This window comes from Flavobacterium sp. (assembly GCF_044368625.1).
Taxonomy (GTDB): domain Bacteria; phylum Bacteroidota; class Bacteroidia; order Flavobacteriales; family Flavobacteriaceae; genus Flavobacterium.
The window spans coordinates 1-50397 of record NZ_JBIPPD010000001.1; the positions used below are offsets into that span (position 1 = coordinate 1).

Genomic DNA, 50397 nt, shown 5'->3' on the forward strand with positions numbered 1-50397 from the left:
ATTTTTAAAATCTGTGTTCCAGAAAAACAATAATTTTATAGACTGTATAGTTCAAATGATTTCAAGAAACAAAATAATTTTTTGCAACACAGATTTGAGAAATTTTTAAAATTGAAAAAATTTAAAGCATACTATAAATGTTTCGCTGATTTCTCTGATTTTTAAAATCTGTGTTCCAGAAAAACAATAATTTTATAGACTGTATAGTTCAAATGATTTCAAGAAACAAAATAATTTTTTGCAACACAGATTTGAGAAATTTTTAAAATTGAAAAAATTTAAAACATAATATAATGTTTCTCTGATTTCTCTGATTTCTCTGATTTTTAAAATCTGTGTTCCAGAAAAACAATAATTTTATAGACTTTATAGTTCAAATGATTTCAAGAAACAAAATATTTTTTTGCAACACAGATTTGAGAAATTTTTAAAATTGAAAAAATTTAAAGCATACTATAAATGTTTCGCTGATTTCTCTGATTTTTAAAATCTGTGTTCCAGAAAAACAATAATTTTATAGATTACTTATTACAAATGGATTTACAAGACCAATTAAAAAACCTATTTCCGGACCACGAACCTTCTAACGAAGTCGAAGAATTTTCTGCCGAACCCAAGTCACTTTGGATTCAAAAAGAACCTATGATTTGCAAGTTTGAAAAGCGAAAAGGTAAACCCACAACAATAATTGCGGGTTACGACGGTGAAGAGGAAGATTTTAAAATTTTAGCCAAAGAAATAAAAAACAAGTTTGCCGTAGGCGGAAGTTACAAAGACGGAGAAATCATCATTCAAGGAAATTACCGCGACAAAATCATGCAATTTTTGCAAGAAAAAGGATTTAAAACAAAACGTGTAGGAGGATAAGACCTCCTAGCTCCCGAAAAAGCGGGACAAGATCCCAAAGTGGGAAATACTAAATAAATTATAAAAGCCTATTGACCCCTAATAGGAATATCCCGAGATGTTGGGATTAGGGGACCAAAATGATACAATCTTCCGAATTAATACTTAACCCAGACGGTAGCGTTTACCATCTCAATTTGCAACCAGAACACATTGCCAACGACATTATTTTTGTTGGCGACCAAAATCGTGTGGAAAAAATAACTCAGTTTTTCGAAAAAATTGAATTTTCTACGCAAAAAAGGGAATTTAAAACACAAACGGGAATTTACAAAGGAAAGCGGATAACCGTAATGTCTACAGGAATTGGACCGGACAATATTGATATTGTGATGAATGAACTCGATGCTTTGGTCAACATCAATTTAGAAACGCGAAAGCCAAAAGAAACACTTACATCTTTGAATATTATCCGAATTGGTACTTCGGGTTCTTTGCAAGAAGACATTCCAGTGGACAGTTTAGTAATGTCTAAATATGGCTTAGGATTGGACAATATGTTACGTTCCTACGTGATGGATGAAATTTCAAATCCCGAAATAGAAGAAGCATTTGTAAAACAAACCAGCTGGGATCTAAAAAAAGGAAAACCGTATGTAATTTCATGCAGCGAAAAACTAGAAAAGTTAATTGAAAGTCATGAAATTTTCAAAGGAATTACCGCTACTGCACCGGGGTTTTATGGTCCACAAGGACGGGTTTTACGACTTGAAATTCAAGACCCTGAATTGAATAGCAAAATGGACAATTTTAATTTTGAAAACCTAAGAATTACCAATCTCGAAATGGAAACGGCAGCGATTTACGGACTTTCTGCATTACTCGGTCACAATGCTCTTTCCTTAAATGCAATTATTGCCAATCGCGCGAGCGGCACTTTTAGCGAAGATCCCTATAAAGCAGTTGATGCGTTAATTGCTTATACTTTGAATAAAATAGCTACTTAAAATTATTAAGAATAGGAGTATTAAGCATTTAATAAGATGGATTTAATAATAGAAACGCCAAGATTATTACTTCGCAAAATGCGTCTTGAAGATGCTGAAGCTTTATTTGAAATGGACAAAAATCCAGAAGTGCATAAATACCTTTGGCAACAACCATTTACTGAAATTCAAGAAATTGAAGCTTATATTGAAATGGTTAATAATCAATATCTGACTAATAAAATTGGTCGTTTTTCAACCATTCTTAAAGAAACCAACGCGCTTATTGGATGGACCGGAATTAAATATGTAAACGACCACGTCGAGAATGGCAACACCAATTTCTATGACTATGGGTATCGATTGAACCAAAAATTTTGGAACAAAGGCTACGCCACCGAAGCTTCAAAAGCATGGCTGGAATATGGATTTAACCAAATGAACATCGAAGAAATGAATGCTTACACCCATGCTGAAAATGGCGCTTCCAATCGAGTTTTAGAAAAAGTTGGATTTACTTTTATCGAAAATTATCCCGACAAAGACGGTGTGATTTGGAAATGGTGGCAAATGAAAAATGATGGTTTTTACAACTTTCTGAATAAATCTTAAAAATGAAATACGGAATGAGATTGCTTCATTCCTCGCAATGACATGAAAAAAATAAAAATAGCAGGAGTTCCCGAACATTTCAACCTTCCGTGGCAACTAGCCATCGAAAACAACGAGTTTACGGATTACAACATTGATTTAGAATGGACAAATGTACCTGAGGGAACAGGTAAATTGTGCGAAATGCTTCGCAGCGGCGAAACCGATTTGGCCGTAATACTAACCGAAGGGATCATCAAAGACATTTTGGCTGGAAATCCATCGAAGATTGTTCAAATTTATGTCAAGAGTCCGCTGATTTGGGGAATTCACGTTGGTGCAAATTCAAGTTTTAAAACCGTTTCTGATTTAAAGGATACTCGAGGAGCGATTTCCCGCAGAGGTTCGGGATCCGAATTGATGGCGTATGTCAACGCTCACAACCAAAAATGGTCCACTGAAAATTTGAAATTTGAAATAGTAAATACCATCGATGGTGCGGTTGAAGCATTGACGAACGAAAAAGCCGATTATTTTATGTGGGAACGTTTCATGACCAAGCCATTGGTTGATCAAGGTATTTTTAGACGATTAGACGATTGTTTGACACCGTGGCCGAGCTTTGTAATTGTTGCCACTGATGATTTACTTAAAAATAGTCCAGAAGTAATTCAAAAAACACTGCAAATCATCAATTTTAAAACAAAAAAATTTAAAGAAATTCCTGGAATAACTGCAACAATTGCCGAACGTTTTCATCAAAAAATTGAAGATATAGAACATTGGATTAGTAGAACCGAATGGTCTCAGGAATCAATGGATCAGGAAATGTTAAACAATGTTCAAAATCAACTCTTTGAATTCGGCATTATCAATAAAAAAGGTACTTTTGCTCAACTAGCGATTCGCTAAAAGTTGCCTTCCCATTGATTTATGATTCAAGAAACAAGACAGAAATTACAAGTTCTTCGAAGTAAATTCCAGCTGCAAAAGCCTTGGAACAACATTGTAATTTTTATACTTAACATTTTGATTTCCATTCCCGTTTTCATTATCATTCATCAAAACATAATTGATCCTGAATGGCCACTACAAATTGATAGAATCCTACTATTTATACTCTTACTAGTTCTTATTCAACTTGTATTGAGAATGTTACAAACGATTATGATTATTTGTATGGGTTTGTATTTACTCGTTTTACTGTATGGAACAACTATTGGAAATTATGGTTTTAGCGAAGTTATTGAGGATTATCGCTCGATGATGTACCTGATGCTCGATGATGCCAATCCGCAGGATTTAATTATTTCGAAACTGCTTCCTTTTCCCAATAAATCAAAAATTTTAAACGCCATTGATTTTCAAAATTCCAAAGTTCGAAATTTTGCTGTAATGGCCACAACCGAGAATTTTAGAGACATTAAGGGCTATAATGAGTACCGAAATACCATTCAGTGTTTTGCTGTTTTTAAAAAAATAAAAGAAAATTGGAATTATGTGGACGATCCAAAAGGCAGGGAATACATTGCAGCAGCAAGCGAATCAGTTCTTCATTTTTCGGGTGATTGCGACGATCATGCGATATTGATGGCGGCTTCTATTCGAGCGGTTGGCGGGACTCCACGGCTTATTCATACCGGTGGTCATATTTACCCTGAAATGCTTATTGGAAACAAAAAAGATTTAGAAGCCATCAATTACCTTATTAAAGAAGTACTATTTAAAAACGAAAGTAAAGGCAAAAAAATCCATTATCACATTGACGAACGCGGTCAAATTTGGCTCAATCTTGATTATACCGCACGCTACCCTGGAGGTCCATTTATGTCGGAAGAAATTTTGGGGGCGCTGACGTTGAATTGATTTAACGGTTGTGTTTAGCTCCTATTTGGTTTGTTACATCAATTTCGTTGATGACGAAATGTAAATGCTTTTCATTGTTTTTGAGGTTTAAAACCAACTGCAAAAGAGGATTGCAGTTGGTTGTTTTTTTATTCTATTTTACAAACTTTTTTACTTATAATTTCGGTCTTACAAATAGCAGCACCTCCGTTTTCTTTAGTACCATAGGCATATAAACTATTTCCCCATGTAAATCCCCAATTTCCTACTTGAGTACCATCAGCGGGGTATGGACTTACGCTAAATGGGGAGCAAACTAATTTTTTGCATCTACCATCTGTAGTAATACCACCTTCTTGGTTTGTAGTGTTTGACATCCATCCACTGGGGCATTGACAAGTAGTTTTAGTAATTTCTGGTTGATTAACCAACCTTCCAATAGCTTGATCTGAATTATAGTTTTTAATACCAACTGCACTGTAAGCCCTAATTACTGTTCCGTTTGCTGCTCCATTTGCACATGCACAATCCGCAATTTGTTGTTTTTCGGCTATTGATAAACTTACTGCTGCATCTGAACATCTACGTTGACAATCTTTCCTATTAGTATCATTTTCAGGGAATGTTCCGGTATACGTTTTATTGACCCTTCCAGTTAAATCCATACAAACTCCTGCTCGATCTTTTTTATCAGTTAAATCAGTATATGAAACAACACAAAAACAATTAGCCTTTGGTAATTTTATTTTAGAAACAGAAGAAACTTTAGTATCATTTTTAGTTTCTTCTATATTGACATTAGATTTATTTTGTTTTGTGTCTTGACCTTGAAGACTGTTTATAAAGAACAAGAAAGTGATAATAATGCATATTTGGTTTAGTAATTTCATAATTGTTGTATTTTAATTCTCACCTACTCTATTTACTCTTTTCGGTTGCCTAGTTTTTTAAATTTTATCTTTTCTTATTTACAATCTTTCAAAAGAAAACATCTACATTTTGGATTTTCCCTACAAGCAAAAACATCAATATTTAACCCGATAGTAGTTCCAAGTGAACTTGCGCTTGCTTTTACTCTAAGTGCCATTTTGTTAAAAGTTGCAACCCTAACACTTGCATCAACCTGCCACATTCCCACAACACTTTTATCTTTAGCTTCATATACTGTTTCTAGAAATAAATCTTGTTCATAAGCATCTACTCTGATGTAGTTGGGTGATGGGTTCATCCCTATTCCAGCCATAGCATTGAATTCAAATTGATGTTTTTTTCCTAATTTTATGCTTGGTCCAGTCATTACAGAAATTTGTGACCATGATATAGAACCTGGTGGATTTGGAATAGGAATGTATCTTGGTGGTGTTTTTCGTTTTCTAGTAATACTTGCAACTCCATCGTTATCAAGAGAGCCTGTAGAAAAGCCAATTCTTGAAGCAATTCCCCAAGTATCACCCCAACGTTGTCCGATACCAAAATTTACACCGTTGCCTGCAAATAGAGGTCGACTTGGATTTTGATTTTCTTTTAAAGAAGAAAAGGTGTAACCTGCATCCAAACTAAATTGATGGTAGGGTTCCCATTTTTTTTGAGCAAAGCTCATTGCTGTTACGAATAGCAATGCGATGATTGTGATTTTTGTTTTCATTATAATTAGTTTTTTGTTTTCCCTACTCTAATAGCTTTTCGGGTTTCGCTTTGATGCTTTAAAAGCACATTACAAAACTGCAAACTATCTAAAAATCAATTGATGCGTGATTAACTAAAAATGATTGGGTGGTTTAACTGCAATTTTTACCGTTTAATAACGGATGTAAAAAAGAGTCTTTAGCGGAATGAAAATAATTTAGAATATTGTTACTTTGAATCGTAATAAAAACTAATTTTAACATAAAATTTAAATCTTCAAAATATGAAAAGCAAACTTTTAACTATCGCCTTTGTAGTCTTGGCAATTGCCTTTGGAACGTATGTGTATCATTTTCCGCCAAAAATTGCCGAACCAGTGGCTCCAATGCCTAATGAAAATAACACATGTACTGATTATTCGACCTCCCAAAAAAGCAAGTTGACCTCTGGACTAGTGTTTGACATGGTTCAAATGTACCGAAACAATCAATTAATGAATATTCAAGATTTAAACGCCAGGAAAGTCATCAATGAAGATGCCTACAGTATTTGGTTTGATCTTGACACTCTAAAAAAATTCATTTACCATTTTGAAAAAGATATAAATCAAAACAAGACGTATGCAAAAAACAAGAAAGGTATTCGAATTTATTATGCAGCTTATCCTGAAAAAATAGAAGAATGGAAAACAATTCCCGAATACAAAGACATTGCATTTATGGCAGATGATCCTTTCAAAAAAAGTTATGAAAAAAAACATACATTGGTCATGATTCCAACCTTGCAAAGCAAAGAGGGCAAAATTTATGATATCAACTTATTTGAACCCAATACTTTCGTAAACGGCATTTCAAAAAAAGAATATACCAATAGAAACGGAAGTATGCTCAACATTTTTAGACCAAAACCCCTGTATTCACTACTTCCAGCTTCGAGTGCAAGAGTAGCGCGACCAAATCCTGAAGAAGAAATTGCTGCGAGAAATCACGGTACTTTAGTGCCACCGGATTCCAAAGCTGGTTCTGGCTTTTAATTTTAAATTATGTACAGCATCCCACCTATTCTTAAAGATTTACTTCAACTTTGCGAATTTATCGCGTTGTTTTTTGGCGTATTAAAATTCAATTCTTTAAAAAATTCCTACTGGAAATGGTTTGTTTTTTATTTGCTTTACATCTTTACCTATGAAATTTTTTGCCGTGTTTATCTATCAACTTTTGAAACAGAAATTCGATTATTTTTATCGCTAATTCAAATTCCTTTCGAATTTCTCTTTTTCTTTTGGTTGATTGGGTATCAATCGCTACAACGAAAAACACTTTTTTGGTGCATAACAGCTGTATATTTATTGTCTTTTGGTATTGAAAATTATGCTTTTGATGAGGCTAAATACAGTTTTAAATCATTGAGTCAATCTTTTGGAACTTTGCTCATGCTGATTCTCGTTGGTTTAGAATTTGTAAAACAAATTAAAAGCGATGACATTTTAAGTTTTACCTCTAACAAAATGTTTTACATCAATTTGGGAGTCATTCTTTTTTATATAGGCAACATGCCTTTTTTTGGACTTTACAATTTAATTTTAGATCATCCAGAAATTTGGAATGGGTATTACAAATATTTTATGATTTCAAACTGTAGTATGTATTTATTATTTGCAGCATCTTTTATATGGGGGAAAATCAAATAATTATTGCCATTATATTATTTAACTTATTCTTTTTGCTGTTTATCGTTGGCATTATCGTTTTCATCCAACAATATAAACTAAAGAAGAAAGAACACCTTGCAACGCTTACATTTCAACAAGAAAAACATCAAAAAGAACTACTCGAAAATCAAATCGAAATTCAAAACCAAACTATGCAGCACATTGGGAGGGAAATTCATGACAATGTGGGTCAAAAACTGACACTTGCAAGTTTGTATACCCAACAATTGGCTTATGAAAACAAAGCGCCTCAGATCAATGAAAATATCGAAAATATCAGCCAAATCATTAACGAGTCGTTAGCTGATCTAAGAGAATTATCAAAATCATTAACCGATGATTCGATTTCTAAAAATTCGATTTACAAACTGATTGAAAACGAAGTCAGGAGAGTTCAAAAAACGCAAAAATGCGCCATTACATTTGTTTCTGGTAAGTTAAAAGTAGTCCTAAACAATCAACAAAAATCAATTTTACTCAGAATTTGTCAGGAATTTATACAAAATAGTTTGAAACATGCACAATGTAAAACAATTAAAATTGAACTGAAAAAAAATGACAATGAGTTGCTTTTTAAGCTTCAAGACGACGGAATCGGATTTGACGCTTCAAAAACATCAAATGGGATTGGTATAGAAAATATAAAGAAAAGAACAAAAATTTTGAATGGTAGTTGCAATTTGTCAAGCAATGCTCAATCCGGTACTTGCTTACTAATCTCGATTCCTTTACACTCAAATGAACTTAGATAAAAATGGAAAACTCAATTGTAATTGTAGACGATCATGTTTTAATAGCAAAAGCGTTAAGTGGTATTATTTCAAATTATGAAAACTTTCGCGTATTGTATGAGTGCGAAAACGGAAAAGAGTTAATAGAAAAATTAAAATTTGAAAAAAACTGTCCAAAAATAGTTTTACTCGACATCAGCATGCCTGTAATGGACGGTTTTGAAACTGCAAAATGGCTCAAAGAAAATCATCCTGAAATTAAAATCATGGCGTTGAGCATGCAGGACGATGATCAAAGTGTGATTAAAATGATTAAAAATGGTGCTCACGGCTATTTACTCAAAAATACACATCCCGCACATTTAGAGCAGGCCATGTTAAAATTAGTTCAAGATGGATTTTATTACCCCGAATGGGCGTCAAAAATAGTATTTTCAAGCTTAAATTCGACTGATTCTCGTCAAGCAAATTTTCCGAAATTGACCGAAAGAGAGAAAGAATTTTTGAAATATTCCACTTCTGAAATGAATTACAAAGAAATTGCCGAGAAAATGTTTTGCAGTCCTCGAACGATTGAAAGCTACAGAGACCATTTATTCGAAAAATTAGAAATTAAAACCCGTGTGGGACTAGCTGTTTTTGCAATAAAAAATGGATTTTCGGACTGATCCTAACTAAAAAATGTCAAAATAAACGAAATTGCCATTAACGCCTTTACATTAAATCTGCAAGTTAATATAAGTGTCGTTTAAATTGTTGCAAATACGGTTTAAAATGACTAACCTTACTCCACTTTTATAGACTTACCAATGAACGTAAAATTCTATCTTATCGTGCTCCTTTTTGGCTTTGTAAAAAATAATATACAAGCCCAAAGCTATTTCCCTAAATTGAACAATTTGTTTTTAATGAATGAAGGAGCAGAATCCATTTTTACTCCCGAAACTGAATTTTTCAGGTTAGAATTAAGAGAAAATTTCAACAAATTATTTTACGGTGATTTACAAACCTCCAACGGCGGAAGTCGCAGGAATTCGTCGGCATTTTACAGTATGAAAATTATTCCGCGATTTGTTTTTGAAACGAATTTGTTTGATGCTTCGATGAAATTAAAATTCAATGTTCCTAATGACGGCAGTAAATACCCCTCTTTTCCAATTATTTGTAATGAATACAGCGCCATTTCTGATGACGATAAGAAAGAAGGAAAAGGTACTATTTCTACTGATAAAGGAGCGCTTTCGGTTCAATTTTCGAGTAATTTAATTGCATCCATTGTCAAAGAGATTCCAAGTGCGTTTTTGATTGAACAAATTAATTATACGTACAAGAATGATGTTTTTGAAATCGATTTACAAGGTGAATTTGCAAATGATGTCAAAATAAAAAAAGTTAAATATCTTAAGGATGCGATTCAAAATTTAAAATTGGTGGTTAAAAATAACTCCGTAACCGTTTACGTTGTCTCTAAAAATAAGGCTCTAGAGGTATATACCAAATTCATTGAAAATGAAACATCAAAAAAGTAAAGTTATGAAAATCAATATATTACTATTAATTATATTTACAACTTTTTTAAGTCAAGCACAAACTAAAGTCATTGCTCATAAAAGTCATAGCGGTTCTAGACATTCGTTTATGAAAGCCTATCAGAAAAATTTGTTCGACATTAATCGTTCGAATTTTGGTTTACCTGGCAATAGAACTATAGTTGTTTTGGACAAAGTGGTAGCCTTGAATGATTCCATAACTGTACTTAAAATGCGCGAATCGGTCGTGTGTTATCCGTTTCAAATGAGTTATAAAAAATTAAAAGATTCCGATTTTAAACCTAAAGTAGATACGTTAAAAAACCACAAAATTTTCAATAGAAAAAATTCGGTAGCTGCAATAAAAGCATTTAAAAACTATTATCCCGTCCAGTTTAACAATTCCATCGACAGTGTGTCATTTATTGGTTTTAGAAAATAAAAGCTTACATGAGAAAATTTGTACACCTCCTTTTTTTGCACTTTTCTCTCTTAGGTATTATTTTTATTCCTTTTTCATTCAATTATTTATCATTTCAATCCCAACTTACGTCGTTTTTATTTGAAGATATAATTGATGCAATAGCGCGTCTTTTAAATGTTTCCATTTCAAATTCCGAAATTTCATCCGATTCCACAACGATGTATTTGCTGGTGATTGTACTGTTCGTGATGGCTTTAGCACTGACTTTTCTTGTGCCGCAATTTGCATTTTGGAAAAAAAATAAAATTGAGATTGCAGCAGTTATTCCAACCATCTTGGTATATTATTTATCCGTAGTTTTACTTAAATACGGTTTGGATAAAATATTCAAAACACAGTTTTACCTTCCTGAACCCAACACTTTGTACACGCCTCTCGGACTGTTGGATAAAGATATTTTGTATTGGAGTACAATGGGAATTTCAAATTCTTACAACATTTTTCTAGGGTTAGTAGAAGTCATTCCTGCCATTTTTTTGCTTTTTAAGAAAACGAGAACCTTTGGATTATTTGTACTTACTGGAATTCTTCTGCATGTTGTTTTTGTGAATTTTAGCTTTGATATTTCCGTAAAATTGTATTCATCATTTTTACTATTTTTGTGTTTGTTGCTTTTGGCTCCAGCCGGAAATGCTTTACTACAGTTTTTTGTTTATAATCGAACCGCTCAATTACCTTTAATTTCGCGACAACATTTAATTCACTCGAAAGTAATTCGGATTTCTTTGAAAGTATTGCTAATCTTAGCTTTTTTTACCGAAGCGCTTTTGCCCTACATTCAAAATGGATTTCAAAATGACGACCGAATTCCGCGACAAGAACTGCACGGTGCATACAAAATTGTAAAATTTACCCAAGCAAACAATGAACTGCTTGACATAAAAATACAGCCAAAACGCCTATTTATACACCGACAAAACTATTTTATTTTTCAATACCAAGATGATTCGATGGAGGATTTTCGGTTTGAAATTGATGTTTCAAAAAAAGAATTTATTTTAACGAATTACGACGGTCAAAGCACCGTCATAAATTATAACTATTCAAAAGAATTAAAAATACTAGAATTGCACTTCCAAGATTCAGGAATGACAATGTATGCTAAAACGTTGCCTTGGCAAAGTTTACCGCTTTTGCAACCCCTTTATCACTGGTCAGTTGACGAAATAAATTGAAAAATTTACCACATAATCAGCTCCTTATTTTGCTTTTTTAAAAAAACATTAGTCTGACTGAAATGTTTGTTGCCAAACCATTTTCCTTGATTGGCACTCATCGGCGAGGGATGGCCACTCCTTAAAACCAAATGCTTTTGGGTATCGATTTTTGCCCCTTTTTTCTGGGCAAAATTTCCCCACAACATAAAAACAACTCCCTCTTTTTCTCGATTAATATGTTCGATTACTGCATCGGTAAAAACATTCCATTCCAAGTGTTTGTGGCTATTTGGTTTGTCTTTTTCAACCGTAAGTCCCGCATTTAAAAGCAAAACGCCTTGTTTAGCCCAACGTTCTAAACTTCCGAAAATCGGAGGTTCAATACCTAAATCGTCATTCAATTCTTTAAATATATTGCGCAACGACGGCGGAAAACGGGTGCCATCGTGTACCGAAAATGCCAATCCATTTGCTTCGCCTGTTCCATGATACGGATCTTGTCCAATAATTACCACTTTTAAATTGGCCCACTCGCATTGATTAAAAGCTTCGAAAACAAGGCTTTTAGGCGGAAAACAACTGGCTTTTTGATACGCATAATGTATTTCCAACCAAAGTTTTTGAAAATAGTTTTTTTCAAATTCAGGTTGCAATTGGTCATACCAAACACGATTTATATTTAAAATTTCGGGTGTCAATTTTTATAAAAAATTAGTGAAACATAATAATTTTCAAGATACAAATTACGGATAAATTCGTTTTGTATCTTTCGAAAAAGACTTAAAAAATCAAATATGTCCCACCTTTTAGCAACTTTCATTGTTTATATTTACAAAAATTTTAGGAAATAAAAAATATGCTTGCGATATTTGGCATTATAATGAAGCAAATACACAATAAGTAAGTAAGAACTTAAAAAAATAAATAACTACAAATTAAAAATATTCTGGTTCTATTTACTTTTTTAATTACCAATACCGTTTTTTCTCAGGATAATTTTACACAAAAGAAATTGGATTCTATAGAAACGAAACTTTCGAAAGTAAGTAACGATTCGATTCGATTAACAATGATGCTTGGCTTGGGAAGGGATTATGCCTTACATGCCAACAAGCGAAATTTAGAATTCAATCAAAAATCCATCGAACTTGCTCAAAAACTCAATCGCCCTTTAGGTATTGCAGAAGCATATGCAAACTATGGATTGTATTACGAAAGAATAAATGATACACTCAAACAGAAAGAATATTTAGAAAAGATACTTGTATTGGGACAAGAAAAAAAAGACAATAGGGTTCTTGGAAAAGCATATTTTGAGAAAGGATTTTATTATTGGAATAGAAAAAATCTTCGTAAAACAAATCAATATTTAGAACGGTCTATTGAATTTTATAAAAAAACAAAAGATAAAAACAGCCTTAGCGAAGTTTATTTGCAAATAGGATTTTTACATCAAGAAGAATTTAAAGATTACAATAAAGCCTTGTTTTATTACAGAAAGCATATTGATTTATTTGACAAGGACGACTTTCAACTGATCAACACCTACTCTACAATAGCGAGCATTTATACGATACAATCCAAATATCAAAAGGCATTGGAATATTACATGCTTTCGGACAAATTATTTAAAAAACACAAGGCCACAGACTCTTTTCATTATGCCCTTTTACAAAGCAAATTGTCCACCGTATATCAAGAGTTGGAAGAATATGACAAAAGCTTAAAATACCTGAGTTTTTCTTTAAAATATTTTTTAAGTAAACAAGATTATCGTGCATCATCTGTACTCTATGCCCAACAAGCGGCCTTGTACTTGAAAATGAAAGATTCAAAAAATACCCTAAAAAGTATCGAATCAGCTGCTGAAATTTCTGAAAAAATAAAGAATTGCGTACAGAAGGAAAACGCCTATTCTGCCATTGCTTATCTATTTTATGATATGAAAAATTATGCAAAAGCATTAGAATTTCATCTCAAATCATACAAAGAATGTCCGCTAAATACACCTTATAAAGATATAGAAACGCAAGAATTCAATATCGGAGCGACGTACCTAATGCTAGCCAAAAATCTCGATCAAACCACAAATACAACTGCTGCTGTTCCAAAAAATAAAATGGTCTTTTACAACTTGGCGAGAACTATTTGACCCGTGTTATGGAAAGTGCAAAAATAAATTCGAACATTTCACTTCTAAATAATTGCTACCTCCATTTGTCGGAAATTGCTGATTTGCAAAACGACAAAAGGAAAGCTTTAGATTATTATAAACAACATATTATTTACAAAGACAGCTTAGCAACCATTGAAAACCGTGAATTGCTGGTTCAAAACCAAATGCAATTTGAATTTGATCAACAGGAAAAAGTGAGGGTTGCTGAACAAGAAGTCAAAGATGCTTTGTCCAGAGAAGAGTTGACCAAAGAAAAAAACAATAGAAACCTGGCCTTGGGTGGAATTGGATTTTTTGTCGTTGTAGCTGGATTTTCTGCTTTTGCATATGTTCAGAAAAGAAAAGACAACAAAATTATCTCCGAAGAAAAACAAAAATCAGACGATTTATTATTAAACATTTTACCTGCTGAAATTGCTCAAGAACTGAAAGAAAAAGGCACTTCTGAAGCCAAACATTTTGAGAGTGTTTCGATAATGTTTACCGATTTTAAAGACTTTACCAAACTTTCTGAAAAAATTCCTTCGACAGAATTGATTCAAGAATTAAATTACTGTTTCAAAGAATTTGACAACATCATTACCAAACACGGTGTCGAAAAAATAAAAACCATTGGAGATTCGTACATGGCGGTTTGTGGACTTCCTGCAAAATATGGCAATCACGCCCAAAAAATGGTGGATGCTGCTTTGGAAATTCGAGATTTTATTGAAAAATACAAAGAGAAACGACAAGAAGAAGGAAAATCATTTTTTGAAATGCGAATCGGCATCAATTCGGGCGAAGTTTTGCTGGAATCGTGGGAATTAAGAAATTTGCCTACGACATTTGGGGTGATGCCGTAAATACCGCTTCGCGAATGGAAAGCAATGGCGAAATTGGTAAAGTAAATATCAGCGAAGCCACCTATAATTTGGTTAAAAATAATTTCTCGTTTGATTACCGAGGCGAAATGGACGCCAAAGGAAAAGGGAAAATAAAAATGTATTTCGTTGAACCTAAAGAGAATAACGTATGATTTTTGAAAAAGCAAAAGAATTTATTCTTGAAAAATTAGATCGAGAATTACCACAACAGCTGATGTATCACGATATGAGACACATTTTAGATGTGTATCAAGCTGCTATCAATTATGCAACATTAGAACAAGTAAATGACGAAGACACCATTTTACTCAAAACTGCCTCCTTGTTTCACGATTGCGGATTTATAATTCAGGCGGAAAATCATGAGGCAATTTCGTGCCAAATTGCCGAAGAAATTTTGGTACAATTTGACTACAGTCCAGAACAAATTCAGAAAATTAAAGGGATGATTATGGCTACCAGAATTCCACAAACGCCAACCAATCATTTGGAAGAAATTTTAGCCGATGCTGATTTAGACTATCTCGGTCGCGACGACTTTGAAGAGATATCCGAACGGCTTTTTAAAGAGTTAAATTTTTCAAATAGAAATGATTGGAATAAAATACAAATTTCATTTTTTGAAAAGCACAACTATTTTACAAAGTCGGCAGAAACGCTTAGAAACGCCAAAAAGCAAGAAAATTTAGAGCAAATTATTGCCCAAACAAAATTTAATTAAGCATGAACACCATAAAAATAAAAGACAATTTCAAAGATTATTTACTGGTTTTGATTGGTATATTTTCGGTAAGTTTTGCTTTAAAAAGTTTGCTAATGCCCAACCACTTTTTTGATGGTGGGATTACAGGAGTGGCGCTTTTGGTTCATGAAAAATTTCATTACAATATTGCACTAATTTTTATTGTATTTAACATTCCCTTTCTGCTTTTGGGTGCCCAATTGATTGGTAAATCTTTTGCCATAAAATCGTTAATTTCAATTATAATTCTAGGTTTATTTTTACTCTTTATTCCTTATCCTGTAATTACCCACGACAAACTAATTATTGCCGTATTTGGCGGTTTCTTTATTGGTTTGGGCGTTGGATTGGGAATGAAGAGCGGTTTTGCACTCGATGGTATTGAAGTTTTGGCAGTCTACACCGGGAAAAAAGTGGGCTTTTCGATGAGCGAAATTATTTTGGGAATCAACATCATTATTTTTTCTGTTGCCGCAGTATTTTTTGGCTTGGAAGCCGCTTTTTACTCGATGCTCACTTATTTCGTGGCCTCAAAAACCATAAATTATGTGGTAGAAGGTTTTGAAGAATTTACAGGAATTACCATTATTTCCTCCAAAAGTGAAGAAGTAAAACAGTTTCTGGTTTTGCAAATGAGTAAAGGAATTACCGTTTACAAAGGCGAACGGGGTTTTATGAAAGATAATTTTGACAACAGCGTTTCAACAGATATCATCTTTACTGTAGTTACCCGATTGGAGGTAAGAAAACTGAAAAATGCGTTGCATCAAATTGATCCGAGTGCTTTTATTTTCTCAAGTTCAATTAAAGAAACGGCAGGGGGAATTTTAAAAAAGAGACACGAACATTAATCTAATTTAGCATAATGAATTTCAGAATTTAAACCTGTTTTCAAGTTTTAAAATTAAGTAATTGATTCCATTAGATTGCTACTCCACTTGACTTGTTGGTACAAGTAAAACGAAATAACCTGTAACTTTTTATTGTTCTTTTCGTCCTATGAGTCAATCAATCAAATCAATCATGCATCAATCACTTCAAAAAATCTTGTATTTTCCAATAACTAAAATCATATTGGGAATTGCCATTTGTTTTTCCATTTTTATCGTTGTTCAAAATTTTGTTTTAAAACCCATTCTCTACAGCCTTGTTTCAAATAAAAATGTTGCAGACCCAATAATCCATCTCGTTTCTGTATTTGTTTTACTTTTTTCTTATTATTTTTTCTTTCGCCTTTTTGAAAAAAGACCGGTAAGTGAACTTTCTACAAAGTATTTTCCAAAGGAAATCTTTGGAAGTTTTATCTTCGGTTTTTTAAGCATTGCTTTGTCGATCTTTATATTATACTTACTCGGAAATTACCATTTTATTTCGATCTCGACAGAAAATTACGCTGTAAAATTGTTTACAACCTTGGTGGTAGCGGCATTAATTGAAGACTTATTTCACCGCGGACTCCTATTACGAGAATTAGAAAATTGGTTGGGAACACACACCGCTATTGTACTGGTAATGCTTCTTGAAACTATACATATTTTTAATCCCAATGCCAATGTTCTTAGCTTTTTTGTATCCTTGTGCTGGGGCTTTACGATGTCGATGCTTTTTGTATACACCAAACGCATTTGGCTGCCTTTTTTCTTTCATTTGGGTTGGAATTTTGCCCAACCTTTTTACGGTTCGAATCTAACTGGACTCAACAATCTCGGTACAATTATTCAAGCAAAATTTGAAGGTCCGGAGCTTCTCACGGGAGGAAAAGTAGGTATTGAGAATTCAATTATTAACGTAATTTTGTTGCTTTCGATTGGTGTCTATTTCTACTATCGAGCTCGAAAAGAAGGGAAAATAATTGCGCGAAAAACAGTACATTAAGCGGAAGAAAAAAGTCAATCTTTTGCTTAAAATTTTAAATCAAAAAAAAATCCACAAACATGACGTTTGTGGATTTTTTAAAAAATAGAAATTAAATTATTTCAACGGAATATTTTTCAATATTTCCAATACAAATTTCCAGTATTTCTGTGCCGAAGAAATCGAAGCGCGTTCGTCTGGCGAGTGAGCTCCATGTATCGTTGGCCCGAAAGAAATCATGTCCATATCCGGATAGTTGGTGCCTAAAATTCCACATTCCAAACCGGCGTGACAAGCGACCACTTTGGGTTTTTCGTTGTTTTGTCTTTCATATAAATCAACCAAAACATCCAGTATTGGCGACTTTACATTGGGTGTCCAACCTGGATAGGATCCTGAAAAATTGACTTCGCAACCCATTAATTCAAAGGCAGAACGTAAGGCATTTGCCAAATCCATTTTAGAAGTTTCTACAGAAGAACGCGTCAAACAACCAATAGTAATTGCACCATTTTTGACAATTACTCGGGCGATATTATTTGAAGTTTCGACCAAGTCAGCCATATCAGGACTCATTCTATAAACGCCGTTATGAGCGGCATACAATGCCCGAACCAAACCTTCTTGCACTCCTAAATCCATAATTTTTGAGGGCAAATCGGTTTTCTCAATGGTAATAACCAAATTAGGCTCCATCGTTTTAAATTCGGTTTTGATGTCGCCAATAATTTCCTGCATATCAAAAACATAGGCTTCGTCGTACATTCCAGCGATTACAACCGTTGCCGTACTTTCCCGCGGAATGGCATTTCGCAAACTTCCACCATCAATTTCTGCAATTTGTAAACCAAAATTTTCAAATCCGTCAAAAAGCAAACGGTTCATTATTTTATTGGCATTCCCTAAACCTTTGTGAATATCCATTCCAGAGTGTCCGCCATTTAGACCTTTTACCGAAATTTTGTACGCCACTGCATCTTCGGGAACGTCTTCTTCCTCATAACTTCGGGTTGCCGTTACGTCAATTCCGCCCGCACACCCAATATCAATTTCGTCGTCCTCTTCGGTATCCAAATTCAATAGAATTTCGCCTTGAAGCAAACCTCCTTTTAAACCCATCGCTCCTGTCATTCCTGTCTCTTCATCAATTGTAAACAAAGCTTCAATTGCGGGATGCGGAATATCTGTTGATTCTAAAATTGCCATAATGGTAGCAACTCCCAGGCCGTTATCGGCTCCAAGCGTAGTTCCTTTGGCCCGAACCCAGTCGCCATCAACATACATTTCGATACCTTGTGTATTGAAATCAAATACTGTAGTCGCGTTTTTTTGATGAACCATATCCAAATGCGATTGCATCACGATGGTTTTACGGTTTTCCATTCCAGCAGTTGCGGTTTTTTTGATGATTACGTTTCCGACTTCATCTTCGATGGTTTCCAAACCCAAATTTTTACCAAAATCTTTCATAAATGCAATCACACGTTCTTCTTTTTTTGAAGGACGAGGTACCGCATTTAGGTCGGCAAATTTATTCCAAAGTTGTTTAGGTTCGAGGATGCGAATTTCTTGGCTCATTTTTATAATTGATTATAAATTTAAAGCCGTAAAGTTACAAAGTTAGCTTGGGAAAGGGTTAAAAATACTGCGAAAATTAAGGAAGCTTTACCAGAAATTAAATATGTAAAAGTCTAACGACTTGTAAATCTTGCGTGTCCTGATTGCATTCGAGAGGCTTAAAGATTCAAGCTGTCATTACGTTAAGTGGTTAGGTCGTCGTTACGACGTAGCTGTACCCGAGCACTTTGCTCTAATAGGCTAACAATCTCTTTTCGGGAGTAACTGACGAGATCCCTCTTTGGTTGGGATAACAAAATGAGCACGTTTTAAATGTATTGGACTTCTGTCCCAAAGGTGAAATTCTCTTGTAATCAAAACCCATTATGATCAAGCGATGTGTTTTTCGAAAAGTCTTTTAGCATCTTTAGCAGATACTTTTCCAACACATTCATTTTTGTGGATGCAAATGATGGGTGCTTGCTTGCACAATCCTTGACATTTCATTTTTTGAACAGAAACGGTATCTTTTAATCCTGCTTCTTTGACTAAATCTTTGAAACATTCTTTGACTTCAGCATTGTATTTGCAACATTTTTTGCCGTCGCAAAATAAGATTACTTTTTCTTTATTTTTCTTGCCCATCCGAAATGAATTGAAGTTGTATAAATTATTGCGCAACAAAAATACATTATTATTTTAATCTATTCTAAATAAAGGATTAAATTTTAAGCTTTTATTGTGTACTTTACGTAATCGAAACAAAATTATCTTCGTACTGTTTACCCATTTACATACGGAAAATTAGGATTTACAGTTTTTTAGTGATTCTATAAATCCTAAAGATAATCCAGAAATTACGAATGAAGTCCGAAGATATTAAAATAGCCCCGTCCCTAAGCTTCGAGTACAATGAGAAATCCTATCGATTTTTTTTTCGCGAGATTGAAACGGAAGACGGGAACATGGATTGAAAAAGAACCCAAGCGATGGGCACCAAATTCTAAATCAAGTGTTTGTTTATGAAGTGAGAAGTATTTGTTATATTCGCTTTAATAAATGGGATGTATGAAAAACCGTAGATTGGCATGGGTTGTTTTCTTGGGAGTTCAAGTTATACTGGTTCAGCTTTTAGGATTTTTTCCAGAAATTGTGGAACGTTTTTACAGCAACGGTTTCTATCCAATTGCAAGTTCTTTTTCTCGAATTATTGTGGGTTGGATTCCGTTTTCGGTGGGTGATCTTATTTACTTTATTGTCGGGTTTATGCTATTGGTATGGGTGGTAAACTTGTTTCGGAAGCTTAAAAATTGGAAAATTATTTTGATAGAAATGAGTGCTGCGGTAAGTGTTTTTTACTTTTTATTTCACCTACTTTGGGCTTTTAATTACTACCGGCAACCGCTTTTTGACAAAATGAATATTGAAAAAGAGTACAGCGATGCCGACTTACTGACCTTTACCAAACAAATGATTGCACAAACCAATTCCATTCAAATTGCAATTACAGATAACCCCAATGAAAAAGTAATTAATACTTTATCCCAATCAGAAATTTTTGACAAAAGTCTCGCTGGTTACCAAAAACTAGCAGAACGTCATCCGTTTTTTGCGTATCAAAATGCGAGCGTGAAAAAGTCATTAATTAGTTTACCCCTTTCGTACATGGGATTTTCGGGGTATTTAAATCCGTTTACGAATGAAGCCCATGTCAACGTGCGTATTCCAATGATTAATTTTCCGTTTACCGCTTGCCACGAAATGGCGCATCAAATTGGATATGCATCAGAGAGTGAAGCCAATTTTATTGGTTTTTTGGCAGTTACCCAAAACGAAAATTTACATTTTAAATATGCAGGTTACAGTACTGCTTTGCGGTATTGTATTCGAAATTGGGAAAAGCGAAATCCAACTTTGGGTAGGAAATTATGGGCAGAAATCAATCCTGGAGTCCGTGAAAATTTTGAAGAATCGGTACTTCATTGGCAACAATATGAGACGTTTGTGGAAGATGGTTTTAAAATTTTCTATGATAATTTCTTGAAAGTCAACCAGCAAGAAGAAGGTTTGGAAAGCTATAGTAAATTTTTAAATTTGCTTATTAATTACTCTAAAAACAATGCAATAACCTTTTAAAAATTGAAATTATAAAAATGCTGTAACAAAACGCAATGAAAAACTACTAATGGAACTATGAGCGCTTCTTTAGAACAATCTTTTGTTAAACAATTACAGGAAAATCAGAATATCATCCACAAAATTTGTAGGTTGTATACTTCTGGTGACGACGAGCACAAGGATTTGTTTCAAGAAATAACAATCCAATTGTGGAAGGCGTTTCCGAAATTTAGAGGCGAAAGTAAGTTTTCTACTTGGGCTTATCGTGTGGCTTTGAATACAGCAATCACATTATATCGAAAAAGCAAGCGGTCGATTGCCACTACGGAATACGATACGACGAAACATTTTTTTAAATCAGAAGACTATAATTATGAAGAGGAAGAACAACTCAAGTTGCTGTACAAAGCAGTTTTTCAGTTAAATGATATTGAAAAAGCATTGGTTTATATGTATCTTGAGGATAAAAATTATGAAGAAATTGCGGAAACTTTAGGAATTAGCGAGGTAAATGCACGAGTGAAAATGAACAGGATCAAAGGAAAGTTAAAGAAAATTTTAAATCCGTAAGGACAAAAAAGTATATGGAAGAGTTAGATATTTTAAAGAAACATTGGAAAAAAGAAGAGGATTCCTTTCAGCAAGTTTCTGAAAAACAGATATATAAAATGATTCACAAGAATTCAAGTTCGATTGTGAAATGGATTTTTATCATTAGTATTTTGGAATTTTTATTGTGGAGTGTGGTTTCCTTTTGTATGAAAGACGGCGAGGGCATGCGTCAATTTGATGCCTATCATGTGGATCATATCATGACACCGTATATGATTGTAGGTTATGTGGGGCAGGCTTATTTTTTCTTTCAGTTTTATATGAATTACCGCAAAATTACAGCTACCGATAACATAAAAAAACTGATCAACACTATTTTAAAAACCCGCAAAAAAGTGTATCAATACGTTTGGTTCAACATCATTTATGCGGTATTGAATATTATTATTGTTTTGATTATTCAATTTAATTATGATGAGAGACTCATTGAGTTGATTAAAGTATCCGAAAAAAGCAATAAAGCGATGTTGATTTATGGTATTTATACTGGCATAACCATTTTGTTTTTAGCGGTATTTATTGGTTTGATTTGGATATTTTACCGAGTAGTTTACGGTATTTTATTACGACGTTTGTATAAAAACTACGAGGAATTAAAGAAAATTGATTATTAAATCTTATTTTTTACAATAAAATTACATTACATGAAACATTTATTTTTACTAACGTCATTACTGATTTCTACTATTACTTTTTCTCAAAATGAAAACTCACTTTTGTACCGAATTTCAGGTAACGGTATTACAAAACCTTCTTATTTATTTGGAACCATTCACATCAGTTGTGAAGCCAAAATAAATACAGAACTAAAAAATGCTTTGGATGCAACCACCCAAATGTATCTCGAATTGGATATGGATGATCCCGAATTACAAACCAAAATGGCCGCAAACGTTCATATGAAAGATGGTGCGACAATTAGTTCATTTCTTTCTGCTGAAGATTACCAACTTTTAGACAGTTACCTGAAAGAAAAGTTAAATGTTTCGGCAAAAGCTTTTAATACGTACAAACCATTTTTTTTAAGCTCTTTCTTTCTAAGTTCCCTTTTGGAATGTGCGCCTCAGTCGTTTGAAAGCGAATTGGTCAAAATTTCAGCTATGCAAAAAGAGCCGGTATTTGGATTAGAAACCGTAGAAGAACAAATGGATATTTTTGATCAAATTCCGTATCAATTGCAAGCAGAAGAGTTAATAAAATCCATCCGAGCTGACTTTAAATCGGATAAAGAAGAACTTAATGCGTTACTAAAGGCCTACACACTCAAAGATCTAAACGAAATGCAAGTACTTTTCAAAAAAAGCGACAATAAATTAATGAGTGATTACGAAGATTTGCTTCTAGTTAAACGAAACAAAAATTGGATTGGATTAATTGAGCGAATAAGTAAAGACCAACCCACATTTTTTGGTGTTGGAGCAGCACATTTAATTGGTGATGAAGGAGTTGTAAATTTACTTCGAAGAAATGGATATTTAGTGGAGGCGCTATAACTTCTAATCTTCCTTGTAACTGAAACGCCGTTTTTCATTCAGTTGTTCCGCTTCTTCTTGAATTTGAGGCGGAATAACTTTTAAAAACGATGGATGTTGTTCGATTGCAAATTCTATTTTTTCTACAATTTTTTCAATGGTATCGTTTTCATAATCAATAAGCAACGGCTCTTTGATTATAAATGATTGAAGAATTCCTTTCTTTTTTAATCGCAACCCTTTTTTATCAAAAGAACGTCGAAAACCGTCAATGACAATGGGAATAACAATTGGTTTGTGGGTTTTTATGATATGAGCGGTCCCTTTTCGAACCGGTTTAAACGATTTTGTTGTGCCTTGCGGAAAGGTGATTACCCAACCGTCTTCTAACGCTATTTTAATATTTTCGGTATCGTTTGGGTTGACTTCGCGCTGTATATCTTTTCCTTCCGCTCGCCAAGTTCGCTCAACCGTTATCGCTCCAGCGTAGGCCATAATTCGAGGTAAAAGACCCGCTTTCATCGTTTCTTTTGCAGCTACATAATAAATATTGAGTTTCGGATTCCACAGATATCCGATGTTTTTTATGCTATCCACGCGACCACTCAAACTGGCATTAAAAACGTGAAACATCGCCACGACGTCGGCAAAATACGTTTGGTGATTAGAAATAAAAAGTACATTGGTATGAGGTAAATTTTTGATAATCTCCGATCCCTCAATTTGAAGCTCATTAAAACCGCGGTACCGTCTGTGCGTTAAAGCACCTAAGATACGAATGAGCCATTTTTTAAGAAAAAGCAAGTGACCAAAAGGACTTCGTTTAAACCATCCCATAGCGGAAATTTCGTTAGAAAATAAGTTACAAACATACGAAAACATTCGATTTACAACACCTTTTTTAGTACTTCTTTAAGTTCATTCAACATCATTCCCGTTGCACCCCAAACAACATTTTCGCCGAATTTAAAAACGGGAATTTCAATTTCTTTCATATAAGAGGTTTCCAAAATCTGGGTGGTAAAGTTATTCTCGTCCAAAAGATCAACTATTGGTAATTCGATAATTCCAGAAACTTCTCTTGGATCGGGAATGAAAGTTAATTCACTTTCACTGTAACCTAGAAACGGTAAAACAGAAAAATTACTTGGCGGAATGTATATTTCTGAAAATGCTTTTACAACTGAAATGTGGTCGGGCGAGATTCCTATTTCTTCGTGTGTTTCGCGCAAAGCGGTGGCTTCCCTACTTGTATCGTACACTTCAACTTTTCCTCCAGGAAATCCTATTTGAGACGAATGAACACCATTGTAGGTATTTCTGAGAATTAATACCAAATGCGTTTGGAGATTTTTTGGATAAAAGAGCATCAAAACCGCTGCTTTTCTTGGGTTTAAAGTGGCAGGATTGTTTAGCTTTAAAAATTGCAATCGCTCGGGAGGCGACATTTTCTGGTGTGCTTGTTCGCCCAACAAATTTTCTTTTGCTACTTTTGGCATGTATTTGAGAAAATCAGTGAAAATCATATTGCTGTTTTTTAAAAATCTAAAGTACAAAAATTCCTTCATTTAGCATTCCAAATTATGTTTAGTAAAGCCGATTCACAAAAAATAAAAAGAGAATTCTGGATAGAATTTGCCACCGTTTATCCTCGAAAATGGTTGCTGTACGATACCAAGATTAGGGATTTTTCGTTCAAGTTTTACGTAGACAATAAAAAAGCCCAAATCACTCTGGACATCGAACCCAAAGACGAAGAAAAACGAAAAATTTATTTTGAAAAAATAGAATCGTTGAAGCAAATCTTGCTAGATGAATTTCTGCCTGATGCAGTTTTAGAGCGGCATTTTCACTTAGAAACAGGAAAAGTGATCAGTAAAATTTGGGTCGAAAAATCAGGTATCAGTGTTTTTAATAAAGAGACTTGGCCCGAAATATTTGACTTTTTCTATGAAAAAATGGATGCTTTTGAACGGTTTTTTTATGAATACAGGGATTATATAGAAGACTTGGAAATGAATGTTTAAAACTTTCGTTTCTAAAATTTTTAGCATAAAAAAGGCATTTCCTAAGTTGAAAATGCCTTTTGTAGAAACTTGCTATATCGAATTAATGACTTCCCTCCGCCTCTATGGCATCTACATCAATATTTTGTTTTTTCAAGATTCCTTTTACTGCAAAGCCGTAAAAAGCGATATAAGCAAAACAAAGCACCGGTATAAAGTAGGACTCATGAATACCAATAACATCTGAAATTTTTCCTTGAAGAGGAGGGATTATTCCTCCACCTAAAATCATCATCACCAAGAATGCCGAACCCTGAGAAGTATATTTTCCTAAACCTGTAATTCCTAAAGCAAAAATTGCAGGCCACATGATGCTGCAAAATAAACCACCACTCATAAAGGCGTAAATTGCCACTGTTCCCGTAGAAAATAAACCAATTATCATTGCAATCATTCCGAAAAGGCCAAAAATCAATAATGTTTTTGCCGGTTTATCTTGACCCAGAAAAAATCCAGTAATTTGTACTGCAACAACTACAGCATAGGCATATAACGGTGTTATATCTTGTCCTGAAATAAAGTTTACAAAAAGTACCACACCAAATGCGATATAAGGAACTATAATTAACAAAATTTTTCTTGCACTGTTTGATGGATTAAATACCGAAATAGCTCCAGCCCATCTACCAATCATCAAACTTCCCCAGTACATGGAAATATATGGAGCAATAGCAGCGCCAGTAATCCCACCAAAAGCAGGAGTTCCTAACAATTCGGCCAAATTACTTTGGATGGTTACTTCTACTCCAACGTATGTAAAGAGGGCCAACATTCCCAAAACCAATTGTGGATATCGCATAGCTCCCCAACCTTCTGGTGCTTTTTTTGCAGCAATATTTGCAAAAAGTAATCCAAAAACAATAACCAATAAAGACATTATTGTTAAGGTTAAACCTAAATAATCTATTTCTTTATTTTCAATAAAACGTCTGATAAACTCTGGATCTTCATAGCGAGAAAAAATATACCCAAAAATAACAACCAAAGCCAACGTTATAGTTATTAAAATATTTCTTGCTTTATTGGCAGGTTCAAAAACAGATTCACTTTTTCCTGCTGGTAATTTTTTAGAAAACATGAATAAGGCTGCTGCAATTAAGAACAAGCCACCAACTGCCATATAAAGAATTTCCATTTTATCCAGAGAATCTGCTTTTTTAGCAAACTCCTCTAAATTTACTCCCGCAATTACTCCAAAAAGTGCTATTGAAACCACAATTGGACCTATTGTAGTTCCGAATGAATTTACACCTCCTGCCAAATTCAACCGATTAGAAGCTGTTTGTGGCGATCCGAGTGAAGCCACAAATGGCTGTGCAGAAGTTTGTTGTAAAGAAAATCCTAATGCTACTATAAATAAGGCTCCTAAAATTAATGCATAACTGCCTTGTGTAACTGCATAAATCATAAATGCAGCACCAAATGCACTCACTATCAATCCATTAATAATCCCTTTTTTAAATCCCCAAGAATTCAAAATGTCTTTTTGGGCCACTCCACTCAAAATAAAAAGCAACAAAGCTCCAATATAATAGGCGCCATAAAACGCAAAATCGATGAGCTGACTTTGAAATTGATCAAGTCCAAACTTGATTTTACAAAAAGGGATGAAAACTCCGTTGGAAGCTCCAATAAAACCCCAAAAGAAAAAAACTGTAATTAGCGTGTAAAGTGCTGAATTGTTTGAATTGGTTTGTTTTGTATTCATAAATTAAGGTAAGGTAAAAAGATTAGTTCGTAAAAATAGTGACCGAACTCTTACAATAAAGCAGGAATTCTTTCAAATTTTTTATAAATATCAATGATAATTACCTATTGCACAAATGAATTTGAATTTATTTTCAACGAAAACGATTTCGTTAATAATTTTTAAAAAAAGTGCAAATCTAAAAACAAAAAAAACCTGAATTGAAACAATTACAACTGCTTCTCGAAGACATAATCCTGCAAATAACTGAATCTATCTGTAAGCTGGCCTTTATTGGTAATTTGAGCACGTTGCAAAATTCCGTCTTTATCATTGTTGAAAAAAGCAGGGATTACATGTGTCATAAACATTTCTCCAAAACCTTCGCTGGCGTCTTTTGGTAATTCACATGGCAAATTATCAATGGACATTACCGCAATCGAACCCGGGTGAAAAACATCCACTTCCTTCTCTTCGCTTGGCAAATATCCAAAAATAGGATCGGCAATGGTAGATGCTTTAATTGTACAAGCAATTGGACCGTTTACATCGCAGGAAATATCAGCCACAACTTTGATTCTGTTTTTTACCGATTTCAGCATGTCGTTGGTCAAAATATACGGAGCATTTGTGCCGTAAAAATGAGCCGCCATAAAAATATCAGCCGCTTGGGCATACTTTTCAAAATCCGAAACAAAGTCGGTTGGGCTTTTATAAAAGACTGATTTTACAAATGCACCACCATCTTTCCGTTTGTAATAATCGTTGACTTCAATTTGTGTGTAAACTGGAGAATCATAGGTTTTAGACAGAAAATCAGCAGGAGCCACTTCTTTCATTTTCATCGCATCTAAAATTTCTTTTACTCCTTTACCTGCTTTTCCACTTCCTGTAACAACGATTTTAATAGGTGGAAGTATTAATCGCTTTAATTTTTCAACTAAAACGGCTTTCCCATTCAAGGTTTCTGCTTTAGGCAATTGGAACAAATCGTATTTTATTCCGAAGGCTCGAATACCATTGTAAGCACCTACATTTCCAGCGTATCGGCCAAAACCTATCAGTCGATTATTATCTTGATTCACAATTGTTTCGTGATCGTACAAGTCGATATTTTTTTCCAAAACCGCCTGTAAAAGTCCTTTATTGTGGGGTTGTTTCTTTATGGTATGCGAAAAAAAGAAATATTTTTTATTAGGAATTAATGCCGAAATGGGTACTTCTTTTACGCCAAAAAGAACGTCGCAGTCGCTTACATCAGTTGTGAGTTCAAATCCCATATTTTCGTATTCTTCGTCTTTAAAAACGCGAATATCAGAACGTTCTACTACAATTTCTGCTTCTGGATACTTTTCTTTAAAACGCAGTAACTCAGAGGGTGTAAAAACTACACGACGATCAGGGGGATTTTTTCGTTCTTTAAGTATTCCGAATTTCATTTTGGTAGGATTTAATGCACTATTAAGTGACTGGAAATTAGTAAAATAAACACAAAAAAGTAAAAATATAAATACTTTTTCACTAACAAGACAATTAATGTTGCGAATATAACTATTTTATAAAGTGTTTGCAAATAATTTCCGTTGAAATAAATGGTGGGTTTTCAATTGTATTTCGTTACATCCTGATGTTCAAAAATTTAAAACATTTAACACCTCGATAGTCGTAATGTTTCATAAAATGATTGAAGAAAAAGTAAGAGAATATTTATATTTGCCTTTTTTGCCTATTTTCCCCAATGAAAAAATTGATTTCCTTACCCTTTAGCGCTTTGCTTGTGTTGCTTTTTTCTTTAAATGCTTGTAAAAAAGATGACAAATCTACTACAGCAGCTACTGAAACTGTACAAGATACTTTTCCGCACATTCGTCCCAATACCAATAAACAAAAAAAATTGGCACCTGATTATATTGCTGAAAACAGGCGAAAAATTGAACTTTTTTACCAAAAATATTGGGACAAAAACGAAGTCAGTGGTGGATTATTAGTCGCCAAAAACGGTCAAATTATTTTCGAACGCTACTCTGGTTACAGTAATTTTGATACCAAAAAAGAAATTGATGTCAACACACCTATCCACTTGGCCTCTGTTACAAAACGAATTACGGCGGCTGCAATAATGGTTTTAGTACATGCTGAAAAACTAGAACTCGATCAAAAAGTGAAAACCATTTTGCCCACTTTCCCATATCCAAACATCACTGTCCGAACCTTATTGAATCACCGGAGCGGTTTGACCAATTATACCTATTTTTTTGACGATCGGAAAGTATGGAATCATCAGAAACAAGTCACCAACCAAGATATATTGGATGTTTTTGTAAAATTTGAAGCACCGCTTGATTTTAAAACCGATAAACATTTTGCGTATTGCAATACCAACTATGCGATGTTGGCCTTGATTATCGAAAAAATAACGGGATTGAACTACCGAGATGCTATGAAAAAAATTATTTTTGAGCCTTTAAAAATGGACCAGACTTTTGTAATTGACTACGAAAAAGAGTACAGAAATGAAAGTCAGTCGTACAAAGGGAAGTACCGATTTCATGAATTGAACCTTTTAGAAACGGTTTATGGCGATAAAAACATTTACTCAACGCCTCGCGATTTATTAAAATTTCATCAAGCGGTAGCATCAAAAGACTATCTGTCACCCAAATTAAATTCTGAGGTTTTCAAGGGATACAGTTACGAACGAAAAGGAACGCGAAATTACGGTTTAGGCATTCGAATGATGGAATGGAACGATGGCAAACAATTATTTTACCACAACGGTTGGTGGCATGGAAACACCTCTTCCTACGTCGATTTGAGAGATGAAAATGTGGTAATCATTGCTTTATCAAATAAATACACAACGATGACGTACAAGTCGATTTATTTAGCCACTTTATTCGGCGATTATCCTTTAAAATTAAAAAAAGACGAATTGGGCTTTTAATAAAATTAAATTGTAAATTTGTGGTCTACTTTTTGCTAAACACAAATGGTAATATGGGGTCGACTGGTTTTGACAGCAAGTCGAATTGAAATGTAAGCACGTCGAGAACTGGGACAATTCTCGTTAATAAAAGGTTTCAAAACATTTACACGGCGAAGATAACTACGCTTTAGCTGCATAATCCGAATTATAGTACGATTTGCCTAGTTCCTATTAGATAGGAAAGCTGGATTCTCCTTGAAAGCCTTGGTTTGTGGCGTTCTATTCAGGGGAACCGTAAAAATAAACCTAGAGATGGTGAAGCTTTAGCGCTGTCTTGACACTAAAGAAGCTAAGTACTGAATGGCTGTTTCTGGCCGACCTCAGTAACGAAAAATCAATCAGGAAATAAGCGTGTAGAAAGCCTTTTGGTTGCTTGTTTGGACGGGAGTTCGACTCTCCCCGACTCCACAAAAACCCTTGTAAATCTTTGGTTTACAAGGGTTTTTTAGTTTTTAATACAATTGAGTGTGCAAAATACTAATTATTCAATTTCCTCTATCAAAACCCCAACGATAAACCCAAAAAAAAACCTCAACATATTGCGATGTGAGGTTTTAATTTGGCTTTAGGAAGAAAGCCAATTCCGATAAAGCGGTGAGCCTAGTTATTGGCTTGGTCGCGTAAGGCTTTTACTTGATCGTGATCAGCACGAAGTTTAGTTTGCTGGTTTACAATTAGTGAAACGTATTCCATCGGTAATGTTTCGCGATTTTCAAGTGCTTCTGCATAGGCTTCTAAGGCTTTGTCTTCGCCAAATTCGCATGAATTCAAAATAGTACCGCGGTCGTTTCCTGTCAAGGCTGCTTTTACATCCATCCACACTCTGAAAAATTTTCCAGTGGTTCTTGTGCCTTCTTCTACTTCACCACCTAAACGCAGTACTTCGGAACGAAGCTCTGATAAATTTGCAAAACTTGTTGCTTTTAAAGTAGCAAAAAGGCCTCGTAAATCGGCATCACTTGTTTCCTTTGCTGCTGTTTCATACCCTTCTACTCTGTCGTTGTTGATTTCAATCAAATTGTTTAAAACCGAAATTCTTTTGCTGTTTTCCATAACTTTAATTTTTATTATCCAAAGTTCGAATTTAAAACAATAGCTACTATTACAGTATTTCCGTTTAGGGTTGTGAGATATCGCTTTGAGCGACAAATTGATCATTTTTTGCTTAGCTTTCTACATCCATTTTACAAAATTTTTTTAAAAAAAGTAAACCATCAAAAATTTCAAGCATATTTCACGTTTTGAAAATCGGCTATTTGGACTTTATAAAATCCCCCAAATCGTCATTTCAATCACTGGTTATTTTTAGTATATTTAATACCAATAAAAAAACTATACACAAGCCTTTTTTATTTTTATTTTTCTCATTTTCAATAAATTAAAATTTTTTTTTGTATACAAAATAATATTATGCAGCAACAATCCTTTTTAGAAAATTTATACCAAAAACTTCTTTCAAAAGAAACAAAAGAAAAATTGGAGTACGCCATTTTATGGATTGCTTTAGCTAGTTTTATCATACACTTGCTGCTTATTGGTTTGGTTCATTTTGACTTTGTTACTTTTATCGAACCTTCAAAATTATTAAAAAACCCCATCGCAGCTATTTATACACCGTTCTCATTTATTCTGGTTTATGAGGTGTATTTATTGATTTATTACCTACCAAAATCTACCTCTACCTACATTTCAAAGCAATATGAAATTATTGCCTTAATCATCATTCGAAGGCTGTTCAAAGACCTCTCCGATTTGTCGCTTTCAGCCAATTGGTTTACTATTAAAAATGATTTGCAGTTTACCTACGATTTGGTTGCATCGGTTGTTTTATTCTTTTTGATTTACCTTTTCCATATCCAGCGAACTAAGGTTTACCGCAGCGTCAACGAAAGTAAATCGCATACTCAAAGCATTTTAAAGTTTATTAATGCCAAAAAATACATCGCAACGGCCTTAGTTCCTATCTTGTTTGTCATTGCTATTTACTCATTTTTGGATTGGAGTTTGAGTGTTTTTCAAGTAGTTGACGCAAATACCACTAGCTTTAAAAACATCAACAATATTTTCTTCGAGCAGTTTTTTAATATTTTGATTATGGCCGACGTAATACTGCTGTTGTTTTCATTTTTTCATACCGACGAATTTCACAAAGTAATGAGAAACTCAGGATTTATAATTTCGACCATTTTACTTCGAATCTCATTTTCAGTAACCGGAATTACGAATGTTGTCTTGATTATTTCGGCTTTCGCATTCGGACTTTTAATGCTCGTTATTCATAATAAATTTGAAAAACAGTTGGCTTCCGGTACTATAAAAGAAAGTACCGCCCAACAGCCAGAGCCATCGTAAAGCATATTCATGAATTAGTGTGCTATAAGGTTAGAGACGGGGGAAAAGCAATAATTATTCTTCACAAGGCAGGGTTATTTTTGTTAAAAGTATTTATCGGTCAATAAAAGAATATGTAATTGTTTCATTTGAAGTATCAATTATAACGGATTCTCTTTGATTGGTCATTTCCATATTTAAGTAATAAATGCTCCCTTGCTTTTTAAATTTGTCAATATCTTTAACATTCTTAAACAGGGATACGAAATCAGCTCTTTCAATTTTTATTTGAACAACGATGGAATTACTACCAAAACTACTACTTTTTTCATTTCTAAAATAAGTGTAGTTAACAATATCAACTCCTAAAATTTCAGAAAGTCTGCCCACAACTTTATCGTTTCTCGAACAAGAAACGACAAAACTTAAAGTTAATAATGTTAAAAATCGCCTCATAGCTTTTTTTACAGTCCATTGAAAATAAACCAGCAGTCTTAAAACGCCTTTAACTGCTTTGCAAAAGGCTCTAACTTCGCATCCCTCTAGTTGAAGCTTCGAATAGCAAGGTCACGATTTAGTTTGCTTCGAGGTCGATGCTATCGAAAAGCAAAATCTTCACTTCACAAAGCTATCAGGAATGGGTCAAAACACTTTTATAAACACAGTCAACTACCGAAAATTACTCCGATTTCTTCACCTCACTTCTTGGTCCAATTCCATTGCTATTAAACGCTTCAATTTGAAAATAATACACATCCGAACGATCCAAACCGTTGAAGTAATATTCATTTTTGCCGTACACCATAATCGATCCGTACAATTTATCGGGTGATTTTCCGAAATAAATCACATAACCGTCGGCACTCGGTTCTTGTTGCCACTTGAACCACACATTTCGGCGTTCTCCTTTTACTTTTGGTCCAGAACGCAACGGAATAAAATTCTGTACAGCATCAGGTTTATCGCCCGACCCTTTTCCAAAAACGCGAAAACCACTTAGGGCAAATGTTCCGCTTGTGACACCCAGATTTTGTATTTTGATGAAACGGCATTTTACGGGTGTTGCCAATTCTACATATTCGTGCGGTACGTCTTGTTTATTCATACTTTTATCCAAAATTATCCGCCATTTTTTCCCGTCATCGGAACCGTATAAAATATACTGATGACCTGCTGGGTTATCTGGTTTTCCCATCAAAGTGGCATCTTGATCGGCATAATTGATTTGGATGGCATGGACCGTTGCAACTTCGCCCAAATCCGTTTGATACCATTCTGACTTATTGCCCGATTTGGCACTCCAATACGTTTTGATGTCTTCATCAACGGCAAAATTCGGCTGGAACCCACCCAAAGTCGATGAAACTTACACGGGTTTGTTGTAATTCAAAAGCATCCAACCTGCGAAACTTTCACTCCAATGGCCTTTTTGTTCGACCGGCAAAAAAGTAGGATAATCACCATAAGCGGTGTTGGAGTACATGACATCATCGGCATCAAAACCCGCCGGCCAAATACCAATTCTTCTTTCAAAATTATTTTTGACGCAAATCCCAATAGTGGCCGTGTGCCAATATGTTCCATTCGCATCCTGGAAAGTTGCGCCATGACCTGCACCTCGAGCAAATCCGCCAGGCTTGTACGAAAATGGATTGTGGGATTGGTATTCAAAAGGACCAAGCGGGTGTTTTCCTACATAAACTCCGTCGGCATAGCCGCTAAATTCCGTTCCAGGCGCTCCGTATTGCAGGTAATATTTACTATTATACTTGGTTACAAAAGCGCCTTCAGTAAAAGGTTGCAGAAAAGTATTGTCGTTGTTTTCGCCAAAGCGTTCCCAACCGTGTTCGTCGTCGTTCAATGCCAAAACCGGTACGCGATCGCCTTCGGGTAGGAAGGTTTTCCGATTTAATTTAACACCATAAAGTGGGTACAAATTGCTCGAACCATAATATTCGTACAACTCATCCTTTTCTTCGTCCCAAAAAATTTGTGGATCCCAAGCTGCAGCTTCTGATTTATGTACCAACTCTTTCCACTCGTTTTTTTCGGGATGGGTACTCATCCAAATCGGAAATTCTTTGGTGTGTGTCGAACCTTTAACCAACAAGGTATCGTTTACAAAAGAAAGTGTTGGCGCACACAGTTCGTCCCAAACTTTGTGTTCGGGGCGGAGAAATTTTCGCGAATGAAATTTCCATTTCAACATGTCCGAACTTATCCAATAGCCCCACTGATTGGTGGAAAAAAGGTAATAGTTTCCTTTGAAAAAAGTGATCACCGGATCAGCAGTCGCTCGGTGTTTTCCTTGTGTTACAAACGGTTCAATAGGACAATAGGCATAATCGATATTGATGGGATTGCAATAGGTTTTCTGCTGACTTTGAGCCGAAATACAACTTATTAAAAGTATAAGTATAAGGTATATTGTTTTCAAAATGAATTATTTAAATTAGACAAAGACGCAAAAATTGATTTTTAGCAGTGAAGGTGTCGCTTACTCGTTTTCGCGTGAGGGACGGAAGTGGAGCTCTCCCGAAGAAATTGCGATTCCGATAGCTATCGGAAGAAGCAATCTGCGGGAAGCGGGAACGGACTGCCCGACCCGTAGGGACACGCCCAAAAAAGACCTTGAATTGTATATGTAAACTTATCGTTTTTTGGTTTGAAAAAACCCCTTGACTTGCACCAAAGGGTTTCACAACTAACTCAATCATTAAACAAACAAAAAATTAAGTTTCATTTGGGTTGTAGAATCGGGTCCGATAAAAACTTCAAACGTTCCAGGTTCTGCAACAAAATCCAGATCCGAATTATAAAATTTTAAATCTTCTTCGGAAATGGTAAAGGTTATTGTTTTTGTTTCGCCTTTTTTAATAAATACTTTTTCGAAGCCTTTGAGCTCTTTCACCGGACGTGTTATGGTTCCCACAAGATCCCTGAGGTACAATTGGACGACTTCACTCCCGTCAAAATTTCCGGTATTGGTTACTTCCACAGAAACCGTAACTGATTCATTTTTAGAAAATTGCTCTTTTGAAATTTTTAAGTTTTGATACGAAAAACGGGTATAACTCAACCCAAATCCAAAAGGAAATAAAGGTTCGTTGGGTACATCCAAATAGTTGGTTTTAAACTTTTCGAATTTTCCTTCAGTATTTCCCAAAGGTCTGCCGGTGTTTTTATAGTTGTAATAAATGGGAATTTGCCCCACACTTCTAGGAAACGTCATTGTGAGTTTTCCGGAAGGATTTACATCGCCAAAAAGTACATCCGCAATCGCATTTCCTGTTTCCGAACCTCCAAACCACACATTTAAAATGGCAGGCACTTTTTCTTTTTCGTTGTTTAAAACCAAAGGTCGTCCGTTAAATAGTACCAAAACGACTGGTTTCCCTGTTTTTAATAAAGCATCGAGTAACTCTTGTTGGATTTTTGGAATTTCAAGATCGGTACGGCTGCTGCTTTCGCCACTCAACTCAGCCGATTCGCCCAATGCCGCAATAATTACATCCGATTGATTGGCAATTTGCAAGGCTTCGGCGATTAACGCTTCTTTAGATCTTTTGTCGCGGTTTAAGGTTTTGCCGAACATCGTTCCGAGTTCTTCCAGTTTTTCATCTTCGGTCAAATTCGAACCTTTGGCGTACAAGACATTGAATTTATTTTGAGACGCATTTTGCAAACCTTTTAATAACGCAATGGAATTTTCTTGTTTGGTAGCCACACTCCATGTTCCGGCCATATTTTCTTTGGCATCCGCCAAAGGTCCAATCACAGCGATGGTTCCTTTTTTCTGAAGTGGTAAAAGTTGGTTGTCGTTTTTTAATAAAACAAAAGATTCCGATGCTGCTTTGCGGGCAAAGGTTTTGTGTTCGGTTGTAAAAATATCGGTTTTAGATCGGTTGACATCGCAGTATTTATAAGGATCGTGAAAAAGACCCAAATCGTATTTGGCATTTAAAATTTTGCAAACAGCATTATCGATGGTTTCGAGTTTAACTTTTCCTTCTTGCAATGATTTTTCTAAAGTAGACAAAAATGCGTCGCTCACCATATCCATTTCGATTCCGGCATTTAAGGCCATTGCAGCAGCGGTTTGCCTGTTGCCTACGCCGTGATCGACCATTTCGTTAATTCCGGTGTAATCCGTAACCACAAATCCATCAAAACCCCATTGTTTTCTCAAAACATCGGTCATCAACCATGTATTTCCCGTTGCTGGAATTCCGTCAACTTCATTAAAAGAAGCCATAGCCGTTCCCACTCCTGCATCGACAGCTGCTTTGTAAGGTGGGAAATATTCGTTGTACATACGAATCCGACTCATATCGACTGTATTGTAATCGCGACCGCCTTCTGGAGCGCCATAAAGTGCGAAATGTTTGACGCAAGCCATCAAAGTTGTATTTTTAGACAAATCATTTTGTTGGTACCCGTTAACCATTGCTTTGGCAATTTGGCTACCCAAAAAAGCATCTTCGCCCGAACCTTCCGAAACGCGTCCCCAGCGAGGATCACGAGATAAATCGACCATAGGCGAGAAAGTCCAGTTGATGCCATCGGCCGAAGCTTCTTTCGCAGCAATCTGAGCGGTTTTTTCAATTAATTTCATATCCCAAGTACACGACAAACCGAGCGGAATTGGAAATGTGGTTTCGTACCCGTGAATAACATCCATCCCGAAAAGCAAAGGGATTTTCAACCTGCTTTTTTCAACGGCAATTCGTTGCACATCTTTAATTTTCTGTAGCGATTTAATGTTGAATAAACCACCCACTTTTCCTTCTTCAATTTTTTTTCCAACATCCGAACTGTTGGCTTGTCCAGTGGTAATGTCGCCAGCGGTGGGTAAATTGAGTTGGCCTAACTTTTCGACCAAAGTCATTTTTGAAATTAAATCCGTAACAAAAATTTCTTTTGGAGCAATTACGACGTTCTTTTTCTTTTTTTGAGAAAAAACGCTGATGGAACAACAGATGAATAATAAAGTGATACTTTTTTTTAACATAGCAATGAATCTACGGGTTTAGGGCAATCAGGATTGCAAAATTATTTTATTGGTTTTATTATTTTTTTTGAGCAAATAACCACTCGTAAAAATTTGGGTCGCTGTAGGCAGAATCCCAACTGTTGTGGTTGTCGTTTGGAAAAATGGTAAGACTGCAATTTGGATTAGCCTTTTTAAGTTTCTGATAAATATCTATTGACATATTTGGAGACACGACATCATCTAGGGCTCCGTGAAAAATATGTACTGGCGTATTTTTGAGCACCTCAACATTTTTATAAATATTGACGTCTGTAACGCCACAAACGGGTGCTACTGCTACAAAAAGTTCGGGATGCTCGGTGGCTAATTTCCACGTTCCCCAGCCGCCCATGCTCAAACCGGTCAGGTAAATGCGGGATTTGTCGACGTTGTAAGTTGTAGCAATGGACTGTATCAATTCATAAATTTCGTCGGTATTCCACCACGTATTTTCAGGACATTGCGGTGCTAAAATAGCAACATCGGTTTTCATTGCATTTTGATACGTAAACGGGCTGTGGTTCTTAACCATTTCCAAGTCCGTTCCTCTTTCTCCCGAACCGTGTAAAAAAACCAGTAACGGAAATTTTACTTTCTGGTTTTCTGGCAGTTGTAAAACGTAACGAACGTTAATGGTTGTTTTTATTTCTTTCTTGAAATTACCTTGTATTTCTTGCGAAAAAGATGCAGAAATAGAGGCAAGGAAAGAAATAATTACTAAATAAAGTGTCTTTTTAAATTCCATGTTGAGAAGATGTAAATCCTAAATTTTGTAAACCAGTGCGTACTTCGGGTGCATTCATGAACAAATTCCAAAGTAATCCAGTTCGGTGATTTTCAATCATCGGAATTATCGTTCCTTGGTCTATTGCCAAATATCTTTTGGTTACCCAATCGTTAAAATGAGGCGATACCGCATCATAAGGTCCTGCTACACCTACAAACTTGCTTCTCTTTTCAAAATACAAATAACGCAGAAATTTCATAGATTCAACTGGAGTGTACGGAAAATTAGATAAAGCCGCCGTTGGTGTTACTACTCCACGATCATTATTGGGTTGGTGTGCGGTATAGCCCACCGTTCCGTTTGTATTTCGAGTGTAACCTGCTGTTAAACCCCAGAATTTATCACTATAAGAAGTGAAATTCCCTGGATTTGCTACGCTATAATTCAACATTATTTTAGCGTGATTTTGCGTAAGATTCCAATAATTGGCATATTGATCGGTTAATCCGCGAGGGTCCAAACCTAAAAATGAATAATGCGACCAAAACATCGGACCCACCGAAGAAGTGCCGTTGTGGTTAAAAATTTTAGGCAAACCATAACTTGTTCCAGAAGTGACAATTGCTCCATTTCTAGCCCAACATTGGTTGTATACAGCATTTGAAATGGGATGAGTTGGACTCGCTTTAGCTAAAATATAAGTAATTAAAGTTTCATCAAAGCCTTGTAACTTAAAATTCATTTGCCACTGGTAATTGGGCGACCAATGCCAATACAAATTGTTTTCGCCTTTGGTATACCAATCCCATTCGACGCCTCTCCAAAGGTCATCTGCTTTTTGAGCCAAAGCTATTTCTTCGGCATTACCGTTTTTAAAATATTCGCGGAGGCAAATTAAGGCTTGACACAAGAAAGCGGTTTCTACTAAATCGCCACCGTTATCAAACGTGCTAAACGGAATGACATCTCCATTTGTTCCGTTCATCCAGTGGGGCCATGCACCGTGAAACCTATCGGCGTTTTCAAGAAAGTTTAAAGCGGTTGTAAATCGTGAAACAGCTTCTGCTCTTGGAACAAAACCTCTTTCAACACCTACAATTAAAGACATTAAACCAAAACCTGAACCACCGGTGGTTACAATTTGGGCATCGTTACCGGGATCTTCTACGTGATAACGTTCTCGGGCTAATTTTGAATTTGGTTCAGCATATTCCCAGAAATATTTTAAGGACTCCATTTGCACTTTGTCCATCAGTTCATTATCCGTTAAGGGAGGATAGGTGGGTTCCACAGGTTCTGGAACTACAATGGGTTCTTCCACAATTACGGGTTCTGACCACCATTCTGGATTGGTACACGAACTAAAGGAGAGTAAAAAAAAGGCTATTAAAATGTACATAAATTTCATATGGGAGATTTTTATTTGGTATTATAAATTTTAAAGATCTAATAACTACCGTGAAATGCGAATAAATTTCTATCAGCAAAATGCTATTTTAAATAAACCCCAAACTTTTAGTGTTTGGGGTTTAAACTTTTAATTGATTATCTTCCTGCAGCTTCTAAATCATAAAGTGATTTTACATCAGATGCAACTAGTGCTTTTTTGTATACTCTGATTTCATCAATATTTGCTTGTGCAGGAGTTTGCCACGCATCTGGCGTTCCAGATACAACTGTACTGAAAGTTCCAATTATTGGTTTTGTAGGAGTAAAGAAATTTAAGGGTAACGCTGCACCACCACCTCTAACTTCGAATTTAGAATTAGAAATTTTTTGACCGTTTGCATATAAAACAAATTTACCCGTTGGAGCATCCCAAGTGGCCACATAATGAGCCCATTTTCCACCATTTTTGTTCGCATTTCCTGTATGACCATCTGCTAAATCAGCAGCATTTGGCTTTGGAGAATTGATAACATCTTGGTTGTTTGAATCCATACCATTTTTGATATTAACAAGTCCTTTCATAACCAAAGTGTCGTTTGTTGAAGGGTACCAACCTGTTTCTGCCATTAGATTGATGTTTCCAGACCAGCTATTTGGACGGTCTAAATTAAACAACATTGTTGGACGACCGTTAGCACCTTCACCACCGTTGTTAGTCACTTTAGCCCAAAGACTGATAGTCATACTTGGCATTGTGCTGCTTAAAGCTGCGATTTCGGGGTAAGCTAAATAACCATTAGCAAGTTTTAAACCTTGACCTTTTGCACCACCTTCATAAGTTGCACCAACAGTATTAGATGGTGAAGTATTGGATTTAGATTCAATACCGTTTCCGTCTAAAGGCCAATGCGCTACTAAATCCGCAGCACCAACTTCATCGGCAGAATTGTAACCTCCGATAGGTGGTAATGACACGGTGTCGTCGTCGCCACAGCTTGCTAAAAATGCCAGTGATGATACTAAGATCATCGATTTCAATAAAATTTTGTTTGTTTTCATAATAAAAAGGGTTTGTAAATAATTAGAGTTGATTGTAAATGCAACATGCATTTATATTGTTAGTGAATTTTTAAAAATTAATAGCCCGGATTCTGCATCAGTAAGTTACCACTTAAAATAATTTCATTTTGTGGAATTGGAAAAACTTCGTGTCTTCCGATGATGAATGTTTTGCCATTGGCAGCCATCGCCGAAAAGGCTTTTCCTGTTCGAACGAGATCAAACCATCTGTCGTGTTCCATAGCCATTTCCAATCGGCGTTCTTTGAGCAAGTCGTCCATAGTAATTCCGGTTAAAGCTTGTAATCCAGCACGTTCACGAATCATGTTTACTTTATCTAATGCCTCGGAAGTGTTACCTAAATTCAATGCAGCTTCTGCTCTTATAAGTAAAATATCGCTGTATTTGAGTATTCTAATGTTTTTTCCTGGCACTTCTCGGTCGCCGTTCCAGCTTTCGGCAATGGAACTGTGGTACGATTTATAATTGTACCGCGGATTTGACCACCCTGGCGATGAAGGAAAACCATCCCAAAGGTTTATGTTACTGAACAAGATCGTTGCTGCTTTTCTAGAATCGTTCGGTTCATAAGCGTTGGTAAGACTTAAAGAGGGTGTATTGAAACCCCAACCCAAATCGGGTGTTCCTCGAGGCGCTTGAACATACGAATACGCTCGAACGGAATTTCCTGGCGAACCTTGGATTTCATAGATTGACTCAACCGTATTTTCACCCACTTCTCTCCATACATCTTCGTAATTTTCTAACAATCCGTATTGACCCGATCCAATTACCATTCCTGACATATCAAAAGCTTCTTGCCATTTGTTTTGGTACAAATATACTTTTGCCAATAAAGCTTGTGCAGCACCTTGCGAAGCGCGGCCCAAATCATTTGGTCCATACTGGCCTTTTAATGGTAAATCCTGGATGGCGGCTAATAAATCCGTTTCAATCTGAGCATAGGTTTCTTGCTTGGACTTCCGGGTATAAACAACCTGATCAATTAATGCGGCATCGTTATTGTCAATTTTGATTGCTACGACAGGAACGCCACCAAAACAGCGTACCAAATCAAAATAAAATAATGCTCTTAAAAATTTGGTTTCTGCAATAAGTCGTTTTTTTAAATTTTCAGCAATTTGCAATTGTTCTAAGTAGAATAAAGCATTATTTGCTCGACCAATTCCGTCGTATCGGCCTTGCCAAATTTCGCGAAATGAAATATCCGTTGCGTCAAAAGTCAAATTATCCATTTTATGTTTGTCGGCACCCGTGTCACTCAGCGACGAACCTTTATCTGCATCATCCGAAGTTATACTTGTAAGTCCTATCCACGAAAACGAATACATCTCGTAATCCAATTGCTTGTTGTAAACTCCATTGACTAAAGTTATCGCATTATTAGGGTTATTCAAAAAATCAATTTCATTGAGTGCGTCATTGGGCTCTACAATTAAATCTTCTTCACAAGACGTACATAAAAGTAAGCATAAAGCTACTGAAAATGCGTTTAGATATTTTGTGTTTTTCATGATTATCATTTTAAAAGCTAGCATTTAAACCAATTAAAAAAGTTCTGTTGGTAGGATAAGCATCCAATTCGATTCCGGCACCACCAAGAGGGGCACCTGTAACTTCTGGCGAAAATCCTGAATATTTTGTAAAAAGTAACGGATTGAGTGCTGTTACAAAAAGACGTACGTTATCTACCTTTTCGTAAAACTTCTTGAAGGTATACCCTACAGTAATGTTATTTATTCTCAGAAAATCCCCATCCTCTATAAAATAAGTTGATGGTCTTGGAACGTCGTTAGATGGTTTAGGGTTGGCTGCATTTGGATTATTTGGCGACCAGAAATTCTCTAAAACAGCCACTTCAATATTTTCGCCACCAAAACGCTGTGCTTTTTTTCCGTTAAAAATTTTATTTCCACCCACGCCGTAGGTATCGACAGAAAAATCAAATTGTCTATAATTTCCACCAAAACTGATACCATACGTATACGTAGGAATGTAGCTTCCAGCACTCACACGTTCGTCACTGTAGGTAAATCCACCATCACTGTTAAAACCAGTCACTTCATAAACATAAAAAGTTCCCAAAGGTTGACCCACTTGCACTTGCTTGGTGAATTCGCCATTACTCAATCCTCCACCAATAAAAGTGGAGAAAAATTTATTATCTACTTTCTCTAATCGGTTACGGTTGTTAGAGAAATTTCCGCTGATGAAATACGAAAAACTATCGGTTATTTTATCACTCCATCGAAGTGCAAGTTCTTGCCCAACGTTACTCACTTGACCTGTATTGACAACAACAGAACCTGCTGAAATAACTCGTGGCAAACTGATAGGCAGAATAATATCAGAAGAAACTCGGTTGTAATACTCCAAAGAACCGGTTAAACGTTTATTGAATAAAGAAAAATCAAAACCAATGTCAAATTCTCTCATGGTTTCCCAGGTTAAATTTGGATCTACTTGATACGGCACAACAGAACCAGGTTGCACAACGGCAGGATCACCGAAAGTATAATTAGCACCTGCATTGAATACAATATTATTAGTTGAATTGCCAGAAATACCATTTCCAACCTCGCCATAACCTGCTCTAAACTTGAGGTAATCTAGGGTTTTAATATTTTCGAAAAAAGATTCATCACTAATTACCCAACCTGCAGAAACAGCGGGAAACAGTGCCCAATTTTTACCGCTAAGAAAAGTACTTGTTCCTTCTCGACGTAAAACAGCTGAAAACAGATACTTCCCTTTAAAATCATATTCGGCTCTCGCAAAATAAGCAATAGAAACAATTGGTGTGGATTGTGAGTTTTGTACAACACGACCTGGTAAAAATTCGTCGTTATAGGTAGATAAATCAAGTGACCAATAATTAGATTGGACTGGAACGTTAAAACGCGTTCCTGAAAGATTACTAGAAATATTTCGAGTGGTTCTGGACATTCCTCCGAGAAACGTTATCGAGTGTTCATCAAAGCGTTTTGTGTAGGTCATAAAATTATCCCAGTTCCAATTATACCCATCAGAACGTCTTTGAGTTAGGGAGTTGTATTGAGGCGTATTTGCACCAAAAGTATCTTCATAATCCGATATGTCACTAGTAGGATTTTGAGATAAAAAAATATTTGCAATCGGGTTAAAAGAAAAACTTTTATTTACATCATAAGTGGCACCAAAGGAGGAAGTAAATTTAATATCATCAGTGATTTTTAATTCTGCCATTACAGAACCTAGAATGCTTAAATTTCTGTTTTGTTCGTTGGTATAAAACAATTGTGCAGCAGGATTGGCTACATTATTAAAACGATCAATACCGTTGATGTCTATCAGTCCTGTATCTGGGTTTCTCAAAGGCACTCCCCAGCGACCGTTCTCAAATTTTACAGGAACGAGAGGCGATTGCTTGTAAGCATTTGTAAAGGCACTTAACGGTTTTTGTGTTCCTCTGGTAATGGCCAAATTCAGGTTTTGAGAAATTTTGAGTCTTCCATCAAGCACCTTGAATTCTGTTCTGGAATTAATATTGTTTCGATTAAACTCTGACCCTCTCAAAATACCTTTTTCCAAGTAATTTGTATAACCTATGTAATACTTTGCCGTTTCATTACCACCGGACAATGAAATAAAATTACTAGCCGTTTGGCCTAAAGTTGTAATTTCGTCCAACCAATTAACATTGTTGGGCTGATTGGGATTTAAATACGTCGCTGACCCTATCGCAACATTATTATAATAGGCATATAAAGCTGCATCACCCATTTCGACTGTTCTTTGGATTTGCTTTATACCATAATAACTATCATAAGAAAGTTTTGCTTTGCCTATTTTTCCTTTTTTGGTAGTAACTATTACAACTCCGTTTGCACCTTTCTGACCATAAATGGCCAGCGAAGAAGCATCTTTAAGAATGTCTAAAGTTTCAATTTCATTTGGACTCAGATTACTTATTCCAGAAGCTTCGACGCCGTCAATAATAAAAAGCGAGATTGCACCACCTAAAAGGGTACCCAAACCTCTGATTTGTAACGTTGGATTTGCTCCAGGTTCATCATTAGTAACGATATTTACACCAGCAGCACGACCTTGTATGGATTGTATTGCTGATTGTGCAGGTGTTTTCAAAATCTCTGCCGTTTTAATTTGTACAACGGATCCCGTAATTGCACCTTTTTTTCTACTTCCATATCCAATTACCACTACATCTTCCAATTCAGTTGCTGGAGCTTTGTCCAAAAAAACAACAATATTGTTTGATGCTTGAATCGTTTTGGTTACAAAATTGGTTGCAGTAACTTGCAAATCTGTTCCCTCTACAGCGGCAATTGTAAAGGTACCGTCTAAATCAGTTAGTACCGATGCATTTGTATTTGTATTCAGTACAAAAGCATCTGGGATTGGAACTCCGCTATTATTCAAAATGGTTCCTTTAATAGTCTGTGCATTGCTAGAGACAGACACTATAATTGCGAATAAGAAAAAACAAATTTTCATAGGTCGTTTGATTTATAGTGCTAAGGTATGCAATTACAACGATATAGTTGTGGCAAAAAAAGTAATCAATAGTACATCAAAAAGTAAAAATAATATTTTAATGCATTGATTTACAATACTTTAAAATATAAAAAATTAAAAAAACCACAGCATTAAATAGAGCTTTGATGTAGTAGTGATGTGCTATAATTATTTGAATAAATAACCAAAAATTTACTGAATATAAATTTATACTCGAAAATTTATATATTAATCATAAAGTTACTTAAATTTTCATCTTTAGAAATGTTTAGTTTTTTGCGAAGTCGGTAACGATGTAATTCTACGCCGCGGTACGAAATATTCATCAACGGAGCAATCTCTTTAGAGGCCAAATTCATCCTAAGAAAAATACACAGTTTAATATCTTTTGAGGTCAAATGCGAATAAGTTTGCGTAAGTTTATGAACAAAATCTTCATGACTTTTCATTAGGTTTTTTTCAAAATTTTGCCATTCATTTTTATTTATAGAATTACTTTTAATCGCTTTTTTGATTTTGGATTTAAGTTGAGTTGAGTCATTTTCACTGTTCAAAATCGTTTCGATACTCTCAATCATTTCCGATTGTTTGGCTATGGACAATGATTTTCCAGCCACTTCCGAGGCTTTTGTTTGGACTTGGATTTCTAGAATATGCTTTTCATACTCCTGCATTTTTAACTTATTTATCGTTTCAGTTTTTATTTGTTCAATTTGATTTAAATGATTGATTTCCTCTTCAATTCGTTTTAATTTCTCTGTGTACCTAATTTTGGTCCATCTGTAATACAAATAAAACACAATCACAATCAGTACAATATATATCATAATCATCCAAAACGATAGATACCACGGATTGGTTACTGAAAATTTATATTTAGTTACTTCATTATATTTATTTCCGTCAAAATAGTACAGCGACACTTGCTGCTTTCCACTTGATAAATTATTTAGCACTATCCTGTTATTTTCAACTATTACAAATTCAGAATTATTATTTAGTTTATAAAACAATCGCGGACTGTTAAATCCGAATTTTTCAGAAATTAAATGAAGTTCCAAACTCTCATTATATTTTATAAGCGAGGTATCGGTTAGCATTTTATTATGATAAAATCCCTCAACCTTAATATCATTAACAGAAATTTCAGCGTTGGATAAATTTACTTTCAAAAATCCATCGTCCAAATTTAAAAGCAGTGATTGCGCTATTTTTATAACCTTCGTATCTTGATTGAGGATTTTTCCTTCATAGTACTTTTGAGGAATAACCTTCCAATAAAATGTGGCATTCTTAAACTGAATCAGGTATAATGTATTGTCTTTAATAACAATAAAATTCTTCTCATCAACAGGAATTATATCAGAGATTGCCTTAAAATGCTGATTGAATAGATTACTTTTTTCTAATTTTTCAGTGAGCGAATTGTATTGATACCATTCCATATTGATATAAAAAAACAATTCGTTTTTAAAATTGAAAATTTTTACTCCAAAGTCGTTGATTAATCTATTTTTTTGAGAAATATTTTCGACCGTATTAGTCCTAAAATCATCTGAAAATGCTATTTTGAATAAACTTCGGTAATTGTCGACAGCCCAAATTTCTTTCGCCTTGTTTTGAGCTATATTTTTAATGGGGTTGTTGATGTTTGAGACACGATCAAATTTTTGCAAATTCATGGGATCGGTGTACATGATAATCCCTGAATAATTGGATTGGTAATACCTGTTGTCCGTTACACTGTTAAAAAGTTTCCAGCCGCCACTTACATCATTTACTTTTATATAAGCACCGTTTTCGTACTTAAAAGTCCCGTCGTTGTGACCAATAATAAACTGATTCCCCACTTTTTGAATGTCCCAAACTTGTCCTTGCGAATTGGGAATAGTAGTCAAAATCTTGTTTTGCCATTCAAAAACACCATGATTGGTTCCTAACAAATACCCCGATTCCTTCGGTTGCAATGCATAAACGGAACCCAATAAACCTGTATTATCTGTAAAAATTGAAATGGGAGAATTAATTTCGATATGGGCAATTCCATTATCCAAACCCAACCAAACATTTTCTTCTTTATCAACTGTTATCGACAATACCGAATTGTTATTTAATGCATTACCCCTATTGATATTTGTGATTTTTTTGGTTTTCGTTTGCACCACATAAGCGCCTTGTAAAGCCGTACCAATTACTAAAGTGGAATCATTGATACTTTTCGCAGTTATGATGGTTTCTTTCTTGAGAGCTGCATTTAAATCGGTATTCCAAGGAAATAGTATACCATTTTTCTCAACAAAAACGCCGTCCTTTTGGGTAAAAATGTAAAGACTTCCATCGTGCGGCTCCATCCCATGAATGATTTTATTTTCTAAAATAGACCACTTTAGCTTTTTCTGAAACTTCTTATTTTTAAATTCAAAAAGCCCCTCCTTTATAGAAGCTGCATAGATAGTACCTTCATTTTGAAAGCAATACGATATTTGAAAAGGAAATCGTACTTTTTCAATTTTAGTACCATCATAAATGAACAATTCATTAAAAGACTGGAAATAAATGAGGTTACCATTTTTGAATATCTTCCAAATTTCCTCATTATTAGAATCACCTGTAAATAGGTTTTTATTCTTGCTTAGTGAAGTGTAAACCATTTGGCCTTTTTTTCGTTGCCAAAATCCAAATTCAGTGTAAGATCCCGTGTAAATTTTACTTCCATCAACAAAAAGAGAGCGAATAATGGTTTTGTTCGGCAATGCATATTTTTCCCAAATCACTCCATTGTAACGCACCAAAAACCGATTGTTAGCAAAGTACATTGCCGCATCGTTTCCTTGGGCAACGGACCAATTCTGGTTGTCGCCTCTGTAATCTGCTTTTGAATAGTTTTTAACAAATGGTAGAAGTTCCTGACCGTAACTGTTGATTTGTAAAACTAAAATAACTATGCAAAGTACTTTTTTCATAACGCTTTTAAAATTCAAAAGTAAAGAAAGAAAGTTTAAGATGTTGATTAAAATTTTTAAGCAAATATAATTGTAAAAAAATGCATCTATCCCTATTTAGTTCGGCGAAAAAAAATTGCAACAGGCAGATGACAATTTCGACAATTTGAAATTTCAGCATTGATAATTTATATCATATTCGCATAATATTACTTTGTAAATTATATTATTTTGATATAGTTACATATAAAACTACCTTTGCTCTATAAATTAGAGAATATGGAAGAGTGTATTTCTGTTTTTGACATGCTTAAAATAGGTGTTGGTCCATCAAGTTCACATACCCTCGGACCTTGGCGGGGTGCCGAGCGCTTTCTAGCAGAACTTGACAATGAGCAACTACTGGATAAAACTACAAAAGTGGTCGTTAATTTGTACGGCTCACTTTCGTTAACAGGAAAAGGCCATGCAACCGATTTGGCCGTGATGTTGGGTCTGAGCGGTCAAGATCCTGAGTACATCCCCATCGAAAATATTGATTTAATCATACAATCCATCAACAAAACGAAGCAATTAAATTTGAATCAACAAAAAATAATTGCATTTGACGCTACCACTGATATCGTTTTCAACAAAGAATTCTTGCCGTTTCATGCCAACGGTTTTAGCTTTACGGCTCATACAGAGGTTAGAGAATATACTTCAACATTTTATTCTATTGGTGGCGGATTTGTTGTAAAAGAAGAACGCAGCAACGCCAAAGAGAAACTGCAGTTTAAATGTGCCTTTCCCTACATGATTGATAATGCAGTTCAATTGTTGGAATATACCACAGTCGAAAATAAATCTATTTCGGAAATCGTATATGAGAACGAAAAATCAATGCGAACAGAAGAAAAAATCAATTCAGAATTGTTGCGGGTTTGGCACACAATGCTTGAATGTATGTATATTGGTTGTCACTCAGAAGGAATTTTACCTGGTGGTTTAAATGTACGAAGACGTGCTTTTGACATGCATCAAAATTTGATAGGTCTAGCCAATTATAACAATCCGCAAGAATGGTTGGAATGCATCCGTCACACCGAAGTTAAATTCAGACAAATTTTAAAATGGGTAAGCTGTTTTGCCCTTGCGGTAAATGAAGTTAATGCTGCTTTAGGACGTGTGGTTACCGCTCCTACCAACGGAAGTGCAGGCGTGATTCCAGCGGTTTTAATGTATTATTTGTGTATCGAAAACCACAATGCTGGAGAAAAAGAAATCAAGCAGTTTTTACTCGTAGCTGGAGAAATAGGAAGTTTGTTCAAGCAAGGTGCTACCATTTCTGCCGCAATGGGTGGCTGTCAGGCCGAAATTGGTGTTTCCTCGGCAATGGCTGCTGCTGCTTTGTGCGAATTAATGGGCGGAACTCCAGAACAAGTATTGATGGCTGCCGAAATTGCAATGGAACACCATCTGGGTTTAACTTGTGACCCAATTGCAGGTTTAGTTCAAATTCCATGTATTGAACGAAATACAATGGGTGCAATCAAGGCTATTAACGCCGCCGAACTTGCCCTAGAAACAGATGCTAAAAATGCGAAAGTACCCTTAGACAAAGTTATTTCGACGATGTGGCAAACTGCAAAAGACATGAACACCAAATACAAAGAAACGTCGGAAGGCGGCTTGGCCGTAAGTGTGAATATGGCAGATTGTTAATGCTACACTTAATCAACATTTTAAAATCCAGTTTATCAATTTAAATTTGAACTGGATTTTTTTTTGAGTTTTGGTAGAAAAATTCCAAAAAAGTTTGCAATGAAATTCATAACTTTTTTAATGCAAATTTCAATAAAAAGTACTCCTATTACAGAGTAAATTGCTTTTCTCCCTTTTATGAGGGCTAAATAATTTATATTAGATTGCACTATTTTCTTTATCACATGAATTGCACTAACACAAAAAGTAATTTAGTATTTTTACATCCTTAAAAAAAGAACCATGTCAGTAGCTAAAAAAGATTACAAGCGAATTACGACCAAATCATTGATTGAAATGAAGGCAAATGGAGAAAAAATTTCCATGTTAACGGCATACGATTTTACGATGGCAAAAATAGTCGACTCAGCTGGAGTGGATGTAATTTTAGTGGGGGATTCAGCGTCAAATGTAATGGCGGGTCACGAAACAACTTTGCCTATTACATTAGATCAGATGATTTATCACGCTTCAGGCGTGGTTCGAGGTACCTCGCGTGCCCTAGTAGTTGTCGACTTGCCTTTTGGTAGTTATCAATCGGATTCGAAAGAAGCGCTTCGTTCTTCCATTCGAATTATGAAAGAAAGCGGTGGACACGCAGTGAAAATGGAAGGTGGAAGTGAAATCAAAGATTCGATAAAAAAAATATTGAATGCCGGAATTCCGGTAATGGGACATTTGGGATTAACGCCGCAATCCATCTACAAATTCGGGACTTATACTGTTCGAGCCAAAGAAGATGCCGAAGCAGAAAAATTAATAGAAGATGCTAAAATGCTGGAACGCATTGGATGTTTTGCCTTAGTTCTTGAAAAAATTCCTGCACAACTCGCACAAAAAGTAGCCGAAAGCATTTCAATTCCGGTAATCGGTATTGGAGCTGGAGGTGGTGTTGACGGCCAAGTTTTAGTAATTCACGATATGTTGGGAATGAATAACGAATTCAGTCCGCGTTTTCTGAGAAGATACTTGGATTTATATGATCAAATGACTGCT

General features: G+C 35.2%; 45 protein-coding genes, 1 other RNA gene and 1 pseudogene. 27 read left to right on the forward strand and 20 right to left on the reverse strand.

Features of this window, described 5'->3' with window-relative positions; translation table 11 throughout:
- Positions 1-534: 534 nt before the first annotated feature.
- The 5 genes from ACIQ2X_RS00005 (at position 535) to ACIQ2X_RS00025 (ending at position 4289) form a co-directional block, all read left to right on the forward strand.
- On the forward strand, positions 535-867 hold the full coding sequence (locus ACIQ2X_RS00005) for a translation initiation factor (protein WP_396176817.1): 333 nt from the start codon (positions 535-537) through the stop codon (positions 865-867).
- 119 nt (positions 868-986) lie between these two features.
- The gene (locus ACIQ2X_RS00010; RefSeq protein ID WP_396176818.1) at positions 987-1853 is read left to right on the forward strand and encodes a nucleoside phosphorylase; all 867 of its coding nucleotides are present in this window, start codon (positions 987-989) and stop codon (positions 1851-1853) included.
- A gap of 36 nt (positions 1854-1889) precedes the next feature.
- Positions 1890-2444: a GNAT family N-acetyltransferase gene (locus ACIQ2X_RS00015; RefSeq protein ID WP_396176819.1), complete on the forward strand. Its 555-nt coding sequence runs from the start codon at positions 1890-1892 to the stop codon at positions 2442-2444.
- 42 nt (positions 2445-2486) lie between these two features.
- The gene (locus ACIQ2X_RS00020) at positions 2487-3335 is read left to right on the forward strand and encodes a substrate-binding domain-containing protein (protein WP_396176820.1); all 849 of its coding nucleotides are present in this window, start codon (positions 2487-2489) and stop codon (positions 3333-3335) included.
- A 21-nt stretch (positions 3336-3356) separates the two neighbouring features.
- Entirely contained in the window at positions 3357-4289 is a 933-nt protein-coding gene (locus tag ACIQ2X_RS00025) for a transglutaminase (RefSeq protein WP_396176821.1), read from the forward strand.
- Positions 4290-4417: 128 nt separating this feature from the next.
- Here the strand turns inward: ACIQ2X_RS00025 and ACIQ2X_RS00030 are convergent, their stop codons facing one another.
- Positions 4418-5158, reverse strand: a complete 741-nt coding sequence (locus ACIQ2X_RS00030; RefSeq protein WP_396176822.1) for a hypothetical protein — start codon at positions 5156-5158, stop codon at positions 4418-4420.
- Between the two features lie 74 nt (positions 5159-5232).
- Complete coding sequence (locus ACIQ2X_RS00035) at positions 5233-5913, reverse strand: outer membrane beta-barrel protein (protein ID WP_396176823.1); 681 nt, start codon at positions 5911-5913, stop codon at positions 5233-5235.
- Positions 5914-6177: 264 nt separating this feature from the next.
- On the opposite strand from ACIQ2X_RS00035, the gene ACIQ2X_RS00040 reads away from it, so the two are divergent.
- The 7 genes from ACIQ2X_RS00040 to ACIQ2X_RS00070 all read left to right on the forward strand — a co-directional run bounded on the left by ACIQ2X_RS00040 (position 6178) and on the right by ACIQ2X_RS00070 (position 11524).
- Positions 6178-6927: a hypothetical protein gene (locus tag ACIQ2X_RS00040; RefSeq protein WP_396176824.1), complete on the forward strand. Its 750-nt coding sequence runs from the start codon at positions 6178-6180 to the stop codon at positions 6925-6927.
- 9 nt (positions 6928-6936) lie between these two features.
- Positions 6937-7584: a hypothetical protein gene (locus ACIQ2X_RS00045; RefSeq protein ID WP_396176825.1), complete on the forward strand. Its 648-nt coding sequence runs from the start codon at positions 6937-6939 to the stop codon at positions 7582-7584.
- Positions 7566-8357 carry a sensor histidine kinase gene (locus tag ACIQ2X_RS00050; RefSeq protein ID WP_396176826.1) on the forward strand — a complete coding sequence of 264 codons (792 nt, stop codon included), beginning with the start codon at positions 7566-7568 and terminating at the stop codon, positions 8355-8357. The genes ACIQ2X_RS00045 and ACIQ2X_RS00050 overlap by 19 nt, the downstream gene beginning before the upstream one ends.
- Before the next feature lie 2 nt (positions 8358-8359).
- Complete coding sequence (locus ACIQ2X_RS00055) at positions 8360-9004, forward strand: response regulator (protein ID WP_396176827.1); 645 nt, start codon at positions 8360-8362, stop codon at positions 9002-9004.
- Positions 9005-9244: 240 nt separating this feature from the next.
- Positions 9245-9865: a hypothetical protein gene (locus tag ACIQ2X_RS00060; protein WP_396176828.1), complete on the forward strand. Its 621-nt coding sequence runs from the start codon at positions 9245-9247 to the stop codon at positions 9863-9865.
- A 4-nt stretch (positions 9866-9869) separates the two neighbouring features.
- Positions 9870-10307, forward strand: a complete 438-nt coding sequence (locus ACIQ2X_RS00065; RefSeq protein WP_396176829.1) for a hypothetical protein — start codon at positions 9870-9872, stop codon at positions 10305-10307.
- A gap of 8 nt (positions 10308-10315) precedes the next feature.
- On the forward strand, positions 10316-11524 hold the full coding sequence (locus tag ACIQ2X_RS00070) for a hypothetical protein (RefSeq protein ID WP_396176830.1): 1209 nt from the start codon (positions 10316-10318) through the stop codon (positions 11522-11524).
- Between the two features lie 5 nt (positions 11525-11529).
- On the opposite strand, the gene ung is transcribed toward ACIQ2X_RS00070, so the two are convergent.
- Positions 11530-12204: a uracil-DNA glycosylase gene (gene ung, locus ACIQ2X_RS00075; RefSeq protein WP_396176831.1), complete on the reverse strand. Its 675-nt coding sequence runs from the start codon at positions 12202-12204 to the stop codon at positions 11530-11532.
- A gap of 314 nt (positions 12205-12518) precedes the next feature.
- Between ung and ACIQ2X_RS00080 the strand changes: the two genes are divergently transcribed.
- The 5 genes and pseudogenes from ACIQ2X_RS00080 to ACIQ2X_RS00100 all read left to right on the forward strand — a co-directional run bounded on the left by ACIQ2X_RS00080 (position 12519) and on the right by ACIQ2X_RS00100 (position 17165).
- On the forward strand, positions 12519-13658 hold the full coding sequence (locus ACIQ2X_RS00080; protein WP_396176832.1) for a tetratricopeptide repeat protein: 1140 nt from the start codon (positions 12519-12521) through the stop codon (positions 13656-13658).
- Between the two features lie 500 nt (positions 13659-14158).
- Positions 14159-14700: pseudogene (locus ACIQ2X_RS00085) on the forward strand (adenylate/guanylate cyclase domain-containing protein).
- A complete protein-coding gene (locus ACIQ2X_RS00090; protein WP_396176833.1) occupies positions 14697-15269 on the forward strand; it encodes a hypothetical protein in 573 nt (190 codons plus the stop codon). The pseudogene ACIQ2X_RS00085 and the gene ACIQ2X_RS00090 overlap by 4 nt, the downstream one beginning before the upstream one ends.
- Before the next feature lie 2 nt (positions 15270-15271).
- On the forward strand, positions 15272-16141 hold the full coding sequence (locus ACIQ2X_RS00095; RefSeq protein ID WP_396176834.1) for a YitT family protein: 870 nt from the start codon (positions 15272-15274) through the stop codon (positions 16139-16141).
- Positions 16142-16289: 148 nt separating this feature from the next.
- On the forward strand, positions 16290-17165 hold the full coding sequence (locus tag ACIQ2X_RS00100; RefSeq protein WP_396176835.1) for a lysostaphin resistance A-like protein: 876 nt from the start codon (positions 16290-16292) through the stop codon (positions 17163-17165).
- A 96-nt stretch (positions 17166-17261) separates the two neighbouring features.
- Here ACIQ2X_RS00100 and ACIQ2X_RS00105 read toward each other — a convergent pair whose 3' ends face one another.
- Positions 17262-18722, reverse strand: a complete 1461-nt coding sequence (locus ACIQ2X_RS00105; RefSeq protein WP_396176836.1) for an aminoacyl-histidine dipeptidase — start codon at positions 18720-18722, stop codon at positions 17262-17264.
- 369 nt (positions 18723-19091) lie between these two features.
- Positions 19092-19346, reverse strand: a complete 255-nt coding sequence (locus tag ACIQ2X_RS00110) for a (2Fe-2S) ferredoxin domain-containing protein (protein ID WP_396176837.1) — start codon at positions 19344-19346, stop codon at positions 19092-19094.
- Positions 19347-19769: 423 nt separating this feature from the next.
- Here ACIQ2X_RS00110 and ACIQ2X_RS00115 point away from each other — a divergent pair, with 423 nt between their 5' ends.
- From ACIQ2X_RS00115 to ACIQ2X_RS00130, 4 genes are read left to right on the forward strand one after another with little or no spacing between them, the layout of a single operon-like run.
- Positions 19770-20837 carry a DUF3810 domain-containing protein gene (locus tag ACIQ2X_RS00115; protein WP_396176838.1) on the forward strand — a complete coding sequence of 356 codons (1068 nt, stop codon included), beginning with the start codon at positions 19770-19772 and terminating at the stop codon, positions 20835-20837.
- Positions 20838-20894: 57 nt separating this feature from the next.
- Positions 20895-21389 carry an RNA polymerase sigma factor gene (locus tag ACIQ2X_RS00120; RefSeq protein ID WP_396176839.1) on the forward strand — a complete coding sequence of 165 codons (495 nt, stop codon included), beginning with the start codon at positions 20895-20897 and terminating at the stop codon, positions 21387-21389.
- A 14-nt stretch (positions 21390-21403) separates the two neighbouring features.
- Entirely contained in the window at positions 21404-22045 is a 642-nt protein-coding gene (locus ACIQ2X_RS00125; RefSeq protein WP_396176840.1) for a hypothetical protein, read from the forward strand.
- A 30-nt stretch (positions 22046-22075) separates the two neighbouring features.
- The gene (locus tag ACIQ2X_RS00130; RefSeq protein ID WP_396176841.1) at positions 22076-22924 is read left to right on the forward strand and encodes a TraB/GumN family protein; all 849 of its coding nucleotides are present in this window, start codon (positions 22076-22078) and stop codon (positions 22922-22924) included.
- A 3-nt stretch (positions 22925-22927) separates the two neighbouring features.
- Here ACIQ2X_RS00130 and ACIQ2X_RS00135 read toward each other — a convergent pair whose 3' ends face one another.
- Positions 22928-23740, reverse strand: a complete 813-nt coding sequence (locus tag ACIQ2X_RS00135; RefSeq protein ID WP_396176842.1) for a lysophospholipid acyltransferase family protein — start codon at positions 23738-23740, stop codon at positions 22928-22930.
- A 50-nt stretch (positions 23741-23790) separates the two neighbouring features.
- A complete protein-coding gene (locus ACIQ2X_RS00140; RefSeq protein ID WP_396176843.1) occupies positions 23791-24429 on the reverse strand; it encodes an NUDIX hydrolase in 639 nt (212 codons plus the stop codon).
- A gap of 57 nt (positions 24430-24486) precedes the next feature.
- Between ACIQ2X_RS00140 and ACIQ2X_RS00145 the strand changes: the two genes are divergently transcribed.
- On the forward strand, positions 24487-24930 hold the full coding sequence (locus ACIQ2X_RS00145; RefSeq protein WP_396176844.1) for a DUF4268 domain-containing protein: 444 nt from the start codon (positions 24487-24489) through the stop codon (positions 24928-24930).
- A gap of 82 nt (positions 24931-25012) precedes the next feature.
- Here ACIQ2X_RS00145 and ACIQ2X_RS00150 read toward each other — a convergent pair whose 3' ends face one another.
- A complete protein-coding gene (locus ACIQ2X_RS00150) occupies positions 25013-26677 on the reverse strand; it encodes an MFS transporter (protein ID WP_396176845.1) in 1665 nt (554 codons plus the stop codon).
- Positions 26678-26886: 209 nt separating this feature from the next.
- On the reverse strand, positions 26887-28095 hold the full coding sequence (locus ACIQ2X_RS00155) for an NAD(P)-dependent oxidoreductase (protein ID WP_396176846.1): 1209 nt from the start codon (positions 28093-28095) through the stop codon (positions 26887-26889).
- 299 nt (positions 28096-28394) lie between these two features.
- Here ACIQ2X_RS00155 and ACIQ2X_RS00160 point away from each other — a divergent pair, with 299 nt between their 5' ends.
- Both ACIQ2X_RS00160 and ssrA read left to right on the forward strand, forming a co-directional pair.
- Complete coding sequence (locus tag ACIQ2X_RS00160; RefSeq protein ID WP_396176847.1) at positions 28395-29600, forward strand: serine hydrolase domain-containing protein; 1206 nt, start codon at positions 28395-28397, stop codon at positions 29598-29600.
- A 55-nt stretch (positions 29601-29655) separates the two neighbouring features.
- Positions 29656-30053: a transfer-messenger RNA gene (gene ssrA / locus ACIQ2X_RS00165) on the forward strand.
- A 189-nt stretch (positions 30054-30242) separates the two neighbouring features.
- On the opposite strand, the gene ACIQ2X_RS00170 is transcribed toward ssrA, so the two are convergent.
- Positions 30243-30695 (reverse strand): PA2169 family four-helix-bundle protein, encoded by a 453-nt coding sequence (locus ACIQ2X_RS00170; protein ID WP_396176848.1) that lies wholly within the window; start codon positions 30693-30695, stop codon positions 30243-30245.
- A 357-nt stretch (positions 30696-31052) separates the two neighbouring features.
- Here ACIQ2X_RS00170 and ACIQ2X_RS00175 point away from each other — a divergent pair, with 357 nt between their 5' ends.
- Entirely contained in the window at positions 31053-31994 is a 942-nt protein-coding gene (locus tag ACIQ2X_RS00175; protein ID WP_396176849.1) for a hypothetical protein, read from the forward strand.
- 93 nt (positions 31995-32087) lie between these two features.
- Here the strand turns inward: ACIQ2X_RS00175 and ACIQ2X_RS00180 are convergent, their stop codons facing one another.
- The 10 genes from ACIQ2X_RS00180 to ACIQ2X_RS00225 all read right to left on the reverse strand — a co-directional run bounded on the left by ACIQ2X_RS00180 (position 32088) and on the right by ACIQ2X_RS00225 (position 47679).
- Positions 32088-32429 (reverse strand): hypothetical protein, encoded by a 342-nt coding sequence (locus ACIQ2X_RS00180; protein ID WP_396176850.1) that lies wholly within the window; start codon positions 32427-32429, stop codon positions 32088-32090.
- Between the two features lie 223 nt (positions 32430-32652).
- Entirely contained in the window at positions 32653-33327 is a 675-nt protein-coding gene (locus tag ACIQ2X_RS00185; protein ID WP_396176851.1) for a discoidin domain-containing protein, read from the reverse strand.
- Positions 33328-33339: 12 nt separating this feature from the next.
- The gene (locus ACIQ2X_RS00190; RefSeq protein WP_396176852.1) at positions 33340-34410 is read right to left on the reverse strand and encodes a hypothetical protein; all 1071 of its coding nucleotides are present in this window, start codon (positions 34408-34410) and stop codon (positions 33340-33342) included.
- 279 nt (positions 34411-34689) lie between these two features.
- Positions 34690-36984: a beta-glucosidase BglX gene (bglX, locus tag ACIQ2X_RS00195; RefSeq protein WP_396176853.1), complete on the reverse strand. Its 2295-nt coding sequence runs from the start codon at positions 36982-36984 to the stop codon at positions 34690-34692.
- Positions 36985-37042: 58 nt separating this feature from the next.
- Positions 37043-37750 carry a prolyl oligopeptidase family serine peptidase gene (locus ACIQ2X_RS00200; RefSeq protein ID WP_396176854.1) on the reverse strand — a complete coding sequence of 236 codons (708 nt, stop codon included), beginning with the start codon at positions 37748-37750 and terminating at the stop codon, positions 37043-37045.
- Entirely contained in the window at positions 37740-39140 is a 1401-nt protein-coding gene (locus tag ACIQ2X_RS00205) for a glucoamylase family protein (protein ID WP_396176855.1), read from the reverse strand. Before ACIQ2X_RS00205 ends, ACIQ2X_RS00200 begins: the two co-directional genes overlap by 11 nt.
- Before the next feature lie 137 nt (positions 39141-39277).
- On the reverse strand, positions 39278-40180 hold the full coding sequence (locus tag ACIQ2X_RS00210; protein WP_396176856.1) for a LamG-like jellyroll fold domain-containing protein: 903 nt from the start codon (positions 40178-40180) through the stop codon (positions 39278-39280).
- A 77-nt stretch (positions 40181-40257) separates the two neighbouring features.
- Positions 40258-41715: a RagB/SusD family nutrient uptake outer membrane protein gene (locus tag ACIQ2X_RS00215; RefSeq protein ID WP_396176857.1), complete on the reverse strand. Its 1458-nt coding sequence runs from the start codon at positions 41713-41715 to the stop codon at positions 40258-40260.
- A gap of 10 nt (positions 41716-41725) precedes the next feature.
- Positions 41726-44695: a SusC/RagA family TonB-linked outer membrane protein gene (locus tag ACIQ2X_RS00220; RefSeq protein ID WP_396176858.1), complete on the reverse strand. Its 2970-nt coding sequence runs from the start codon at positions 44693-44695 to the stop codon at positions 41726-41728.
- Between the two features lie 242 nt (positions 44696-44937).
- Positions 44938-47679, reverse strand: coding sequence for a histidine kinase (locus ACIQ2X_RS00225; protein WP_396176859.1), 2742 nt, complete (start codon positions 47677-47679; stop codon positions 44938-44940).
- A gap of 258 nt (positions 47680-47937) precedes the next feature.
- On the opposite strand from ACIQ2X_RS00225, the gene ACIQ2X_RS00230 reads away from it, so the two are divergent.
- Together ACIQ2X_RS00230 and panB are read left to right on the forward strand one after the other, a co-directional pair.
- Positions 47938-49362, forward strand: a complete 1425-nt coding sequence (locus ACIQ2X_RS00230; RefSeq protein ID WP_396176860.1) for an L-serine ammonia-lyase — start codon at positions 47938-47940, stop codon at positions 49360-49362.
- A 282-nt stretch (positions 49363-49644) separates the two neighbouring features.
- Positions 49645-50397 (forward strand): 3-methyl-2-oxobutanoate hydroxymethyltransferase (gene panB / locus ACIQ2X_RS00235; protein WP_396176861.1); only part of this gene is annotated, 753 nt, incomplete at its 3' end.

Coding starts and splice junctions, on each gene's coding strand:
- ACIQ2X_RS00105 (WP_396176836.1), bottom strand. CDS start 18,722: ATGAGCCAAGAAATTCGCATCCTCGAACCTAAACAACTTTGGAATAAA.
- ACIQ2X_RS00100 (WP_396176835.1), top strand. CDS start 16,290: ATGAGTCAATCAATCAAATCAATCATGCATCAATCACTTCAAAAAATC.
- ACIQ2X_RS00115 (WP_396176838.1), top strand. CDS start 19,770: ATGAAAAACCGTAGATTGGCATGGGTTGTTTTCTTGGGAGTTCAAGTT.
- ACIQ2X_RS00050 (WP_396176826.1), top strand. CDS start 7,566: ATGGGGGAAAATCAAATAATTATTGCCATTATATTATTTAACTTATTC.
- ACIQ2X_RS00070 (WP_396176830.1), top strand. CDS start 10,316: ATGAGAAAATTTGTACACCTCCTTTTTTTGCACTTTTCTCTCTTAGGT.
- ACIQ2X_RS00095 (WP_396176834.1), top strand. CDS start 15,272: ATGAACACCATAAAAATAAAAGACAATTTCAAAGATTATTTACTGGTT.
- ACIQ2X_RS00015 (WP_396176819.1), top strand. CDS start 1,890: ATGGATTTAATAATAGAAACGCCAAGATTATTACTTCGCAAAATGCGT.
- ACIQ2X_RS00225 (WP_396176859.1), bottom strand. CDS start 47,679: ATGAAAAAAGTACTTTGCATAGTTATTTTAGTTTTACAAATCAACAGT.
- ACIQ2X_RS00045 (WP_396176825.1), top strand. CDS start 6,937: ATGTACAGCATCCCACCTATTCTTAAAGATTTACTTCAACTTTGCGAA.
- ACIQ2X_RS00140 (WP_396176843.1), bottom strand. CDS start 24,429: ATGATTTTCACTGATTTTCTCAAATACATGCCAAAAGTAGCAAAAGAA.
- ACIQ2X_RS00065 (WP_396176829.1), top strand. CDS start 9,870: ATGAAAATCAATATATTACTATTAATTATATTTACAACTTTTTTAAGT.
- ACIQ2X_RS00110 (WP_396176837.1), bottom strand. CDS start 19,346: ATGGGCAAGAAAAATAAAGAAAAAGTAATCTTATTTTGCGACGGCAAA.
- ACIQ2X_RS00020 (WP_396176820.1), top strand. CDS start 2,487: ATGAAAAAAATAAAAATAGCAGGAGTTCCCGAACATTTCAACCTTCCG.
- ACIQ2X_RS00060 (WP_396176828.1), top strand. CDS start 9,245: ATGAATGAAGGAGCAGAATCCATTTTTACTCCCGAAACTGAATTTTTC.
- ACIQ2X_RS00155 (WP_396176846.1), bottom strand. CDS start 28,095: ATGAAATTCGGAATACTTAAAGAACGAAAAAATCCCCCTGATCGTCGT.
- ACIQ2X_RS00010 (WP_396176818.1), top strand. CDS start 987: ATGATACAATCTTCCGAATTAATACTTAACCCAGACGGTAGCGTTTAC.
- ACIQ2X_RS00120 (WP_396176839.1), top strand. CDS start 20,895: ATGAGCGCTTCTTTAGAACAATCTTTTGTTAAACAATTACAGGAAAAT.
- ACIQ2X_RS00160 (WP_396176847.1), top strand. CDS start 28,395: ATGAAAAAATTGATTTCCTTACCCTTTAGCGCTTTGCTTGTGTTGCTT.
- ACIQ2X_RS00180 (WP_396176850.1), bottom strand. CDS start 32,429: ATGAGGCGATTTTTAACATTATTAACTTTAAGTTTTGTCGTTTCTTGT.
- bglX (WP_396176853.1), bottom strand. CDS start 36,984: ATGTTAAAAAAAAGTATCACTTTATTATTCATCTGTTGTTCCATCAGC.
- ACIQ2X_RS00215 (WP_396176857.1), bottom strand. CDS start 41,715: ATGAAAAACACAAAATATCTAAACGCATTTTCAGTAGCTTTATGCTTA.
- ACIQ2X_RS00230 (WP_396176860.1), top strand. CDS start 47,938: ATGGAAGAGTGTATTTCTGTTTTTGACATGCTTAAAATAGGTGTTGGT.
- ACIQ2X_RS00145 (WP_396176844.1), top strand. CDS start 24,487: ATGTTTAGTAAAGCCGATTCACAAAAAATAAAAAGAGAATTCTGGATA.
- ACIQ2X_RS00090 (WP_396176833.1), top strand. CDS start 14,697: ATGATTTTTGAAAAAGCAAAAGAATTTATTCTTGAAAAATTAGATCGA.
- ACIQ2X_RS00150 (WP_396176845.1), bottom strand. CDS start 26,677: ATGAATACAAAACAAACCAATTCAAACAATTCAGCACTTTACACGCTA.
- ACIQ2X_RS00040 (WP_396176824.1), top strand. CDS start 6,178: ATGAAAAGCAAACTTTTAACTATCGCCTTTGTAGTCTTGGCAATTGCC.
- ACIQ2X_RS00200 (WP_396176854.1), bottom strand. CDS start 37,750: ATGGAATTTAAAAAGACACTTTATTTAGTAATTATTTCTTTCCTTGCC.
- ACIQ2X_RS00055 (WP_396176827.1), top strand. CDS start 8,360: ATGGAAAACTCAATTGTAATTGTAGACGATCATGTTTTAATAGCAAAA.
- ACIQ2X_RS00175 (WP_396176849.1), top strand. CDS start 31,053: ATGCAGCAACAATCCTTTTTAGAAAATTTATACCAAAAACTTCTTTCA.
- ACIQ2X_RS00220 (WP_396176858.1), bottom strand. CDS start 44,695: ATGAAAATTTGTTTTTTCTTATTCGCAATTATAGTGTCTGTCTCTAGC.
- ACIQ2X_RS00170 (WP_396176848.1), bottom strand. CDS start 30,695: ATGGAAAACAGCAAAAGAATTTCGGTTTTAAACAATTTGATTGAAATC.
- ACIQ2X_RS00205 (WP_396176855.1), bottom strand. CDS start 39,140: ATGAAATTTATGTACATTTTAATAGCCTTTTTTTTACTCTCCTTTAGT.
- ACIQ2X_RS00030 (WP_396176822.1), bottom strand. CDS start 5,158: ATGAAATTACTAAACCAAATATGCATTATTATCACTTTCTTGTTCTTT.
- ACIQ2X_RS00025 (WP_396176821.1), top strand. CDS start 3,357: ATGATTCAAGAAACAAGACAGAAATTACAAGTTCTTCGAAGTAAATTC.
- ACIQ2X_RS00135 (WP_396176842.1), bottom strand. CDS start 23,740: ATGGGATGGTTTAAACGAAGTCCTTTTGGTCACTTGCTTTTTCTTAAA.
- ACIQ2X_RS00035 (WP_396176823.1), bottom strand. CDS start 5,913: ATGAAAACAAAAATCACAATCATCGCATTGCTATTCGTAACAGCAATG.
- ACIQ2X_RS00210 (WP_396176856.1), bottom strand. CDS start 40,180: ATGAAAACAAACAAAATTTTATTGAAATCGATGATCTTAGTATCATCA.
- ACIQ2X_RS00125 (WP_396176840.1), top strand. CDS start 21,404: ATGGAAGAGTTAGATATTTTAAAGAAACATTGGAAAAAAGAAGAGGAT.
- ACIQ2X_RS00130 (WP_396176841.1), top strand. CDS start 22,076: ATGAAACATTTATTTTTACTAACGTCATTACTGATTTCTACTATTACT.
- ACIQ2X_RS00005 (WP_396176817.1), top strand. CDS start 535: ATGGATTTACAAGACCAATTAAAAAACCTATTTCCGGACCACGAACCT.